The organism is Legionella parisiensis (genome assembly GCF_001467945.1).
Taxonomy (GTDB): Bacteria; Pseudomonadota; Gammaproteobacteria; order Legionellales; family Legionellaceae; genus Legionella; species Legionella parisiensis.
Map to the genome: position 1 here is coordinate 979,934 of NZ_LNYQ01000013.1, position 47,107 is coordinate 1,027,040.

Consider the following 47,107-nt stretch of genomic DNA (forward strand, 5'->3'; position numbering starts at 1 on the left):
AAAATAAATCTTTTGTTTTCTTCCGTAAAATGTCGTATGGAGTTGCCTTAGGTTCGCAAGGTGTGGCTTTAACACCTGGTTATTCGCTCGCTATTGATAAGCAATGGGTTCCTATGGGAGCTCCTCTTTGGCTAACTACTACGCGTCCTGACAGCAAGAATCCCGATAAAAATAAACCCATGCAACGTTTGATGATTGCTCAAGATACTGGTGGAGCAATACGTGGTAAAGTACGTGGGGATGTTTTTTGGGGTGGTGGTGAAAAAGCAACTCTAATTGCAGGTCATATGAAGAATAGGGGGCATTACTGGATTCTCCTGCCTAAACATGCAATATCCCGCTTAGAGAAAAACAAATTGATTTCCGGATAAGTTTAATTTCCTCGCCCCTCCCTGTCGGGAGAGGGCGGTCAGGTATCAATTAACCTCGGATTTTTGTCCTGACTCTTTTAGTGAGGGCATAGCGCTATTGAAGGCCTCTGTATTATTATTCAAGGATTGAGCTGTATTGTCTTTTAAGGCATCAGCTAGGCTAATAAATTTGTATCCATTTTTTCTATACATTTCAATGATGTCTTCTAAACATAAACTGTTAAGAAGATTTGCATGAATTAATAAAATTTGTTTGACATTTTTCCCTTTAGCATTTTTCTCGGCTCTCAATGTCTGTTGCCAAATGTAAGCCAAGTAACGTTTTTTAAATGATGGTAGATTTTGCGCTCTTTTTCTATAAGGTATCCTGTAGAAGCGTGCATTAAACTCATAGTCTTTACTATCGATCGTTACTGGGGCAATGGTGTATTGATGTGCAGCCAGGTAGTCATGCACTTTTTGTTTTTTTTGGCCAGTACCTTCAGCTAGGTAGGGATAGCGAAAATATTTAGGCTCTGTCAGTACAGGCGCTAAAACAGTATCAGCACGATCTATATCTGCTATGTATTTATCAGCACTCATATTGTTCAGGCTTTTATGAGTATAAGTGTGATTACCTAGAGCAAAGCCTTGATTACGAAATGTTTCTAAAAGATCCCATTCATTTTTCGCAACTGCTTCACCAATGACAAATCCAGTAGCTGGGACTTGATTGTTAACAAGAGCATTGACTATAGCCATGAATCGATTTTGAGTTCTTTTCAGGCTTGCCGGTGTGCTGGAACCAGAACCAACAAAGGGTAAATCATCAATTGTAATCGCAATTTCTTTTTCTTCGGCAAAACATGGAGAGGTAAGTATGCAAGACAAAAACGTTACACCGGCCCATCGAAGTAACATGATATCCCCTAAATTTTTTTTTATTATTTAAAAATAAATATAGTAGACATTTTTCAAAAAAGTATAATTTTTTATAATTTCTTATTTATTATGAGAATTTTTGATGATAATCTAATTGTTTTTTTTACTCTAAATCTATCGAGTTTGAAAACTGTTATTGTTCTAATTTTTGTTTTGTTTTTCGTAATCCCTCAAATATGGGCTCAGAAATATTACTAGGGAATGAGGAAGGAAGTTGTTTGGAGACTTTCTGGATTACAGAATCTGTTTGTTCCAGCATTTCATTAAGAATTATTTCCGCTCTTTCTGGAGAGTAACTTGCCTCTTTTGCGGTATCTGTAAAATGCCGACGTTGCAGAGTATACCAGTGGTAATGATTATTTTTACCTTTTAAGGCCATCGCCATTTTAATTTTCTGAATTTGCAATTGTTTTTTCTTTATCAGTGGATATGCAGACATCATGTCGTATAAAGGTGTCAGTCTGTATTTACCTTCAGATTCGATAAAAAGGCTGAAGTTTTTAGCATGGCCATCAATTCCAGCAATGAGCCAGAAAAAAACTTGAGCACGATAAAACATATCGCGATCTGAAGTCGAGTTTACTGAACCAAGCAATAATTTCATAATCTCTTTAATACCAGGACCTCCGTCCGATTGATATTTGATGTTGTAAGAAACTCCTAACGCTTGGCATAAGTCCTCTTGAGGCAAGCGCATGATCCAACTTTCATCCCGAGATAGTCGGCGATCAAACCGTTTTACCGATAAAATCTTTATATCTTCAAAATGAAGAATGTCACAGTCGGCGGCTGGTAATCCATAGCTTTTTGCAAGAAGAGAGCACAGCCATTCATTTTCGCAACTGTCTCGTAAATCCATCTGTTGGTGAGCAATAATGCCGATAGGCAATTTAAAAATATGTGTAGTTGGTGTTTCCTGAAGCGGTTCGCACCATTGGTTCTCATGATATAAAAAAGCAGTTTTTTCTTGGGCCCCCGCAATAGAAATTCGAAAATCATTTTCTTCCTGGCTCATGCCTAGAGGGTTTATTTGATAATTTCGTAAGATTGAAGCGATTTTTTGCTCTGTTAATGGCTTATATTTAATTGTTCTCTGGAATTCAGCTAATGGAGCTGTGATAAGCTGAATGGCCCCCACGCAATCCCTGCCAATACCTGCCAGCAGATCAAATGGTTGGCTGGTTGCTATTTGAAATCGTGCTTGGATTCGTGCGCGGATTTGGTGATTATCTGGGAGCAGATTATCAAAAAAATTATATACCACATCACCAGTATAGGTTTGTTCAACAAGAGGTAATGATAATGAAATAGGGCGGGCTCCTGCTTGATTTAACCAGTCTTGATGATAAGTGAACTTCAATCCTCCCTGAGATGTTTTCTCAAGCATCCCCACTAAAATGCCATTCATTAAGACATAAAGAATTTGATTCTTCTTTACCATTCATCGTTCCATTGATTGGTTGTTGTATTGGACTCATTTTTTGTTAATATTTTTAAATCCAAATCAAGAGCGGATAATATCCGAAATAAAGTGCTTAATCTCATGTTTTCTGGGTTATTCTCGATTGCGGAAATGGTTTTTTGTTTTAAACCCACTAAAGCAGCAACTTCTTCCTGGCTTAATTTCAGTTTTTTGCGTTGATTTTTTAACAACAATGCCAGTTCCAGAGAGGAGTGAATCAGCATAAATGTTCCTGTATGAATTGATACCTTAGTGGGGATATTTTAATTATATACCCTAAAATGGATAATTTCAATTTAATCCCCTTTAGGGTATATTTTGAATTTTATACCTTAAAGGGAATGAAATGCATCGGTAGGAGAAAATTTTGGATAAACAAAGTTCTTATTATTGAAATGAGAGGGATAAATCTCGCTCATCAGTGACGGAAGTATCCAAAGTGACCTCGGAGGTGGAGGAATTTCTCATAGCACTCATAGATTCTTTCATTGAATTCATGGTTGCCTTAGCTAACTCATTTGAAAATCGTTTATAAAAACCAGCCCAACCTTCGGCCACTGAAGTTTGACCCATGCTGCTCACAGTATCGATTAGTCCTTCTCCTTTATTAAACCCATGTTGAACTCCTTTGAACAATCCTGCAACGCCGCTTAGTACTGCTTTTCCATAAGCTTTCATTGTGAGCCAAACCTTTTCACCTAAATTTTTTGATGAATCATCAAGAAGTGCATTAAAGTTTTTTGCTGTTTCTATTACATTCTCACCTAAATCCGCTAACAGTTTATAATCTGCCCTGTCTTTCCCAGTAAAGAACTCATTCACCCTATGCATAAGCTCCAATCCACCATTAAGTAGAGCATAACCACATATAGTCAGGCTTAAAACTCTTAATGAACCTAATTTCTGAGAAAGGGTTTTTTCATCATCTTGGTCTAAGGTTTTTTCTAAGTCGTTTAAATAGTTTAGAATGGTTTGCGACACATGATTTCTTACATCGACAAAATCTTCGGGAGTATCTGTGCTGCCTGTTATTTGGCGATCCTTGCGTATACTGCTGATTAGCTCCTTAACTTTATCTTTGTTTGTAGACATGAAAACGTTCCTATACAACATATATGGTCAATTATATCAAAAAGAGATGATAGAAATCGTTGAGTAAAATAATTAATTTGTAAAAATTTTATAAATTTTATCCCTGTAGAGCACTTATTCCTCATCTAATTAGGTTGTAAGTGAGTTATACTCATTTCATTCTTCCTGAAGAGGACATAAAACCAATATTTTTATTTAATGTATTACCACCATAGGTCAGAGGCTTTTCATTTTTATTGAAGGACATCAATTTTTCAAATCTGGGAATAGAGCATCATCATGAATATTTTATTATTAGCTTTTGTTTTATTGGTTTGGGGTATGAATTGGCCCTTAATGAAATTAGCGATGAACTTTATGCCGCCCCAATGGTTTGGTTTTACACGAATGATCATGGGCAGCTTATTTCTTTTTTTATTAGTGATTATTCAGAAAAAATATACTTTTCCCAAGCGGGGGGATATTCCTCATTTGTTTTCTGTTGGTGCATTACAAGTTGGCCTTTTCACCGTATTAGTCAATTTTGGCCTCTTTTACAATGGGGTAGGGCATGCAGTTATTTTAGTCTACTCCACTCCTCTTTGGGTGGCTCCCATAGCGATTATTTTCTTCAATGAGCGTTTAAATTTAATCAAAGCGTTGGGTTTAGTTATTGGTATTTTAGGAATCATAGTACTTTTTAATCCATTCGATTTTAATTGGTCAAATCACAATGCGTTATTAGGCAGCGCTGCATTATTCTTATCAGCCCTATTATGGGCGATTGCTATTCTTCATGTGCGTTTTGTTCCCTCCCAATCGTCTATATTGCAACTTATGCCGTGGCACTTGTTAGTGGGTACAATAATCCTTGCTATCAGCGCTCTTATTTTTGAACCACATCCTGTGATCCATTGGACCACATTCTCTATATTATTGAATCTTTATATCGGAACGATTGCTACAGGTTTAGCTTTTTGGGGGGCTGTTGAAATAAGCAAACGTTTTCCTGCTGTTACCACATCTTTATCTTTAACGGGTGTACCAATTGTTGGGGTTATGTGTTCGTTATTATTTCTTGGAGAAAAACCAACCCCCAGCGTTTTGATCTCTCTTGTCATGCTAATCATAGGGTTGGTCTGTGTCATTTTAGGAGATTATCAAGAAAAAAAACTTAAACCAGGTTTGGCAAAAGAATAAAGTGTATGTTTAGGATTACTTAAATATGGATGTTGTCATTCCTGCGAAGGCAGGAATCCATCCATGATCGAACACTGCCAATATAAAACTGCCTGCGCGGGGATGATAGAAGTACTTGCTGTTGAGCATGAAACATCGAATGCTTTTTAGCTTGGCGGCTATGGCCTTTGGCCAACCCACATCTTGAGATTGTAGAATGGAATTACTATCAAAGACAGCAAGCCATGGTATCTTTGGTGGTAATAATACATGCTTCAAGCACTGCTTTCATTAATAGATATCCAAGAAAGCAGGGCACAGCCACAGCAGCCGCGGCAGTTAGACATGCCAAACCAATCGCTATGGAGGTGATTAATAGAGCTGGAGGACCCAGAACCAGGCCACATGCAGCACCTCCTACTGCACCTAAGACACCGCCATAATAAGCGCCTAAACCTAATCCTACAGCACTACCGGTTCCTGAACCCAATAACCCGAATTTAAGTAAAAGATGAGACATTTTAAAACCATTGTTAATTGTTATTATTTTATGATTGAGCACCCCAATAAGGAGGGGGTTTTAATCAAATTTAGTATACTAACCCTTTGATTTAAAGAGTGAAATATGATTAAACTGCCAATCTTATCACCATTCATGACTAATTTGTATCTTTTTAAATAAGGTATATTGACTGAGAAGGGAACACGATGATTTCATCGCCAAGAATTTACCATTATATAAAAGCTTGCTGTTTCCACATATAACGAAATGGTCCATCTCTTTGGATTAGCTCCTGGAATTGACCTTGTTCTAATAGTTGGCCTTTCTCTAATACCAGTATTCTATCCATTTGTTTTAATGTGGCAAGTCGATGAGCTACAATAATAGTCGTTTTACCTTGCATGATGTATGTCAAGGCATTTTGAATATAGCTTTCGGTAATCGAGTCGAGAGCTGATGTAGCCTCATCCATGATCAGAATTTTGGCTGGCTTCAAATAAGCTCGTGCAATAGCGATGCGCTGTTTTTGCCCGCCAGAGAGTTTCATTCCTCGCTCACCCACCAGAGTATGATATCCTTCGGGTAGTTGTTGGATAAATGTATCGCATTCAGCTAATCTGGCTGCATGATATATCTCGTCCTCAGATGCTTCAATATAACCGTAGCGGATATTATCCAAGATGGAACGGTGAAATAAGTCGACTTGTTGAGGGACTAGTGTGATGGCGCGTCGTAAACTGTTGATGGTGATTGTTTCTATGTTTTGTCCATCGATAGTTATTTTACCACGAAAAGGTTCGAAAAGACGCAGAAGCAAATGAATTAAGGTTGACTTCCCAGCCCCCGAGGTTCCAACAATACCCACTTTTTCTTCTGATTCAATGCGTAAGTTAAAATCCTTGAACAAAAGCATTTCAGGATTGTATCCAAAATCTATATTTTCCAGATCGATTACTCCTCTTGTGAGTACCAGAGGTTTCGCATCAGGAAGGTCGACCACATCATGGGGTAACATTAGTACATTCATGGCTTGACGAAATTCGCCAATACCTTTAATGGTGTCGCCTATCGTTTGCCCCAGTACATAAATGTGATTCAGGCTGGTTATCAGTAAAGTCAGAACAAAAGCAAAATCTCCTGGCGTTACATCAGCATAAATACGTCCATAAATCAAAAGGCTCATAAAACTTGCTAGTAACGTGAATGTCATAATCCCTTGGAAAAAGTGTAGTTTTAGTAAATCCCATTGAACGTGTTGTTCCGAAACTTTTAATGAGGTTAGGCTTAGCCCCAAGTGTTCTTTTTCAAATTGGGTTTGGCCAAAGATTTTTGCAGTAATAATATTGCTAATTACATCCATCAATCTTCCACTCATCTGGTTTTTATTGTGGGCGAAAAGTTCCGCGGATTTTCCCACGGATTGAGAAAGCCTCAATGTTATAAAAACAAATAACACAGACCATATAATAAATATTAAGGAAAAACTCCAAGATACAGTTGCTAAGAAAAATGTGACAATTACTGGTGTCGCAAGTCTGGCTATAAATCCTTCAAAAAAATTTCGAACTAAAGGCTCTGTACCATTACTTACATCCTGTATTTTACTGGCAATATCTCCAGCCAAATTACTTTGGAAAAAATGGATGCTGTGTTTGCTGATGTAATGGAAGAGATCATCAATGATTTTTGCTTTAACAGCAGGGTACATTTTCATCACAGCATATAAATAGGCACGCATAGTGAGATTATGGTAAAGATCCATACTGACATAAAGGCATGCAGGAAGAGTGATATGAGGTAAAAGGGATTCTTTGGGGGTATAGCTGACAACATCGATTACCCACTTCATCAGATAGGCCTGAAAGCTGCTTTCGAGTCCAGCAAAAAAGACTGTAATGAAAAAAACCCAAAGATAGCGTTTGTTTTGCCGCAAATAGGGGCTCAAAAACGCGAGGATACCAGGAATTTTTTGCATGGCTAAATAGGTAATAATTTTATATTTTTAATGTAACACTTTTTTTTAAAAGCAGTTAGATATAAACCGATTAATTTGGACTTTTCAATGGATTGAGTATCGCTCGAGGCAGTACCCAATCCTGATATTTTTTAATGACCAGCTTTTCTTACGCCTTGCTCAATACGCTCACCAAGTTGCTGATCAATGTTTTTCCAGTATTCAAATGCTCTTTTTAGCACAGGTTCGCTGACACCATCTTTCAGGTGGCCAACGACGTTGCTAACTAGCCTTTCACGTGCTTCATCGTCCATTACTTTCCGTACGAGGGTATTTGCTTGTCCGAAGTCATTGTCATCTTTACGGAGGGTATATGCTGCACGTACGAATTCCCCATGGGTTTCCCAAGTCGCTACCTCAGGATTTCTCCAACTATCTGCTTTTGGACCTCCTTTAGAGTTTGGTGCATAAACAGGGTCTAAGACGTTTTCAATACGCATTGCACCATCTTTACTGTAGCTGTGGACAGGACACTTGGGTTTGTTAACAGGTATCTGCTTGTAATTCACACCTAATCGTGCTCGGTGTGCATCGGCATAGGAGAATACCCTTGCAAGAAGCATTTTATCCGGGCTGATCCCTGTTCCTGGCACCATATTGTTAGGTTCAAACGCCGCTTGCTCGATTTCGGTGTGGTAATCAGTCGGATTACGGTTCAGGGTCAGCTTACCGACTTTGATGAGAGGGTAGTCCGCGTGTGGCCAAACCTTTGTTAGATCAAATGGGTTAAAACGATAAGTCTCCGCTTCTTTGAACGGCATAATCTGCATGTGAAGTGTCCAACTTGGAAACTCGCCTCTTTCTATAGCTTCATACAGATCACGAGTATGGTAATCACCGTCTGTACCTGCCAAGCGATCAGCTTCTTGTTGAGTCAGAAACTCAATCCCCTGATCGGTCTTGAAGTGATACTTTACCCAGAACTTTTCACCTTGAGTATTAACCCACATGTAAGTATGGCTTGAAAAGCCATCCATGTGGCGCCAGCTTCTTGGGATCCCGCGGTCCCCCATCAGCCATGTTACTTGATGGGCAGATTCTGTAGAAAGGGTCCAAAAATCCCACTGCATGTCATGGTCACGCAGGTTATTATTAGCACGACGCTTTTGAGAGCGTATAAAATGCTGGAATTTCATTGGATCGCGTACAAAGAAAACAGGGGTGTTGTTCCCGACCATATCGAAGTTGCCTTCACTGGTGTAGAATTTCACAGCGAATCCACGGGGATCGCGCCAGGTATCAGGACTTCCTCGCTCGCCGGCAACAGTTGAGAAGCGGAGAACTACATCGGTTTTTGTTCCTGGCTGAAAAACAGCAGCTTTGGTGTATTTGCTGACATCTTCACTTACTTCGAAATGCCCGAATGCTCCACCACCTTTTGCATGTGGTTGACGTTCTGGGATTTTTTCACGATTGAAGTTTGCCATTTGTTCGATCAAATAATGATCATGTAAAAGTATAGGACCGTTTGGTCCAATGGTTAGAGAATGCTCATCACTTGGTACTGGTATCCCTGAATCTGTTGTCGTGAATTTTTGTTTATTGTCCTTATCTGCCATTCAAATATCTCCCTTAATTATAGTAATGAGTAGTTATTACTGATTTGTGATTGTTACTAATTATATCTGTGATACTTCGGAATGCTAGTATTTAGGCGTCAGGTTTGGCTGCTCTCGTTAAAGCTATGGTTCTACATGTTAGCACAAACCAAAAAACATTATTAGATTAAAAATCAATCAATGAAGTAAGAGTTAACTGTAATTTTATTAAGAGCCTTTGGAATCTATTGTATATGAAAGTTATTTAAGATCAGAAGATTACCGAAGAGATTGCGAAGAGTGCAAGACAGTAACTTTGAAACTTAAGCGAGCATTTACCAGACAATATATTACTTAATAATGATAATGTGTTGTGTTGAGTAATGCATTGATAGCAAAACTAAAATAATATTAATTACCCATCCAATAAAGCCAAACAATAATCCCATCACAAATGATGTGAGCTGTGGTGTAGCTTAGAACTCATAAATTGTGGGAGTATGGTCAAAAAAATTAATTGATTACCAAATGGTATTTCAATTTAATGACCAATACCATTTTACTCTACCCAAAGGTCAATATTGCCTATTGAAAATCATCATTTACATCCTTTGGGTGAGCCTTCCAACTGTTACAAATCTATATGTGGAATCTTTCGATTTTTCATATCGCCGATCACAATCGTTGCAGGCTTTGCATCGGTCTGTGTATTTGTACCATCCATACCTAGAAAGTCATCATAGGAGAAGGCGTAGGAATTTAAATAGCTTTCTTGTGGATGATCTATGTTTTTATCAAAACTCAACGCATGCATGGCCTCGGAATAAACATTCACACAGGGGGCATCTTTAGTAGCGCCACATTGATTTACATTATAGTCAACAGAATGATCAACGTTGTTGAAGTAGTATTTTAACAGTTCTTGCATTTGTTGTTTGTTTCTGAAAACCGGATTGCCTTGTGCATCAAAGAAATTTTTACCAATAAAGGCTGATTCTTTACGCATTAACATACCTGAAACAATGGCAGAAGTCAGATCTCGTGCTATAGTGGCGTCCACAGCGTTTTTATTTTTAAACGGCGCTTGCGCTCCCATTAAAATTGAATTACTCACCTGTGGTGAACCCAGATTATAAGACAAGGTTTCAGGGCCGGATTCGCCATCACGTGAAAAAACTAATGTTTGACTGTTAGGCTCAAAAGCTCCTGACCAAATACCTTTATTTAATTCTTTCAAATCAATTTTGATAGAACGCTCTATCGAAGAAGAATAGTACCTGCTTAGTTCATTGATATAGTTGGTAAAATATCCACTAAATCGATGGCCAAATCTTCCAGGGGCATCGATTCGCATTAAGGAGTTTGCTGAATTGTAAACAACCAGACTGGACCATTCCGATTTGAGCCACCGCTGATTGCACCCTGGGGAGTCTATTGTTTCACCTGCACTACGGCAAATGATTGTTTTCATATTTTTAATGACCGCATTGAGTCCGCCAAAATGACCGTACTCATGGCCTGCTTGTTGAATGGTATAAGGGATAGCAATAAAGTCAACGCCAGTCGGGTTAATCACAGTTTCACCACTGGTACTATAATTAAATTCAACCTTATCAAAGAGTGTTCCATTTGTAGTTGTTTGAGGGTTGTTTACATCTGGTTGTTTTGGAGTTAGCAAGTCCTTGTCTGTAGGTATATCCAGAGTATTTCCAAAAGAAATATAAATTCTGCCAGAAGTAAGATGGGGTATGCAGGCTTGCGCTATTCCGCCTGAATTAGGGGTTAATTCAGACAATGAAATACCATAGTCTTTTCCATTCATCTTTATATCAGTAATATCAACAAGCGTACCAATATGATTCCCATCATTAAATTTAACATAAGCATGTTTTTTAGTGGTTGGATCAATACCGAGCACAACAATATATGTGTTTCTATTTTCGATATGTGTGTTGTTGGTTTTTGATAAGTCAAAGCGCACCGACATCCCGCCACCCTGACATTGATTCTGCGAGAAAGCATACTCACTTATAGTTAACAAACCAGTCAACCCGAGCATTAAAACGCTTAACCTGCTCAACTTGAAAATCCTCATACATAAACCTCACTAAAGATGAACAATTTAATTTTTCTAAAAGGGATTTAGTTATCCAGAACCTGTGCTATAGAGCACAAAACAACCTTAAATAGTCATAGATTGATTATTATACAGGTTTCATGACTGTATTTTCTATAAGCAACTAGTGTAAAGGCTGAATTAGCTTGATATTGGTATGCCTGATCTTTTAAGTTATTTGTTTGTAGGATGCTACAGCAATTTTTTGACTGTTGATTTGATGTAACAAGTTCATGAGTTCAGCGACATTAAAGCTCTTTTTGCATCTCGATAACCCGCAGCGATTCTCCTTTTAATTGTGTTGGAAGAAAAATCAAAAGGTGCGCTTACATTTTCTGGATCCTTATTTTCAATATAAAGGATATTTTCAATGTATTTGTAATTGATTAGACGTTGGTATCCTGGTAGCCGTTTGATAGGGCTATCAGGAGGAACAATTTTATCAATTTCATTTACTACCTCAATATATTCATTAATTTTTACCGTTAAGTCTTTATTAAATCGGATCTTATTGGAGAATTGAATTTCAAAAATTCTGTCAAAAACGTCAGCCATATTGGCAGGTATTTTGCCTTTGCTCGGAAAAAGATTGATGACAATAATTTGTTTTTTTACCTCAGGATCAGGATCAAGGCATTCTAAAACAGGGGAGAGCGGTGTGTTTTCAAATAAACCTCCATCCCAAAAATAGGTATTTTTTATCATGGTCATAGGAAAACCAGGTGGCAAGCTGCCACTCGCCAAAACATGCAAGGGGGTAATTTCTGTTCGATCTTTACCTTGATTTGTAAATGTTTTTATCTTGCCAGTAGCAATATCTGTTGCAGTAAGAATTAAACGCGTAGAGGTATTATTTACTTTTTTAAAGTCAATATACTTTTCTAATAACTGGTGTAAAGGCTTAGTGAAATAAAAACTGGTCCAATCTGCTAAATTCCAATAGTCAGTTCGTGGATAAAAAAAGGATGGATTGCCAAATAAAGCCAAATAGGAACTTAACTTATCATTTAGAAAAGGAGATGAAAAAATCGTAAACTCTTCCCACATTGCTTCAAGAGTCGCGATGGGTTCATCTTTAGATCCAACAAGGGCCACGGCATTGATAGCACCTATAGAAACTCCCGAAACAATATCGAGTGAGAATTGAGGATTTTCATAAAGTTGTTTTAAGGCACCAAATTCATAGGCTCCTAGTGCACCTCCTCCTTGCAGCACCATCCCTGTTTGTTTCATGTTTTCCGTCTTCCTGATTGAATTTCTTTAAGTATAGATTACTTTTTCTTTAACTCGAGGTTCGGTAATAAGGTTATCATTTAAAGGGAGCAACTTTTTATAGGGGGTATGCTGTTGAGATAATTCTGTTGTTTTCTTCTCTCTGTCATTGGCTATCTCGGTAAATAACTTGCAGAATTGGTGATCACTTCACTTAAAAAAAGAGAAAGTGGCTTTACCCTTTGTTTTGGCATGATACATAGCAGTATCAGCGTTTATAAAAAGTGTTTGTGTATCTGAACTATTTTGAGGATACATTGCGACTCCAATGCTGACGGATGTTTTGATGAAGTGGTTGTCTATTTTTATTGGATTATGAAAATCTGCTAAAATTTGCTCGAATATTTTAATCAAATCCTCAATTTGATTTATTTCTTCAATAATCAATCCAAACTCATCTCCACCTATTCGTGCAAAATAATCAATTTCTCGCAAGTGGGGAATGATAATTCCGGGCAAAGCCATTAATAGTTTATCACCACAAACATGTCCATAGGTATCGTTGATAATTTTAAAATTATCAACATCAATAAAACATACAGCTAATTGGGTGTTGTTTCTTAAAGATCGTGCTAAGGCTTGTTCCAGGTAGTCGAAAAAGCTCAAACGATTAGGTAATTTGGTTAAAGGATCGTAATGAGCCATTTTTATTAGCTTCTTCTCATTTTCAAGTTGTTCAGTAATGTCACTAAAAATAATAGCAGCTCCTGTAAGCTTATGATTTATTATGATAGGGATACAGGTGTATTCCACTCCAAAATAGCTATGATCTTTTTTCCAGAATACCGCCTCTTTTGCTTTGATTATGGTTTCACTCTGGATGGCTTGATAAATTGATGAGTTTTCAATTGAGTCAGAAGAGGGGGTAGTTATTTGTTTATTAAGAATTTTAGTTATGGATTCATTTTTTAATTCATTACTTGAATACCCCAGTAATTTTTCAGCGGCTGGATTGATAAAAGTGATTTTGTAATTTAAATCTATTCGCAATATGCCTTCGCTAGCTGCATTTAATAGGAGGAGGTTTTTTGCTTTTTCTGTTCTGAGTTGCATGGTTTTTGCTTTGGCAAGATATTGGATTAAGTAGCGCTGTCCATAGAGAATAAATAAAATAATATTCATTAGTACACAAAAAAATAGAGTTGCTGTTAATGCAGACCATACATACCAGGAGTATTCACGATGGAAAAAATACGGAGATAAAATAGCCGTGATATTCCATTCTGAGTCGGAAAAGTATTGTCTATAAGTAATACTAAATAACCCAGTTTGATCCTGTTGTATTTTATTATTATAAATCTCAAAAATAGGGTTGATTTTTAAGTCAGGTGAATTTACTTTAATCGTGAGGTTTGAGTAATTTAAAAAATTATCAAAAATTTGATTGAAAAGTTTAATAAAATTAATTTGTAAAATAGTAAATCCTGCAAGTTGATTTTCTCGGTATATCTCAGAAATAATGAGCATCTTATCTATTTTACCTTCATTACCCAATATTACAGGGGCTTTGTTCGGAGTATTATTTGGAGTATTTAGACGATTAACAAGATTTGGATTGGTTAATAAATTATAACCATCATGAAAAATATTAGTATTTTTTGATACTGTAAAAAGAATAGGATAATACAATGATTTCTTCCTGGAGGAATTTCCATGGTTTTTATCCAATATTTCAAGCTGATATTTTTTTTCAAAATCATTTCGGTTGGTTACTTTAGGTGCCCATTGTATGGATTGAATCATTGGATATTCTCGCAATAATAAAGCTCCTTGTTTTTGAAAATCTTCTTTATTTATAGTGGGAGTTGTTGCTAGAAAAAGAGAAATTGTATGAGCGGTTTCATTTACTAATTTAAGCTTCTCGGTCATTTGACTAAATTTATAATGGGTTAATTCAGTGAATTTTGATTGCACTCGCTTTGATTCTGCATGACTATAAAATATATGGGCAATAACAACTATAATGAACGTCAAGCATAAAGGAAGTAGAATGGGTAATCTTCTGCACTCCCATAATTTTCTAGGCTTGGCAAATGAAATCAGAAAAACAGGAGTAAAAATTAGTATTCCAATACTGTCTCCTATCCACCAGGTAACCCAGCTTAATGAAAAGTTTTCAGGGGATATTACTCCTAACCAACATAGTCCCACATTACTAATGGTTGCGGCAACAACACAAGAAACCGGCCCTGTGAGAAGTGCAAAAAGAAGAATATCTTTAGGGAGATGCAATGGATTATTCAAACGAACAAAACGTTTGACAAGCCACCAGCCAAATAATGCCTGGAGTAGTGCTCCAGAACCTGTTATTAATCCGGTGAATAAATTTAAAAACTCAAAAATATGGCCCGCATTGTTAAATGTTACATAAGAATTGAGGAGGAACGAAGAAAGAAAGATGCCTGGTAAAGTTCGTAATCCCCATACAAGAACTGAGCCAAGTGCAATTCCTGATGGCGCCCAGATTGTGGTGGCATAACCTGGCGGTACAGCAAGCATGAGTCCTAAAAGGCCACTTGAAACATAAAAAAAGACAACAGTCAGATTATATAAAACCGTTTTTTTTAAAATGCTTTTTTCTTTCATTTAAATAAAGCCAAAGAAGAGTGTATTTAGTTTTTCATTTAAAAAAATGTTAATCATATCGATTCCTATTTTTTAATGATTATTTAATTTTAGTTGAAAAAAAGAGTATTTTCAGACGTGTAATATTAAAATGCAGCTCCGAATATGGAAAATAAGACAAAGAGATCCCACTTAAAATATCAGCGATGAATTTATAAAACTATTTTTAATCTATGACCTTTAATGTAAATGAACACAAGGGTGTGAGAATATTAAGGATTGGCATGAGTGATTTACCGTATTCAATATCCAAAATATTCAAGTAAAAAAGGGCAACTAACGAAAAAAATCCCCAAGATCAAATAAAATAAAAATTGATCTTGAATGCGTCTTTGCTCTTTTTCTTTTGGACGCAATATATAAAACGCTATGAAAAGAAAGAATACGCCAATTAGTATGCTTAAAATTTGCGCGAATAAAAATAACGACGTAAAATGCCGCGGAGTTGTCTGTACAACATTTTCTCCGGCCGGAATAACTTGAACTGCAGCAGTAAATAAATTCATTCTTTATAATATAAATAATATTTTTTATTATCCTCGCTCCATTTGACTAAGATTTCAAGTGTAAGAGCAATTCACAAAGTGATAGCATCTAAATATCGTCGATATAAAAATAAACATAAGAATTGATGTTTTTTCTTCCTGTATATAAAATACGCAATTACCGGAAAATTTTATACTATAAATCTTATGAAAATTTATTTAGTCGGAGGCGCGGTACGTGACAAATTACGCGGCTTTCTCCCCAAAGATAATGATTGGGTAGTTGTTGGTACAACTTGGGACGATATGTTAAATATGGGATATAAACCTGTACTTAGCAGCCAAGAAACAAAAGACATTCCCGTTTTTTTACATCCCGAAACTAGAGAAGAGTATGCCCTTGCTCGATGTGAAAAGCGAACAGGAGTTGGACATGCTGGTTTTGAGTTTGATTTCTCTCCTGCGATTACTTTAATGGACGATTTAAGTAGGCGGGATTTGACGATAAATGCCATGGCTTTTCAGCTTGAAGAAGGAAAACTGGGTGAATTGATCGATCCATATAATGGAAAAGCTGATTTGGAGCACCATATATTAAGACATGTATCCTCAGCATTTGTTGAAGATCCTCTTCGATTACTACGTACAGCACGTTTTGCCGCTTGCTTAGGCTTTCAAGTAGCACCAGAAACGATGGTGCTTATGAAACAGATGGTTGCTAAGGGAACAGTAAGTGAACTGAGCTCTGAGCAAATCTGGAAGGAACTGGAACGTGCTCTTATGGGAGAATATCCGGAAAATTTCTTCGATGTGCTTAAACAATGTGGTGCAGATAGTATTTTATTCCCTGATATGGACATACTAGACTCCAGCATTAAGGTGTTGCAACGAGCAGTTGCTCATAAAGATTCAGCATACGCTCGTTTCGCTATTTTGATGCAAAGCCAGTCTCAAAAAGAAATAAGCACGTTTTGCAAACAATACAACATACCAAATCAGTACCGTGATCTAGCGTTATTAACAAGTAAGCATTTGCCGCAATTTCGACGGGTTCCTGAACTGGGTGCAGCAGGGTTATTGGATTTATTGACAAACATTGGCGCGTTCCATAATAAAGAACGTTTTGAGCATTGCTTACATATTTTTGAGTTGTGTACAAAAGAAGAGTCTTATGCAGAACAACTCCGCAAAGCCTTTCAAGCAGCCAAATCCATTGACACCAAAGATCTCGCTTCGAAATACATAGGGCATGAAATTAATAGAAAAATTAAAGTATTACGTATTGAAGCGATTCAACAATGTATCAATACTCCGGACGATCGTCATTTGGTAGTTGGCAACAGCGTTGTATAATGTTACTTGAGTACACATCTCTGCCTGGAATAGGCACTAGGCTTTTTTTATCGATGTGTATAAGATTTAGTTGCAATCAAACAAGCTAATTCTTTGTTATGAACGTTGAATCTTTAGACATGTGCTATGAAGGAAAAAGCTGTCTTGGATTCAAATTACCAAAGTCATCAGGCTATACTTAAAAATAATTAATTCAAATAAAAATAATAATGGCACGAATTCTGGTTTTACAACATTCTCCTTATGAGCCATTGGGTATCATTATTCATACCTTAAGAAGGATGAAGTTGCGTATTCGCTATGTTAATTTTGCCCGAGATCCCCTTCAGCGGGTTGATATGAATCGTTATCATGGCATTGTTGTCCTCGGCGGTGCCATGCATCCTACTGAGCTTGATTTATATCCGCATCTAATTCACGAAATAGAATTGTTGCAGATAGCAATTGCTAAAGAAATGCCAATATTAGGGATTTGTTTAGGCTCCCAATTACTGAATATAGCCTTGGGAGGGAACTGTTATGCTTTAGACAAGCCTGAGCTCGGATGGACACAAGTAAACAAATGTGGCGATCATGATTTATTTGGACTGTTTGATCTTCCCACACATGTTTTTCAATGGCATCAATTTGCAAATCAGACCGCTCCAGGCATTGAAATACTTTTAGAAAATAGTCAGTGTGTACAAGCTTTTTGTCATCATAATAGCGTGGGGCTCCAATTTCATTTGGAGGTTGACTCCAATTTGATTCAACGCTGGCTTGAACATCCAGATTATTTAGAACATCTACGCCGCTATCTAAAACCTGAAGATATTCATGCGATTCATGTAGAGACCAAACTGCACTTGCCTAATTCAATGGTGATAGCAAAACATTTTTTTTCTAATTTTTGCCGCTTGTTTAATAAGAAATCCTATGCTTTATCGTCATGGACGGCAGGAAGGGACTTGTTTTAAGATCGCTTCCTTACATCCACTTTTATCTTTTGGAATAGCGAAAAATTTGTATCTCGTAGGTTTTTGTCATTTCTTTGGCAAGGATATGAGAATAGTGCTCTGAAACATCTGTGAAGCCGTCGAGACAAGCAATGGTGGGGTCGTTCAAAAAATTCCTGACTACTAGTGTTGCAGACTCAGAAAGTCGAGAGGCAATACGACCAAGGTAACTCTTAGCCATTTCATTTGGAAAATAGGAGGGGGCATTAGAAAGTGAAATAAATCCGCTCTTGTTTTCACTTTTTTCCAGCGTTGAAATAATATCCTGCTGGATGTAACTGACCTTAGTTTGGAGTAATGCTTTTTTTGCCTTACGAAATAGGATCGGGTCACATTCTGCTGGAAGTGCTTCTGCGAAAATAATTTCTCCAAAGAAGATCAATTGGAGCATGTAATTTTCTCTTGCTACAGTATTCAGAAACATCTGATCGAAACACTTTTTGTATGTATGATAGAAACTGATTTTGGGGTCTACCTGGGGAAATATGCCTGGCTTTATCTTCCAGGTGATTGCCATCAATACAGCATAAATGCGCAAAAAAGAGTGCCATGCTTTTTGGGGAAATTTATGAGTATAGTAAGATCTTTGTTCCTCCAGGGTCTTGCAGTCAAAAATTTTTAATCCCTTTTTTCCTACGAATTTGCGAATAACCACACTGAATTTGCGGACGGTTTGTTCCCATTTTCCAGAATAAATAAGTGAGTTCCACTTGCTCATCCTAAACGAGTTTAAAAAATACTCCTGGGTGGTTGGACGTAATGTGATTAACCTCTTAAAAAGATCTTCTCGACTTTGAGTAGAGCTTCTTGTAGTTGGATATCCAAGAAATTGAATAAACTCATCGTGCTCCAAGTGTCTTACACTTTCAATTCTTAATTCTGTCAGATAAAGTTGCTCTACAGAGAGATCCACACAAATGAGCTCTTGCGGGGATTTGCTTAAAAGAGGAATGATTCTGCTTCCGCTCCCCGCGATCGCTATGACTCTCTCTGTATGCTCGGGAAGAAGCTCCGATTCGACAACTGAATCTTCATTAGCTAATGTATATACCAACCCGTTAAAATGTGTTTGTCCCATAGGTTTGTTTTCCGCTAATTCAATTAGAGATCGCTCGTTAATAACCAATCCCAATTTTGGGGTTTTGTTCCACAATTGAGTAACGTGATCGTAGAAGATGGAAAAAGCTGCATTCTTGAAAGCTCCTCAACCAGAGGATCTTCTGATGCTGCACAAAACATGTGGATATGACCCTCCTGTGGCTCGTACTCTTTCTCAGTTCCTTTCCCCATATCTCCAAATTGCGCATGCAAAACTGGGATTCTACTTTGATCATGGGTCAAAACGAGATCTTTAATTCCTTCCAGCGACAGAAATCGCACATCGCCCCGATACTGTTTCAGAATGGGCTGAGCGTTTTGCATAGAGGCATGGTCTAACGAAAACAGGCTAAGCTGGGTATCTCTTACGGGAATCCATTTGAGCCATCTTGTGAGGCGTTTCGCTTGGTTCTCACTGATTCCTGTGACAGGATTCATGGAAATGCCAAAGCCATTCCAACTGCTTAGCAAATTTCGTAAATAAATTTTGTAAGCCATTTTGATAGGTAAGTGTTGGCCTCGGTAGTCCGGATGAATTTTCAGGTCACAATAGTACCAAATTTTTTTTATGCCGATGCGGGATGGAACAGTTCTCAAAACTGCGGCAACTACTCCAGCAACGCGATGTTTATCTACGAATATGTAGTAATAGAGTTTTCCCAATCGCTCAAAAAAGGCAAAATAATCTTTACCATGATCAATTTTAAAAAACTTATCTCCGTAGGGGTAGGTGACTTCTCGCTCCAAATCAAGGATTTGGGCGAGATAACGATTCATATTTGCAAGAGTCAAACGTACTAATTTCATGAAATAGATACCACGGTTGGTTCAGATACTTTTACCTCTTCGGCTGTTAACACCTGTTTATCTTTAATACCATGGTTTACCAGACTTCCGTTGAGCCAGCGCCTGCTTCGTGCACGAAACAGTCCTTCATATAATCCATTAAAAAGGGTGGCTCCCAATCGAAGGCCTTGCTCAATGGAGTTTCGTGATTCAGGTTCTTCATGCCAGGCAGTTCGTAGAATTGCAAAGAAATCTTCCGCATGCTTGAGGTCCAGTTTTTCATGAAGGTCATAATGGATAAGCTGGCCAGAAGTGATCCACTCACGCGCTACCACGTTTCGCCCGATAAAAAATGAAATATCGGAAAACATCCTTTCAATCATCCCCATCGTACCAACTCCGAGCAAATAATCATCTGAATTGCATACGCCCTCCAAAGTCGTGTTAAAAATTCGAAGTTCCGGCCATAAAATGCGAGCCTTCACGTCCTCAAAAGTACATCCGTCCAATCTTTGGAGAAAGACTAGAAAGGTAAATTTATGAAACCGATCTCGTTCACCTTCTCCGTGTTCTTCCCACACGTTTCGCAAAATCCCAAGTCTTTGCTCAGGGCAAGGAATCTTGGATACCAATGCAGCCATAGGGCGTGCGAAAAAATCAACAGCGGAATAAAATTGAATCTGTGTTTCGACAAAATCACTTTTATCAAAAAAACCATCTCTTAGATGGACAAAATAGGGATTATTTAAGTAATTTGTCTCTTGAAGAATTTGCTCGACTAACTGATCCATACTTATTTTACCTTCAAGGCATAATTGATTTGTGAATAGAATAAACTTCTATCGCTTGCTAATAACTCTGCACTTTCATCGCATAAAAGCTCAAAATGACTGGAAAAGTACCTCATAAAATCTTTTTGATTATTGAGTTGGCGTGTCAACAGCCGTGCTCCTGGCTTCATTTCAAGATTGAGTCGATTTGCCAGATGCTTAATTTTGTCTTCATCCATCCAATCAAAAATATTAGAAAGGTTCACCAGATCGAATGAGTGAAAACTTTCGACTTTGTCGATGGTGTTATTAAAGAATTCAAAATGATACTTTGGAGTTGGGGCGCAGAGATAATAAGGAAGGCAGGATTCCTGGTTGATGTAATGCCCTAAAAACAGATGATGAATAAAATAATTTCTGGACATGTCATCTTTTTCCAGACCCCTCTCGATCACCTTTCTAAAATATTTCGGGTAGGAATCTCTAGGAGCGTGCTGTACTGCTTCTGGACCAAACATTGCTGCAAGAAAGTTATGGTGGAAAAATAAATCAAAGGCAACCTTCCAATATTTATGTTCAAACAGCACTGCTCTTATATGAGAGCTATGAAATTTGCCTAAAGGCTGGGTCAGAAGTTCTTTTAACTCCTCTAGAGGCAAAATAAACTCAGTAATAAAATTTCTAAACGAACGAAAAAGTGACTCGAAATTTCCTCCCTCGTTGAGACCAAATGGAGAATCATTTTCTACATTAAAAGCCGCTTTTTTTGTGGTGGAAGATTCCTCTAAGACCCTCATTTTCTCTTGTATTAATGCAATCTGTGTATGATTTGGGTCGACTAAAGTGAATCGTAGGTGTGGAAAGTAAGCCTGCAGGGAAAGTGCAGTACAGCCTCCCGAGGCAATGAGAAGAATTTCTTTTGCTCCGGAGGAAAGGATTACTTTTTTCTCGATTTCTGGATCTTCTCTGACTACTGAGAATTGAATTGGGTTATTTTTATTCTTGAGCATACTTGACCTGGCTTGCAGTCTCCATATTGAACTGGTGGGTGAAAAATAACATTTTATCCTACAGTTAGGGAATACTGATGCTTTTCCATTGTACATATGCAAGCAATACTGTCAATAAATTATGCCTTTTGTATTTTGATGAGCTTTGCTGACGATCTATTTCCTTGAATGAAGCTATGAATGTTCTGAAAGAGCCGAAATTCTTACTGGATATATGTGTGCATCCTTAAGAAGGGAAGTAGAGGCGATATGAGTGATTTATGATTTATAAGATTAATATGGATGCAAATTGTATCATAACGCTTTAATATCAATTTAATATTAACCATCTTTAGTCAGGCATGAATTAGTACTAAAGATATGTGTTGTTGTTTCAATAAGCCCATAAGTAGGTTTTCTAACCTACCTATAGTTGCTGTGTTTTTAAATCATCTACGGAACAGGAATTAATATCTATGGAGGAGTTGGCGTGACATTTTCATTCTGAGTAATTTCTCCGTTAGGAGTAGTGGTAACTGGAGTGCCATATATCATTCTTGACATCGGGCTCCAGAAGAAAGATAACGCTCCGGAAAGGTAACCGCCAGTCTCCACATTCGCTTTTTCTGGTTCATTATTTTTTTCTTTGCTGCGATCGATTACACCAAAATGTTCAATGGCATGTTGTTCTGTCAGCTTCATGAATAAATCTGCCCGGGCAATAGGAGGAAGTTCATGCGATGGTCTCTCTTTATAAAATCGCTCTGCAGCCGTGATGATTAATCCATTAGCTTGTTTTAGCAAGCACAGTTCGTCTACTTCAATTTTTTTGCTAGGGACTATACTGCGTAATGCGGCTAGGTCATAAATAAAGGTTTGAATCTGCTGATAAAGCTTTGCAAAATCTTCAATACCATCAGCAAATTGTTCTTCATAGCTTTGAGTAAGTTGCTCAATGGTGTATTTCTCTAGGCCTTTTCCAGACAATTTTTTATAAATATGAGTTATTTTGCTTGCAGAGGGATGATCAGGTAGTTTTTTATATTCTTCAGAGCTTATAATTTCATCGAGGATAACGGAGGGGCTATTTTCAATGTGATTTAATTGCATTAATAATGCACTAAAAAAGTGGGCTAAGCGAATATCTATAGATTCTTGAAAGTAATTAAAGTCTTTTTTCAAGGCATGGGCGCGAACCACTAATGTATGATTTATACTCGTGAAACTTAATTCAAGGAGTTCCGCAACAAACTGTTTAATTGTTAAATTTTCTGACTCAGACAGCTCTTTAAATTTAGTTAAGATATCAATAATTGCTTGATGTAGCGTTTCTTTTTCTTGTTCTTTTTCAATTGATGACCAGTTCTCAGTTAAATATTGCTGGCTCACCTGACGAATCACGATACCAAATGTCTCCAATACATTTTTACGATTCACTTCAGAATCCAGGATTGATGTTTCTTTACTGGCAATTTTTTTAATGTTTTCTTCTAGGACTGAGCTTGCAGTATTGAGCATCTCCGTAAGCTCTTTCTTTTGGGTATCAAGGCCAAAAATTTTGAAAAAATGAGTTTGCATTAATAAGGCATGTTCCTCATTAACGTAACCAGAGTAGGTGGTAAATACATCATTGAAGAGACCGTAGATACGCCCTTTATGCAGAATTCTGCGCTGCTTAGTGAGCCCCATATAGGAGTAATTGGTTGAATTATATGCATCATACCCAATTTGATTTTTGGCAATAGCCGCATAAAGTGTCCGTAAAATAGTTGGAAAATCAAGTGTGGTTACATTAATCGATTTCACTCCAGAATCGGATCCCGAATATTTTCTTCCTAAAGCGGTATACTGATGAAAGATCTGGGTGCCATCATTAAACGCTACATGATACTTATTTAAGAAATTAAGTATCTTATATATCATTAATTTTTGGACATGGGTGGTTTTATAACCATCAGGGCAGACAATTATTCCTTGTTGGGAACCATCATTTCCATTTGAGCCGGTCCCATGATGTCCAGGCATGGAATAACAAACAAGGTTTTGTTTTTCATTAGAGACTACTTCAGGATAAATTGGGGTAAATCCCCAATCAGAACGTTCGTTTGCATAATAAATTAATTCAGCATTATTTATAATTTCCGGTAATATAAAAAAACGTTCGTCATACCAAGTAATTGGAAAACAATCTCCAGGGACAGGGTCCATACCAAAGAAGTTTATTGATGTATGTGGCAGGTTTGTTTTTAACTTATTGAACCATTGCTCTTGCTCTTCTTTAGGTATGAGATTAATTTGGGATTTTAAAGGCTCTATAATATCAGGAGTGTTATTTTTTGGTGTACCCTTGTATCGTTTTGTTTGCTGCTCAGCCAACTGCTTCAATACTTCTTCAAAACTCACGCATTCTGAAATCATTTTTTGTATTGCTTGTAATTCATGGGCTATTAAAATCGATTCAACCGCGCCTCTACTATGAGCAATAATGTTGATTAACGTTTGTCCTCTGGCTACTGCTTTCAAGATTGCCACCAGCCCCAAGGAAATTTTTTCTCCTACATTGGAGCCATCTGTTGTAGGTCCATTAACTACGGTAACTTCATCTGCTTGCAAGGGGTAAGGATTTTTTGCGTCAACTTTCGTTATTTTAGCTGGTGGATTTGTTTTAATTAAAAAAGAGATGACACTTAGTGTTTCTCCTTTGGGATAATCTTTTACTTTGGCTCCCTTGGTATAAGGAGTGGGTTTCGCAATTTGTTTTAATTCAGGGGTAAAGTCAGTGAGAGTCCCTAATATTGTAAGTGTGAATGGTTGCTTTTCAATTTTACTGTCCATAGTAGTATGCCCCATAGTGTGACACAATGATCCATTATAGACATTATTGCATATAAAAATAAACAAGTACGCTTATATTGGAAAATGCGGGTATGCCCTTGGCAGCTTGCAATTTACGAAGACAGCAAGTAGTTCCGTTTAACTTTTTTTAAGAGAAAAACTTATTCATCCGCAAAATAAGTATCATATAACTTAATATAGGTATTATCTTTTTCTATTTCCCTTAATAAATTATTAATACGCAGGATCAACTCTTTATTTTTAGGTAAAGCGAGGATTGCTATCCCATCTCCAATTATATGTACATTTCCTAATGACTTAAATTGCTCTCCTCCCTCTTGGGTCCAGTAATTTACTGATGAGCGATTAAAAAAAGCAGCTAGTATTGTTTTATTATGCAAATCGGCCAAGACATCTTCAATGTCATCATAGAGAGTGATTTGGAATAATTTATGGTAATGCTCCAACAAATATTCATAGAACAATCCACCATTGAGCCTGTTTCGCAAAACACCGATTGTTTGACCATGCAACTCATTGATTGAATTAATTGGATTATTTTTTAGAACTAAAAACTGTCCTTTACTTAACATATAAGGCAAACTGAAAATGAAATCAGTTTTAAGAGCATAAGAAATCGGAATGCCTCCCATCGCCAAGTCTACTTTACCCTCTTTTAATTTGTGGTAGAGCTCATCCATTCCCATGGGAATAAAATTACATTGCTCTTTTAAGCGCTGACAAAGTAATTGAGCTAAATCAATATCAAATCCATTGCCCGGAGAGAATATATAAGGCGGCTTAAATATAAGAGTACCAATATTAATAGTGGCATAACTCATTGATGAGAAAAAAAAGCCTAGCGCCATTAATATGGTTTTAATTTGCATTATTATAAACTCCATTTAATCGTTCACATATCCATAGTTATATTTGTATACTTATATATCCAAAACAATGATAAGTGAAAAAATATATAAAATATAATCTTCGTGAGCATTTTATAGAAAATCAATTGGTTATGTAAAAAACAATTTTGAAGAGTTTACTATTTTTTGAGTGAAAAAGAGGTGAAATCAGTCGTTCGTTTCTGGTTACAGTTATATTTTGAATTGAAATGGAGAATGGTCGTTGAGTAAAAATGATCTTATCTACCTCACTTGCTTTCCTGTAGCTTAATATCAATTAAGCAAAATTAACGGATTTAATTAAATGCGAAAATTAAATATTCTTTTACTTTGTTCTACATTATTTTTTCAGTTACCGCTAACTTATGGAAAAACAGACAAACCTCTAAACTCTATACCTGAAAAACAAGAAATAATTGGTTATAAAGAAAATAATTTTATGATACCTAAGTATGACTTTAAAAATGGTCAAACTCTAAATAATCTCCGAATTCATTATATTACAGCGGGTAGGCCCCAAAAAAACGCTCAAGGTAAAATTGATAACGCAGTTCTATTTTTGCATTGGACTGGTGGTAGTGGAACTGAAATGTTTGAACATTTTAAGAAAGCTCTATTAGGGCCTGGGAAACCTTTTGATGCAAATAATTATTTTTTAATTTTTCCAGACAATATTGGTCAAGGGCAGTCAAGTAAACCGAGTGATGGTTTACGTATGAAATTTCCGTATTATAACTATAGAGACATGGTTGAATTGCAATACAGGCTAATCACCGAGCAGTTAAAAATCTCCCACTTAAATATGATTGTTGGGACTTCTATGGGGGGTATGCACAGTTGGATGTGGAGTGAGTTATATCCTGAATTTATGGATGGGATTATGCCTATCGTATGCCTTCCAAGAACCATTGATGGACGAAATTTACTTTGGCGACAAATGGTTATTGACAGTATAAAAAATGACCCATCATGGAATAATGGAAATTATGAGGTTACTCCTTATGGAGTAAAGGCCATTTGGCCGCTCGTAACGATGATGGTTGACGGTGTACCTCATATGCAGCACATCGTTACAACTACGGAAAAAGCAACCAATTACATCCATTCAGCTATATTAGACAGTACAAAACATGATGCGAATGACATCATCTATGTCATGTCTGCTTCTAAAGATTATAATCCAGAGCCCTCTTTATCTGCTATAAAAACAAAAGTATTTGCTTTGGACTTCACTGATGATGCTTTAGATTCACCTGAATTTCATCGTATGCCCACTTTAATGAGGCAAGTAAAGCATGGACAATGGGTTGTGCAAAAAGGAACACCGTTTTCACATGGTCATTTTACCTTACTTTATCCTGAATTATGGGTTAACCAGGCAAAACATTTTGTAGAATGGGTCAATGGTATAGAGGACTAATTATCCGTTCTGCCTCATTTAAATCAGGTCGCAAAGGGTTATATTGCAGGAGACCATCATAAGAAAGCAGCAGAGATATGCCGGAGCGTGGGCTAGATGGCTCCCTTTGTGTTTTGAATTGTCCAGAATCAGTTTCTTAGAGCCCTTTTCGAGCTCACTTATAATGATAGTTCATTAGAAGAAAATGATGATATTACGCTTCCTTTGTTTGTTAAAGTCTTGAGTAAAGAGTTGAGCTTTGATTTGGATTTGAGGTGCAATCTGAATTAATATGCACCAAAAATCATAAAGACTTGTGGCGTAGACTTTGTGAAAGGTGCGGTTAGGATTTTCACTTAATCTCCTATTACTCTTCGAAATGTCTTTAAAGGATATTGTGTCATGGCAAATCCTATTCTTTGAGATGTTCATTTTTAGTATTTAAATCTATTGATATGTTTAAGTTTCCATCTTCAGTTTTTTACTGATCAAAATCTTGCAAATTTGATTCGAGACTTAAAAATGCGCAAACGTGGAAATGCTTTCTGACTGGTACTTAAAAAGCCTGGGATTTAGAAAAAGCATTTTTACCTGGAAAAATCTGAAAAAAATAGGTTATATTATTGTTGCTTTAGTTAATATCCTTGTTGTTTAGCGATTTGCATCCTTTCAGTAGGTTGTGCAGCTTTTATATTATTAACGATCCATCTATATTTATAGATAGGAAATGAAAGGATAACCATAATGAAACGAAGTAAAAAACTGTGTTTTATGCTGGCTTACTTGCTGGTGATACTGCCTTTTATTGGTTTTTATTTCGGTGACTTTTATACTTTCCTCCCTTTTTTTATATTATTCACATTGGTTCCGCTGATAGATGTTTGGTTTGTTGATCCAGGCAATCCAGATAGTACACAAGAACATATACTGTTAAAAGACCGATATTTCAAACTCCTTACTTGGCTGTATGTGCCTTTGCAATATTGCTTTTTGATTCTTGCGACTTATCTGCTCATACATTTCCCTTTAACAACAACAGAGTTTATTGGATTTAGCTTATCGATTGGACTTCTCACTGGTGGAATTGGAATTACTCTTGCTCATGAGCTCATGCATAAAAACTCCATGATTGATCAAATCCTAAGTAAACTATTATTAGTCAGTGTATGTTATGGCCATTTTTTTATTGAACATGTCCGTGGACACCATGTTCATGTGGCTACATCCAAAGATCCTGCAACATCTCGACTAGGGGAGGGTTTATACCAGTTTTTACCTAGAACAATTATTGGCTCTTTTCGTTCTGCAATGAACCTGGAGCGCAAACGTTTAAATCGCCTAGGATATGCATGGTTCCATTTAAAAAATCAATTCTGGTGGATAATTAGCATGCCCATTTTTTTGGCAATGACTCTTTTTTATTATGGTGGATGGATAGCACTTTTCTTCTTCATTCTTCAATCTTTGACTGCAATTATTTTGTTGGAAGTTATTAATTATATTGAACACTATGGTTTAGAACGCAAGAAGCTCGCCAATGGCTACTATGAGAAAGTTTCAACTCAACATTCGTGGAATGCGAGTCATTGGCTTAGTAATATGCTTCTTTTTCATCTGCAGAGACATTCAGATCATCATGTTCATGGAGCACGTCCTTATCAAGTGTTAAGACATATTGATTCAAGCCCCCAGCTTCCTTCAGGTTATCTGGGAATGATAATTTTGGCTTTTTTCCCCCCATTATGGCGAAAGGTAATGGATAAGAGGGTACTTGCTAAGCGCTCGTTAAATTGATGAGTTCTCTTTCCGGGTGCGATACACTAAAATAAGGTTACTTTTTTACGATAACACTTTTTAACATATCACCAGATGCCTCTAAAGCATCATTAACTTTTGATACTACATTGTCATTTGAATGAAAAAATTTGGGGGAATGTCGACTGGTTCTTTCAACCGGTTTGGCTAAAGTAATTGCTTCTTCATCTGTTATTTCTGCTGCTTTAATGTAAGTCTTAATTGATTGCCTCAGCGTTTTATCTAATTGAGATATAATTTCATAATAGTTATTGGATTCGTCAATAGGCTTAGCAAAATCTCTAGTGAATTGTTCAGTAGCAATCCGTACTTCATTTATTTTGCGTTGTATAATTTGGTATTTTTCATTACTTACACCATATTTTTTTTCTAACTTATTACTAATTTCTATAAGAGCCTTTTCTAAATTTACTGCTGCAGCAACAATCATTCCTTGTTTTTTTTGAAAGAGCTCATAAACTGCAACAATATGCTCATTAGTGTTATATTTTCTGAGGTAATCAGTATTATAATTTCTTATAGGACTAAAAGTATGTTTGGAAGGATTAAAATCTTCTACATAGTTAGTATAAATATCTAAAACTTCGTCATATTCCTGATAGTAATTTTTAGTTCGAGCAAGATATTCTGAAGCAGGATATACATCATCAGACCAAGGATCACAAATATAAGCATCCTTGCCCCAAGTCTCTGGTTTCTTGGGATCACTACCTTTTTGTCTTCCAACTACAAGTACGACATGATTGCCACCTGCTAATTGAAAAACTTCTGCATCCACGTGAGGAACATAATGGGCAATATAATCTAAAGCCATTTCAGAAAGCTCATTGCAATTTCCAATTGAGTATTTTTTACTGCATTCGATAGATTGGTAAAATTCGTAAATGTAATAGTCAAACTCCAACCATGAGCTTGCAGACTCCTGAGATTTCTCTCTTATAGCTTTTACTGCTTCACTAAGACTTTTTCTCTTATCAATAGGATAAGTATTATTAATAAGTTGAGTTCCACCTTCTATTATAAATCCTCTGGCGTATTTATTAGCAAGATGGGCAGCATCCTTGTTTGAATAAGGGACAATAGATTTTTTCAGTCTCATAATTAAACAAATTGATTCATTTAAATAAAATTATAGCTGAGGAGATTATGGATTTCATTCTGCAGAATAAAAAAACTTACAAGAGCACAGGCCTATTGCAGCTTGGCTGAATACGTAGTTAAACCAGTGACAGCTAATCTGTTCATTGCTCCTATAGTTAACCTAGCTATACTTAAAGTTATCTCACCATTTAATTAGAGGGAATTAGCTATGATTATTGACGTTCATGCACATTGTTTTCCCAAAGAATATCTTGATGATATTGAGAAAAAAGGAGGGGATTTGGTTAATGTGGCTCGTTATATGAAAGCTGGAAGTGATGAGCAAGAATTAGCGGCACGTTTTGCTGTAATGGAAAGCGCTGGCGTGGATTTACAAGTACTTTCAATAGTGCCTCAAGTTCCCTATTTTGCAAATAAAGAGGATGCTGTGAACAGTGCAAAAATGGCCAACAATCTTTACGCGCAGCTTATAACCAAATTCCCCGAACGTTTTCAGGCATTTGGGATTTTTCCTCTGCCCCATATCCAGGAATCATTAGATGAAATTAAACGCTGCTTCGATGAATTGGGGATGTGGGGGGTTACCCTGACGACCACTGTTTTACAGCATTCTATTGTCGAAGCAAACCGTTTTGAGGATATTTTTGCTGAGCTAAATCGCAGGAAAGCTATTGTCTTTTTGCATCCTGCAGGTTGTTGCACCGGAGAGCAGACTAAGGTCTTTGGACTCACGTGGATGATTGGCGCTCCATTTGAGGACACTTACGGCGTGCTGCATTTGATTTTATCCGGAGTCACTTCACGTTTTCCAGATATACGATTTATCAGTACACACCTCGGCGGATATTTGCCTATGATCATGCAACGTATTGATAATTTATATACAGATTGGGGGGATGGCGAGATTCAAGGTAAGCCCAGTGATTTTATAAAAAGATTTTGGGTTGATACAGTAGCTCATGGCCATATTCCAGCCTTGCATAATGCCGTTGATGTTTATCCCTCAGATCATTTGCTGTTGGGTACAGATTACCCTTATGCGAATCATGATAAATACGTGAGAGCTGTAGACTACATTAAGCAAGCGAATCTTCCTGAAGATCTCGTCAGAAAAATTTTAACGGATAACGCCAGAGACTTGTTTAAAAAGTAGAGTGGGGATTCTGCCCAAAAATGGAACATTGAGAGAGTGTTTGTCAAAACTTACGCTACCTACTAGACACGCAATATCTGTCTGTATACAGGTGCAATGCATTTTATATCTGAACCGAATTTCTTTAATAACTTTTGTGTCGCGATGAGTTTGGCATCAACAATATCATCTGTTTCATGATGGTCATTATGATGTAGGATAAGTTGTTTTGCATTGGTCAAATATGCAAATTCACTTATTTGCCTAGGACACGAATGCCCCCAAGATACCCGACCGGCATCGTATTCTTCATCTGTAAACGCGCAATCTACAATTAAAATATCCGAATCCATCGTAAACTGAATAAGATTGTGTACAAAATCAGCATCATATAAGTGATATGATTTATCATATAGTTCATTATCAGTGATATAGCTTATGATTTTATTATTATATTGAATTTTATATCCATATGTTGCACATGGATGCTGAAGAGCGATTGTTGCGATTTTAATGTTATCAATTTCAAAATTTTGATCTGCCATTAAATCATGATACGAAATGGTAGAAGGTAAGCTATCAATTTTTACTGGAAAATATATGCCATCCATAAGTCCTGATAGCAACTCATGAACGCTTTTTACTCCTTGTGGTGGTCCATAAAAATTGAATAGATTTCCAGGATGATATAAGGGCTTAAAAAATGTTAATCCATGTATATGATCCCAGTGCTCGTGTGTGATAAAAATATCTGCCTCTATGGAGTGTTGGTTTTTAGTGATTAACTCATTACCTAATGGAATTATCCCAGAACCTGCGTCTAATATGATCGTGCGCTCATTTACAAAATTTAATGTGACGCATGAAGTGTGCCCACCATATTTGACAAAATCTTTTCCTGGTGCTGGAAACGCACCGGTTACCCCCCAAAATTCAATATCAATCTTGTCTTCAATAATACGGTTAAGTTGAACAGTAAATAATTCAATGTGGCTGCTAATTTGATAAATACAACCGTGTGCACCTGATTTATACGGGCTGATATTTTTATTGCTAGGATCCAAAGAGAGAATGATGACTTTATATTGATTTGATTTACAGAGCTCTTTGATCTGTTCAGTTGGTATCTGTTGATCGATTAATACATAGTCAGGTTTGAGTCTATTCACTTGAATGAGTGCATCATTCACATTATCTGTAGAGGACATGATATGTCCTGATGTTTTCAATTCGTTTGTAATTAACCCAATTATATTAGGGTCTTGATGAACAAGATAAATTCGTAATGGCCTCTGATGACTATGAATTTGCATATTATGATTAACTCCATCAACCAATATAGATATAGTATGGCATATAAAAGGAAGAGCATTTTGTAAAAATTCCTCATTCATATCCTCATATGTAGACGTGGTTTATTTGACCATCTCGAAAAGAGTATTATGTTGGTATAGTAATAAAGGATGCTTGAAGGATATTTTAAAGAAAAAAATATTCTTGTTGTGACCTGATATTTCAGCTAATGCAGGCGGGGTTACGGTAAGTTATTTTGAATGGGTTCAGAACAAGTAGGTTACTATTGAACGTTGGCATAGGTGCATAGACGTTTGCGTGTCATTATATTGAAAGAATTATTTTACAATGTTTTTGAGTTACAGGAAGCTTATCAAGTTGACCGGCGCACCGCAGCTTATATTCATGCATTAAATCGACAGGCGGAAGCTATCGTAGCCCAAGGAACCCATGATTATTTTTCAGAAACCTTTTGACATAATTTATTCCTGAATATTTCCAAGAGGTCGACTGAAAAATATATATTTTGATTTGTATAAGACATCATTTTTTAATGTAATGGCCAAAACCACAATAAAGCAGGGACTCCTGTTACTATAATAATGATTTCAAGAATAAGCCCTAAACGAGCATAATCAAAAAAGTGATAAGCACCTGGTCCCATGACCATCGTATTATTTTGATGAGCAATGGGGGTGAGGAAAGAACAGGATGCGCCGATAGCAACAGCCATTAAAAAAGTATCTATATTCACATGTGCGGAGCGTGCAATATTAAGGGCAATAGGCGCCATAACTATCGCAGTTGCAGCATTATTCATGAGATCTGACAAGGTCATGGTTACAATCAAAACTGCAATCAGCGCAACTACCGGAGAATATTGGCCTGCTATTTGTATAAAGGCATTTGAAATAAGATCTGCAGTTCCAGTGGTTTCAATAGCTCCCCCAATTGGAATGATGGCCGCCAATAATAACAGTACAGATGAGTCAAGGCTGCGATATAGGTTGTGCAGCGGCGTGGCTTTAAAAATAACTACCGCAAGCACGGCACAGAGAAAAGAAATAGTAATAGGTAAAACCTTTAGCGCTGCTAGAATAATGGCGGCAACAAAAAATAATAAAGGCAAGAAGTTCTTTTGTGATAATCCAATTTTGACGTCACGTTCGGCAAGGGGCAAAAGTCCCAAATCGACAATTGTTTCGCGTAAGGTTTCAGCATTTCCTTGCAAAAGTATTATATCTCCTGCAGCGAATCGAATATCATTTAATTTTTGTTTGAAGGAAATACCTTTTCTTGAGAGAGCAAGCAAATTAATGGAGTGGCGATAATGAAAGTTAGTCATGGCCGCAGAGCGTCCTTCCATGTTGGAGCCCGGAGGAACAACTGCCTCCATGATAATAATGTCGCTGTCTGATAATTTTTTTGAGGAAAATGGTTTGTCTCCCGCTAATATCAATTTGCTTGATTCGAGAATTTTCTCCAAGTTCTCGGGCGACGCTTCTATGATTAAAATATCATTTTTCCGAATAATGTCGTTCTTACTAAAAGCAAATTTTTTCTTACCTCTATGAATCATAGCAATGAGGTCAAAATCAGCTTTGATTCCTGCCAGAAACTCTTTGATAGTTTTATCGCAAAATGGAGAGTCTTTTACTACTTTGATTTCCGTCATGTAATCTGACATTTGGAATAAATCATCTGTTTTGTTATTTTTTTGCCGTGACGGAACAAGTTTCCATCCAATCAACGAAATAAATAGTATGCCAAAAAATGCAATGGTTAGTCCAACAGGCATAAAATCAAACATGTTGTAAGGGGAACCTATGATTTCTTCTCTGTAAGATGAGATCAGTAAATTAGGTGGCGTACCAATGACGGTTATTAATCCTCCGAGGACTGAGCTGAAAGCAATTGGCATTAAGATAATAGAAGGAGATTTCTGTTGCTTAATAAAAGATTGAATAGCGATTGGCATCATGAGTCCCAATGCTCCGACGTTATTCATAAATGCCGACATAATTGCAATGGTCGTTGTAAATAGACTGATGTGAAGCAGTGGTTTTTTAAATAAAAACTCTAGTTTGGTTAACAAAACATTTAAGACACCAGATTGTGTAATAGCGTAAGTTAAAATCATGACACAAGCTACTGTAATGACAGCGGGATTACTAAATCCAGAAAAAGCTTGCTTCGCAGGTACTATGCCTGTTAATACCGATAATGCTAATGCAAATAATGCGACGAAATCATAACGCCAATACCCCCACACAAATAAAGCTATTGTGATAATTAATATAATAAATAAAATGAAAGGTTGATACATTTTGCGATCCTGCTTTTACCGTTTAGAATAGTAAGTCCTTCAATTGAGAAAAATGTTTACGTTTCTCTGTAAGCTCAGCTTTTCTGTCTTTTGCTTAGTATCTCATAGCCAAATTATTAGACTAGTTTATTTTATCTTAATTTATCTTATTTTACCCATTCTTGTTGTGCTTCAATCTCACCACCTCATAAGAATGTCGTAGGGATAAAGCGGACAAGAGGAGACGAATTCACCTCGAGTCAATTTAATAACCTGTATTTTCACTCAGTAAATTAGCCCAGTGTTTCTCGAATGTTTCTTTCTCAACAAATTCATAAATAGACACACAACAACGAAGCGCTTACATCTACTTTATTGAGATACAATTTGTTGTATGACCCAATTCATTATGCTGTTTCTACACGAAAAATACCAGCATTGAACCGTTCTCGAAAATGCGCTACATTTTAAAAAATAAGGAGTTCATAAAACAAGGGAAATGTCGGTGATGATACAAGCCATAACTTCCTATTTCTTAGGATTTTTAGATATAAAGAAGCGATGGATTCAATTTTTATTTATTTTTTCTTTTTTTATCTCTTGCTCTTATGCGGATTCATTACGCCCACTTATAGTGGCTACAGAAATTTTTAACCCTCCTTTTATTATGCAAGGAGCAAATAAGCAATTATTTGGTTTTGATATAGAAATGATGGAGGATATTTGTCAGAGTATTCATCGTGAGTGTCAATACCGCTCTGGTTTTATGGAAAACACTATTCTTTCCAGTATAGAAAAAAATGAGGCAGATGTAGGTGTTTCGTCTATTACGATCACTGCAGAACGAAGTGAGCATGTCAATTTTTCATTGCCTTACCTTCCAAGCGATGCTCAGTATTTGACATTAAAAAAAGGGAGTACTGTTCCTTTTTCTAAAGAAGCGTTTAATGGAAAAAAAATTGGGATTCAAGTTGGAACTATGTTTGAAAAAATAATTAAAAACTCAGGTTTTTCTGATGTTCAAATTGTAAATTTTAATTCTACTCCACGGCTTATTCAGGCTTTGAGCAATGAGGAAGTTGATTTCATTTTACAGGATGCATTGTCAGCGCAGTATTGGGCTACTGAAATTCCGGTCTTTACTCCATTTGGGAAACCGTTTTCGATTGGATATGGACTGGGTATTGCAGTAAATAAGAACGAGAGTGAATTATTGCAGCAGATCAATGATGCATTGCTTGAGTTTCAAGAAAATGGCCAGTTTAAAAAGACTTATGATAGGTATATTCTGGGAAGTTATATAAAAAATCTTTCAGATAGGTATGTTCTGAGAGATTTTCTCAAAAACCCTTCGAGTATTAAGAAGTAATTTATCATCAAAATCATTCGAGTGAGTGTTAGCTTGGTTGCTTGCAACCAGGTTATGTCTTGCTTGGAAACAAGATGAAATGGACGTATTAGGTCAAAAGATAATTGTTCGCTTTATAATGTAAAATTTAAGTCAATTTGTAAAGATTATGCAAAAAATGGAATGAGTTGGTTATTATTTGATTATGTAATGTATTATTTAACAAACAAATTCAGTGGATATAGTGATGGCGAAAACACTTGAAGAGTTAAAAAAAATCATCAATGAACAAGAGGCTGCTTTAATAATTAAAGCGCAACAGCAACAATTAAGCTTAATTGAGCAACAAGCCTTTGAAAAGCTTCGAGTAAGGCTATCCGACGAAGAAGGGATGGACGAACTTCCTTCCGTAGATATGTTGCAAAAAATACATATGAAACCTTCTTCATTTGAAATCCAATCCGTAACTAAAGAAGCGCTCACTAAGATATTTGCAAGTTTTGAAGAGCAATTTGGTAAAGAAAATATTCATGGTGATTGTCTCCAGTTTCCTGATCATAACAAAGCAGATACTTTTTTCCGTCAGCAGGCAAATGACAGTCATGCATTTTTATTTAAAGAAGTAAATAGTGATAATTATGCTTTTTCAGATGGTAAAGGCCATTATAAAATGGGATGTAAGGCGGATATTATCTCTTACTGTAAGAAAAACTCACTGGAATTGCCGGACTATTTCAATACAGAACCCTCTGATGAACAAGAGCATTCACCTGCGGTACTGAATTAATAAAAATATGAAAAATAAGTAAGCATAGTCTGGTTGCTCGCAAACATACTATGCTCGCCAGGCCGCTTGAGCTTGATCGTCATACGGTTCTTTACCTTCCTCAGGTGGCAGCGCATTTTCTAAAGCTTCTGCCTGAACTTGTGCTCTTCCCTCGTGTAGGTCCTCTCTCATTACTTTAAATGAATCAAGTTTTGCTGTCTCACGCTCTATACCTTGCATTAAATTTATACCCTTTGATACTAATTCTAACGTTTTACTTTTCGTTGATGATTCATCATATCTCGGGTTTTCCTGAATTACACGGGCTAAAGCACCCAAATCACCATCGTCAAAGAATTTCAATGTTGCCATAAACACATTTCTTTTTTTTTCATTTTTTGTACCTATAAACTTATGACAATGTTTCTCTATAGCATCTCTAATTTCATTCAACTCAGTATGCAGACGATGATAAGTTGATAATTCACCTTTAACAGAAAACGTCGAACGTATTTCTGGATGTTCCTGCAAGCTCTGACTTTTCTTGGACATTTCTTCAACAAATAGTTCTTCAGTATCATAATATTTGAATTCTGCATTTAATTTTGCTAACTCTTCTTTTAATATATCAAAATAAGTTTGTTTTGGGGATGCTGGGTATGCAGAAGCATTGGTAGTTCAGTACAACTGAAAAGCAGGGAGGTACATTGGTTTTTTTGTGCATGGGTTATCACAAAGTCAATAAATGCTTGACCACAAGTACGAGATTCATTCGGCATATACGTGTTAACTCTACCCGCTTTGGCTTGATCAATAATGCTTTGCAAATATAATTTGGCATCGTGTCCAGCAAATTGTCCTTCAGGGAGTATTGCTGCTATAGATCTGTTACTTAATAAGTTAGGGTATAATTTTTTTTGTCGGCCTCACTAGTCCCCAATATGAATACACGTTCATCATCACGGGCCTCATCTTCGATTCGGCAAGCAATTTTTACCGTCATATCATCCAAGTGTGACTGAGCCTTGGTCTGATGAAAATGTGACATTATCCTCAGATGCAGAGAATAGAGCATTAGAATGTTTCATTTTCTTTAATGTGTTTAAAGAATTTCGATAATGAATGAAATACAGCATAATCGCTATTGCAACAGTAAAAAGGAGAATCGCTCCCAGTGCACCAGTAATCCATGAATAATCTTCATTAGCTATTAGGAATATTAAATATCCAATGAGGGCAAGCCAAGTCAAGATCATTAAAGGTCCAACGGTTTTATACCAAAAACTAAAAATCGCTTTACGAATAAGGCTGGTTGAGTAGTTTAAAGTTGTTTGGTGCATAGGTTTCCTAAGGAACGGGGGAGCAAAATTATATTAATTCTAAATTATATATACTCATTCTAAAAGGTACCCCATAATATTTCGTAGTTCAATTTTATAAATCTCTGATGCCGGTAGCCGAGTGCGCCTGATTTGAAAAAATTTAAAAAGAATGGATGGATTAAGGGCAAACGTAGGCTCGGCCGTCGAGCCCAGCCTATGCTTGCGGTATTGATTATGTAGATGTAGGTTATTCAGTGCAAAAAATTAAAGTAATACGCAGCTTGGCCAGCAACTATTTAACTTTTCTGCGTTCTTTTTAAACTGAAACGAAGATGCTTCAAGTTGTTCTGTTTTTTCAAGCAGATCATCAATCTTTTCTCCTCGAAGTGTCACTTTTTCAACATTCTCAAGCATGATTTGTTTGACGTCCTCGAGTTCTTTCTTCACTTGGACAACTTTATAATCTTCAGTGAATTTTTCTATGTTGGGAGCAATTTTATCTTTATCCACTTGAAGCTTTAATAAATAAAAACTGAGCCAATACATTTGCGTTTCAGTTAATGGACTATCAGTAATAACGACACAATAATCATTAACTAGTCGTTTTGCATAAATATAAATGTTTCCCTTTTTTGTCCAATTGACTTCATTAGGCTTTAACTCCGAACAATAAAGATTGATATCTTCCTTATATTTTTCTACAGTTTGTTTTATTTGTTTCTCAAAAAAACTACCGCCCAAAAAACTATTACTAAGAGAAATTAACCAATCAAAAGAGGCATCACCAAAGCTTGTTCCTAAAGCATAACATCTCATTGCTATTCTCCTTGTTAAAATCTAGCGCATTTTAGCACGAAATATGATGAAAAATACAATATTTGCGCTATACCCAGGAAAGGGGAGCCATAAGATAGGTTAGAATAATCTAACACATTGATTTTCCAGATCAAAAGAAGATGGGAGTGTTAAGATGAAATTTTTTTGGGCAGGTGATATCTTAAATGTCGGGCTCAACAATCAAGCCTCACTGAATGTTCAGGGTGTGTTAAAGCGAGGCTATTTGACTATTGACGTGGAATTTTGGCGAAAAGAACTCTTATAATGTTAAGTTCCGGACAATGTCAATAAAATTATTCCATCCATTTTTACGAGTATGCAAAAGTATTCGGTAAGATTATGTTGGCCATTCTTTGCGCAGTAATTTCAGATATAGATGTTATTTCTTTTCGATTTGGATTTTGTTGGATTAGTGAACTTCAGCATGTGTAGGTAGGGGCGTTTTGACCTGAGGCCACACTTTTCTACGAGGCGCGCTTTATGCGCGTTACGTGGGCGAAAAATTTTAGAGGTTTCTTATTAAAACTGTCGATACCTCAGGCCTAAAGGCCTAACCTAACTTGTACTTGGGGTGTGAAAAAGCTATAGAGGCTCGTACTCAAATACGTAATCTGCGGTAACTATATTGCAGTATTCCAACGCAAAAGACGAGACACGAAGAACCACTATTTATAACTGCCTATATCAAAACGATATATTACTCCAACATTTCCCATATGTGCCTGGAGGTTTTTACCCCAATTACTTTTATCGGTTGATGCTAAATAGCGATATGCTGTATTGATTGCAAAATTTTCCCGAAAATTATAAGTCAACCCGGCAGTTCCCTGATAAGCAAAAGAGTTTTGGTCTACATTAAAATGAGGGCGTTTGAAGCGGCTTGTACTGTTTAAAGTGGCATGCATAAAGGCATAACCAATACCCACCCCAAGGAATGGAGAAATTTTAGCCAGTTTCTCAGGGAAATCATAATAAAGATTGGCCATAAGAATATTTGCTTTAGTACCCCCATCGATATCCAAGGCTTTTCTATGATTTACACTATACTGGTCTGTATCAACATATAAGTAAGTATATTGAAATTCATAACGAATAGTATTACTTTGGTACCCAAGGCCGCCACCAGCATTATATCCCCAACGATAATGCACATCGGAGAGGAAGAAGAAATCATAATAAAGCCTTTCTACATTAGAAGGTGAATAAGTGTAGCCACCAAAACCGCTGGCATACCAGCCATTAACCGTAGCCGAGGTAGCAGCTCCATTGGCTAATAAAGCGGCAGTAAATAATGCAAGTTTCATGACATTCCTTTGTTATTTTTTATAGATTTATGTTATCGAGTTAAATTAAATTTGCAATCCTTTTATCTCTAAAACATCAGTTCGAAGTTATTGATTTATTGGTTAGTTTCGCTTCCGGTGTTATTTGCGCCTAAAAATCAAGATAACCCAGGATTTTATTAACTTTACGACGTCTACTTGTGTTATGATTAATGTTCTTAATGCGCTAATTATCTTAATGGAAAATATGATTAGATTTTCAACCCAATTAGATAAAGAATTTTTCTCATGTCCGCCAGATCCAGCACACATTTTTTATGCAGGAAAAACAGCCGTTAATTGTGAAGCTAATTCTTTTTCTGTAAACTCATTATCTACATTCAAACAACTACTGGCACGAGAAGAAGAAACCATTTTTCGCTTTTTAGTCGATACAGCAGGTAAGTTGTGGTTTGCTTTTGAAACTCGTCCTCATAAGAAAGCTCCGAAACATTTCCAAATGACCGGTGATCCTCTAGAGTCGGCCTGCTGTCTGGCTGCAGGAAATATAAAATTTAAAGATAAAGCAGGAGCTGTTTTAAAAAATATCAGTCACCGCAGTGGCGATTTTCACCCATCATTCCTTTCACTACGTTGGCTAATGGCAATACTTCTTATCAATGAAGAATTACTGCCCTTTAAGTTGCCTAAGGTTATTGTTATAAAAGAGATAAAGAATAAGAAAATTTATAAACATATATGGCGTCTCAAAAGGGTCAAAAAATGGATGGACAGTTTTCGTCACAACGAAGCGCTTATAAATCAATTACGCCAGTCAAACCTAAGCAGCAAAACAGTCTATTATGAAGCAACAAAGCACTTCGCTGAAGGCGATTTTACCTCGTTGGCGGAAAAAGAACACAAGGAGAACTATAACGCCGTCAATGAATTGGAATCAATATAAAAAATATATTTTATATATATCCCCTGAGTTACTGCCCCCTTAATTTTGGCTTCGTTGCAAAACGAGTATTCAGATATATTTGTCGGCAGCAAACTCGAAAAGGAAACCAGACTACATGTGCTCCCCACAAATTAATTTTATAGTCTTCTGGAGGGCCCTCCATATTTGGATGAGTGTGGTCTCCGCTGTAATATTCTCGCTAATTTCTAGCAGGTGGGACAGGACATTTTTTTGAAGCCATATGCCATCCCTTTTCTTTATGAAATTGCTTATAGCATACTGACTGATTTAGGATATTTGTTAGTATTATGGAAGAGGCACCTGCTAATCCAGTTGCTAATGATTTACTTATCATCTAGAAACGCCTTTTCTATTTGTCATGCTAGATAGGGTTAAAATCAACCAATATGATTATATTGTTTTCTTTTTGGGTGTGCAAATTTTTTCTCTTATCACTAGATAGGATAGCTGTCTCTTATCTGACTGCGAATCGGCAAAAGCAGATCGGATTTTGAAGGGTATCTTGTAGCTTTTCAGAAAGCTATTGGGTAGGGGCATATTAAATTCCCAGCTTTTTTTTAAGCCATAGTTGGCTCGCGGTTTTGAGCATCTCTTCCCAAGATAAAAAAGATGTACTCTGTTTAATATATTTATCCCATGCCTTTTCAGGTATGTTCTGTAAATCTTCTGCTTTATCAATTTTATAGCCACTCGCATTGATAAAATCATTGATATTATTAAATGAGGTGTGTTTTATCATAAATTTTTCGTTAAAGAGTTCTGATAATGGAATGTTATTTGTAAAGTCGTCTAATCCGCTCATAATTCCTCTTTATTTTAAATAATACTTATTAACTATAGTCTTGCTTTATTAAAATTAGTTCGTTCTGATGTTTCAATTTTTGAAAATTTCATTTGCTTGAAATAAGTAAATAATTTTATTTTTTATTCATAATAAAACAACATCGTTAAAGGTCCAAGTGTCTATCTATATTAAAGCATTTCAGCATAACCTTTTCTCGCGTCAAAAGGCTGTTTCTTGCATTCGCTAGGATGGTATTTTATCGCAACCTGGATTAAATCTGCTAAGGTAGTAGAGGTTTTTTTCTCCTTGGGGAATAACCTGGAAATTTGGACATAATGCGCATAAAATGAAAAATAGAAAGAGGCCTTATAAAAGTAAGAGTGGAGGTTTATTCACAAAATCTGATGAGATAGCAAAGTCCTCGGAAATATCAATTGTTAAGAGAAAGGAGGATATAATTAACTTTCCAAGATTGAAAGACGCAGGCCCAGCAATCTTTGTCCATGAATATCCAAAAAGATTATTAGATGTTGATGAATTAGTTCATAATGAGCAATTTATTTCACAAAAATACTATACCTTTCTGAAACGCATTCTTATTGATGACCTGAATTACATGGAAATAGCAAAAGCAACTGTTACTTCGGAGCCATTAAGAGAACAACTTGTTGCAGATAAAATTGAAAGAACTTTCTTATTAAAAACAGCACTAATATCTATCCCTGAATTTAGGCAATATATTAATCAAAATCCTTCAGTTATAGAGCAAATTATTAAAGAATTTAGAGAGTTTAATGATGAAATTAGAAAAAAAGATGATAAACCTTTGATGATCGATACACAAAAAGTATATTCTAAATTTTTAGATCTTGCCAGAATTTGTAAAGAAATGGAGCAATCTAAATTCGACAGTTCAGAGAAATACGAGTCCGAACTAGATACTTTGACGGAGGAATTAAGCGAAGAAGCCTTAATTGCTTTACAAAACCTTCCCCGTGATTTAGACGAAATTGAATTAGAAATTAATGAATTAGAAAAAATGATTATAGAGAGTGAAGCAAAAAGCGACTTGTCTTCATCTGAAGAGAGTGAAGGGCCTATCCATAATATTACTAGTCCAACTGCATTAAGTATGCCTCACATAGAAGAAACTAGTGCGACTTCCACTTTATCTCCAGTCACTACTTTTCCGGATAAATTTAAAGTTAGGAGTAATATTATTAGAGTCCCTACTAGTGAAAGAGAGGAAAACATTTTCGCTGTTAACGCGGTATTAAATAATGATGATTTAATGAAAGGACAAGATGGTAATATTCCTACTATTATTCAAGAAATACGCAACATAATGGCAGATATTGATTATGTAGATGATGAAAAAATTGCCGCGGCTATTATTCAAATCAAAGGTAGGATAAGTAAATTCAGATGAAATGAATCATAGTAGTAATACGCTGGAAATTATTGAAGCATTTAGGCAACCGAGCCATATAAATTTCAGGGTGATTCGAGACTCTTTGTCTAAAAATGAATCTATGGAAAAAATAATGGCTCCTATTAAAGTGGAAATGCGTTTAGACTAATTTATTTAGTTTAATGGGCTTGATTTCGGTACCTTACTACATCAAAAAAAATTATTGGGGTCGCATGGTGGCCAGAAGCAGAATCGAACTGCCAATACGAGGATTTTTAGCCACCCATTTAAAAAATATCTTATTGATTATATTGTTATTTATATCTCGTGAATCCACTGCAAATGTCCTACGATGTATAACAATGTCGTGCTCAAATACGCAATTCCCCAAAGTTAGTTTTGGTAGTGTGTAAATAACTGTTTCAGCACTCTTAATTGGTTATAAGAATGAGGATTCAGTAGGGCTGTATACTAATAGCCAAATACGTTTGATTGAATCTTAATATCTTTACCTTTTATTTGATTTTTAATTTTTTAGTTTTTGCAAAATTATTAATTTATTGAAATGGACTAATACATTTTGACTACGGAAAACTTTGGGTTAATTATTAAGTAATAGTCCAATCAGACCCCAATTCTTTTTCTGTATTATCATCCTGTTCACTAGATTTCTCTGTAGAGTCCTTTGTTGGCGATTTACCATAAATTCTAGTCTCTATAAACTTTTGATTATTAAAGGCTCTTGCTAAGCGTCCAGCGCTAAAATCGGCCATTTCAGCATAAGACGTTTCAAATGTCATCCGCGGAACCTCTTCATCACCTGCATTTCGAATTACATCATTCCGCGCACCAGCAAACCAAGTGTTAAATTTAAAGGCCAAAGTATCAATGAATTGTAATAAAGAACGTATTACTCGATTTTGTTTTTCATCTTCTCGAGCCTCTACTATAGTTTTGGAGGAATAGTGCATCAGTGCTTCAGCTTCGATCATGGATGAATAACCGCCACATTGTTTACGATTAAATTTTTGTGGGCCACCAAAATCCGTTGGATCCACATGTAACCATTGTTCATCACCTGGTGGTTTAATCATTGTCGTAAAATGTTTACCACCCCACATTGTTTTCGTACCTGCAACTACGGTTGCTGCACAGTATTTTTGATCCACAGGATATGTGCAGCTTTTGCTATATTCTGCATAACAATGATCAAATACTTCTTTCATAAAAGCAGCGCGTTCTTTATCATTCATATTCACAGTCAAATCTTGCGTTGCAGGCAACATAAACACAGGAACTTTTGTAGAACTTTCTTGAATCACACAAAAATCTACATTTTTGACTTCACTTTTATGTCCCTCTAAAAACGTCTTATAATTATGTAGATCATCATCAACTTCAGCAAATGGTAAAGAGAATTGCATCACTATCCTTGCTGGAACCCCCTCAAGGGATCTCATTCGTACATCATTGACCATTTTATAATTTCCATATACTCGTCCTTCATTTTCCAGATAGATATGTCCAGTTTTATTGCTATCAGGCCCAATTTTAGCTTTCATAATAATTTCTCGCCAATATAATAAACAAATTGTATTAAATTCATTATAACAGAAATTAGAATCTACAGATTCATTTGTAAGCAAATGGAAATTTAGCAAGCGTAGTCCGTAAGGAGCGAAGGGGATTACGGGATTATCCACCAAAGTCCCATGAAGGAAACTGGACCTGGGTCTTTTTTCTAATATATAAATGAAGCGAAGAATAGGACCAATCCCTTGGATGTGTCACTAGCTTATGTTTTACGGATTATAATGAATATGGTTAATATGAGCCTCTAAATCCTTTTCCTCTTTAATGGTAAAAAGATGACGATATTCCCTCCTTATAAAAAAATACAAATCTTATTGATAGCATTTTCCTAGTTACCGTTAGGATTAATTTTAAAGAGATTGGAAATGGGTTGGATGATGCACTTGATAATATCTCTGCTACGATTACTCAGATTAATATTAGAACAAATTTTAGATCATTAATGGTTTGTATATGTACTTTACTAATCTACAAAGTTAATTTTAGACAAACCGAGTTCGAATTGACCAAATAAATCAATATCAAGCAAAATGGTTAAATTATATTAAGAAATGAATGGGTAAATATTTGACAAAACAAAAATAGTGCTCTTAAAATCCGCTACTAGTAGTTTATTTTGCCATCCGTGCTTAACAACATACTATGGTAATAATGGTCATTTCTATAGCCAAATGAATGTCATCATATAGCTTTCGGCTATTCACTTTCTGAATTCCTGAAATGGTTTGAGATCTCATTTTCCTAGTTTAGTTGGCTAATTATCGAATGGGAATGAAAGATTTAACTTAGCAGAATTTTAATGGAAATATTAACTGATTTAAAAGCAATTTTGCACTCAAAACGCGCCAATATTTATTACTTAGAAAAGTGCCGGATTATGCAAAAAGATGGGCGAGTTCTATATCTGACTGAGGAAAAAAACGAAAACCAGTATTGGAATATTCCTATTGCCAACACAACATGTCTTTTACTGGGAACTGGTACATCTATTACTCAAGCTGCAGTGCGTATGCTAGCTCAAGCAGGGGTAGTTATTGGGTTCTGTGGAGGAGGCGGTACTCCTTTACTTATGGCTAACGAAGTTGAGTGGTTCACTCCACAAAGTGAATACCGACCGACAGAGTATATGCAAGGGTGGATGAAATTCTGGTTTGATGAGAAAAAACGATTATTTGCTGCAAAGCAATTTCAACTCTCACGTATCGAATATTTAAAAAACCAATGGGAAAAAAGCCGAGATCTTGCTGCGGAAGGATTTAATTACCACGAATTACAACAAGAATTATTATTTTGTGAAGATAAAATCAAAAGTGCAACCGCAGTCAATAAACTAATGCAGGCTGAAGCAGAATTAACAAAAAATCTTTACAGGTACGCTGCAAGTCGAACTCAGTATGGAAAATTTAGTCGAGAACGTGAAGCTAAAGATAAGGCCAACATTTTTTTTAAACCATGGGAATTACCTAGCTTATGGATTAGGCGCAACGACACTCTGGGTGCTGGGAATTCCTCATGGGTTTGCCGTTTTGCATGGTAAAACGAGGCGTGGGGCGTTGGTATTTGATGTGGCTGATTTAGTAAAGGATGCCATCATTCTTCCCTGGGCGTTTATCTGTGCTAAAGAAAATGCCACTGAACAAGAATTTCGTCAGCAATGTTTACAGGCTTTTGTCGATTATAAGGCATTAGACTTTATGTTTGATCAAGTTAAAGCGGTGGCCTTAAAGACTGATTGGGAAACAGAAAATAAGAGAGAATGTGCCCTATGATGGTTGTTTTTGTTTCTCAGTGCAAGAAAAAAGCACTAGCTAGAACTCGACGCGTCTTAGATGCATTTGCCGATCGTATCGGTGACAACACTTGGCAAACTGTAATTACCCAAGAAGGCTTATCCTCCGTTAAGAAACTTTTGCGCAAAACCGCCACTAAGAATACAGCGGTGAGTTGTCATTGGATAAGAGCAAGATCAAGAACTGAGTTAGTTTGGGTTGTTGGGTGCAGACACGCTTTTAACCATCTTGGTGTTGTACCAGTTAATTTTACATCAAAGGAAGTCATAATGGATAAATTGCCTATAGAAACTGATCATCTAATTGCCAACACAAAAGCTCAACTTCTCAGCCATCATCTTTTTGCAGTAGGGTATGTTGCTTACTGTTTGCTTGAAAAAATAGGAATAGTAAACCAAAAATTAAGACAATCTGCTTTTTTTTCAGGAATACTCCATGATATCGGAAAAATAGATCCGGAGTTTCGAAGGTGGGTCTGCAACAACAAACATTCAGAGAATATTGTTCCTGAGGATGGAGTACATATTGATACCCCGAAGAAGTTCTCATTTGAAAATGGGAAAGAGCCATTTTTTCGTGATTGATCCGGGCTCTACACCAATTAAGGGGGCACTTTAATCAACTTAGTCTAAACTAAGTCCTTGATTTAGCGATCAAAAGGAGATTAAAGTGCC

Annotated in this window: 42 protein-coding genes (1 of these 42 only partly in view); 17 read left to right on the forward strand and 25 right to left on the reverse strand. The window is 36.4% G+C overall.

Annotation, left to right across the window (positions count from 1 at the left end):
- Positions 1–371: the 3' portion of a murein transglycosylase A gene (mltA, locus tag Lpar_RS10390; protein WP_058519239.1), read on the forward strand. The gene continues 844 nt to the left of window position 1, outside the view; only the last 371 of its 1,215 coding nucleotides appear in the window; the start codon falls outside the window, past its left edge; the stop codon is at positions 369–371.
- A gap of 45 nt (positions 372–416) precedes the next feature.
- On the opposite strand, the gene Lpar_RS10395 is transcribed toward mltA, so the two are convergent.
- The 4 genes from Lpar_RS10395 to Lpar_RS10410 all read right to left on the reverse strand — a co-directional run bounded on the left by Lpar_RS10395 (position 417) and on the right by Lpar_RS10410 (position 3,846).
- Positions 417–1,271: a polysaccharide deacetylase family protein gene (locus Lpar_RS10395; protein WP_058517878.1), complete on the reverse strand. Its 855-nt coding sequence runs from the start codon at positions 1,269–1,271 to the stop codon at positions 417–419.
- 154 nt (positions 1,272–1,425) lie between these two features.
- Complete coding sequence (locus tag Lpar_RS10400; protein ID WP_058517879.1) at positions 1,426–2,733, reverse strand: type II toxin-antitoxin system HipA family toxin; 1,308 nt, start codon at positions 2,731–2,733, stop codon at positions 1,426–1,428.
- Entirely contained in the window at positions 2,727–2,978 is a 252-nt protein-coding gene (locus tag Lpar_RS10405; protein ID WP_058517880.1) for a helix-turn-helix domain-containing protein, read from the reverse strand. Before Lpar_RS10405 ends, Lpar_RS10400 begins: the two co-directional genes overlap by 7 nt.
- A 163-nt stretch (positions 2,979–3,141) precedes the next feature.
- Positions 3,142–3,846: a hypothetical protein gene (locus Lpar_RS10410; protein ID WP_058517881.1), complete on the reverse strand. Its 705-nt coding sequence runs from the start codon at positions 3,844–3,846 to the stop codon at positions 3,142–3,144.
- 279 nt (positions 3,847–4,125) lie between these two features.
- On the opposite strand from Lpar_RS10410, the gene Lpar_RS10415 reads away from it, so the two are divergent.
- On the forward strand, positions 4,126–5,025 hold the full coding sequence (locus tag Lpar_RS10415; protein WP_058517882.1) for a DMT family transporter: 900 nt from the start codon (positions 4,126–4,128) through the stop codon (positions 5,023–5,025).
- 208 nt (positions 5,026–5,233) lie between these two features.
- Here the strand turns inward: Lpar_RS10415 and Lpar_RS10420 are convergent, their stop codons facing one another.
- From Lpar_RS10420 to Lpar_RS10445, 6 genes are all read right to left on the reverse strand, one after another.
- A complete protein-coding gene (locus tag Lpar_RS10420; protein WP_058517883.1) occupies positions 5,234–5,524 on the reverse strand; it encodes a hypothetical protein in 291 nt (96 codons plus the stop codon).
- 214 nt (positions 5,525–5,738) lie between these two features.
- Positions 5,739–7,439 (reverse strand): ABC transporter ATP-binding protein, encoded by a 1,701-nt coding sequence (locus Lpar_RS10425; RefSeq protein ID WP_162264344.1) that lies wholly within the window; start codon positions 7,437–7,439, stop codon positions 5,739–5,741.
- Between the two features lie 173 nt (positions 7,440–7,612).
- Positions 7,613–9,079, reverse strand: coding sequence for a catalase (locus tag Lpar_RS10430; RefSeq protein ID WP_058517885.1), 1,467 nt, complete (start codon positions 9,077–9,079; stop codon positions 7,613–7,615).
- 610 nt (positions 9,080–9,689) lie between these two features.
- On the reverse strand, positions 9,690–11,138 hold the full coding sequence (locus tag Lpar_RS10435; RefSeq protein ID WP_237759390.1) for a beta-1,3-glucanase family protein: 1,449 nt from the start codon (positions 11,136–11,138) through the stop codon (positions 9,690–9,692).
- A 267-nt stretch (positions 11,139–11,405) separates the two neighbouring features.
- Positions 11,406–12,407, reverse strand: a complete 1,002-nt coding sequence (locus Lpar_RS10440; RefSeq protein WP_058517887.1) for a patatin-like phospholipase family protein — start codon at positions 12,405–12,407, stop codon at positions 11,406–11,408.
- Between the two features lie 189 nt (positions 12,408–12,596).
- A complete protein-coding gene (locus Lpar_RS10445) occupies positions 12,597–15,032 on the reverse strand; it encodes a diguanylate cyclase domain-containing protein (protein ID WP_058517888.1) in 2,436 nt (811 codons plus the stop codon).
- A gap of 731 nt (positions 15,033–15,763) precedes the next feature.
- Here Lpar_RS10445 and Lpar_RS10455 point away from each other — a divergent pair.
- Both Lpar_RS10455 and Lpar_RS10460 read left to right on the forward strand, forming a co-directional pair.
- On the forward strand, positions 15,764–16,909 hold the full coding sequence (locus Lpar_RS10455; protein WP_058517890.1) for a tRNA nucleotidyltransferase/poly(A) polymerase-related protein: 1,146 nt from the start codon (positions 15,764–15,766) through the stop codon (positions 16,907–16,909).
- Positions 16,910–17,118: 209 nt separating this feature from the next.
- Entirely contained in the window at positions 17,119–17,865 is a 747-nt protein-coding gene (locus Lpar_RS10460) for a type 1 glutamine amidotransferase (RefSeq protein ID WP_172465772.1), read from the forward strand.
- Positions 17,866–17,887: 22 nt separating this feature from the next.
- Here Lpar_RS10460 and Lpar_RS10465 read toward each other — a convergent pair whose 3' ends face one another.
- From Lpar_RS10465 to Lpar_RS10490, 6 genes are all read right to left on the reverse strand, one after another.
- Entirely contained in the window at positions 17,888–18,982 is a 1,095-nt protein-coding gene (locus Lpar_RS10465) for a DUF3419 family protein (RefSeq protein ID WP_115341249.1), read from the reverse strand.
- 23 nt (positions 18,983–19,005) lie between these two features.
- On the reverse strand, positions 19,006–19,809 hold the full coding sequence (locus Lpar_RS10470) for a hypothetical protein (protein WP_058517893.1): 804 nt from the start codon (positions 19,807–19,809) through the stop codon (positions 19,006–19,008).
- The gene (locus Lpar_RS10475; protein ID WP_065236072.1) at positions 19,806–20,579 is read right to left on the reverse strand and encodes an iron-containing redox enzyme family protein; all 774 of its coding nucleotides are present in this window, start codon (positions 20,577–20,579) and stop codon (positions 19,806–19,808) included. The genes Lpar_RS10470 and Lpar_RS10475 overlap by 4 nt, the downstream gene beginning before the upstream one ends.
- A gap of 2 nt (positions 20,580–20,581) precedes the next feature.
- Positions 20,582–21,568 carry a DUF3419 family protein gene (locus Lpar_RS10480; RefSeq protein ID WP_058517894.1) on the reverse strand — a complete coding sequence of 329 codons (987 nt, stop codon included), beginning with the start codon at positions 21,566–21,568 and terminating at the stop codon, positions 20,582–20,584.
- Between the two features lie 453 nt (positions 21,569–22,021).
- Positions 22,022–24,382, reverse strand: coding sequence for a hypothetical protein (locus tag Lpar_RS10485; RefSeq protein ID WP_058517895.1), 2,361 nt, complete (start codon positions 24,380–24,382; stop codon positions 22,022–22,024).
- Between the two features lie 161 nt (positions 24,383–24,543).
- Positions 24,544–25,272 (reverse strand): transporter substrate-binding domain-containing protein, encoded by a 729-nt coding sequence (locus tag Lpar_RS10490; RefSeq protein ID WP_058517896.1) that lies wholly within the window; start codon positions 25,270–25,272, stop codon positions 24,544–24,546.
- A 322-nt stretch (positions 25,273–25,594) separates the two neighbouring features.
- Here Lpar_RS10490 and Lpar_RS10495 point away from each other — a divergent pair, with 322 nt between their 5' ends.
- The gene (locus tag Lpar_RS10495) at positions 25,595–26,710 is read left to right on the forward strand and encodes an alpha/beta fold hydrolase (protein WP_058517897.1); all 1,116 of its coding nucleotides are present in this window, start codon (positions 25,595–25,597) and stop codon (positions 26,708–26,710) included.
- Positions 26,711–27,433: 723 nt separating this feature from the next.
- Positions 27,434–28,483 (forward strand): alkane 1-monooxygenase, encoded by a 1,050-nt coding sequence (locus Lpar_RS10500; RefSeq protein WP_058517898.1) that lies wholly within the window; start codon positions 27,434–27,436, stop codon positions 28,481–28,483.
- 37 nt (positions 28,484–28,520) lie between these two features.
- Here the strand turns inward: Lpar_RS10500 and Lpar_RS10505 are convergent, their stop codons facing one another.
- Positions 28,521–29,603, reverse strand: coding sequence for a hypothetical protein (locus Lpar_RS10505; RefSeq protein WP_058517899.1), 1,083 nt, complete (start codon positions 29,601–29,603; stop codon positions 28,521–28,523).
- Between the two features lie 210 nt (positions 29,604–29,813).
- On the opposite strand from Lpar_RS10505, the gene Lpar_RS10510 reads away from it, so the two are divergent.
- The gene (locus Lpar_RS10510; RefSeq protein WP_058517900.1) at positions 29,814–30,758 is read left to right on the forward strand and encodes an amidohydrolase family protein; all 945 of its coding nucleotides are present in this window, start codon (positions 29,814–29,816) and stop codon (positions 30,756–30,758) included.
- A 62-nt stretch (positions 30,759–30,820) separates the two neighbouring features.
- Here the strand turns inward: Lpar_RS10510 and Lpar_RS10515 are convergent, their stop codons facing one another.
- Positions 30,821–32,131 carry an MBL fold metallo-hydrolase gene (locus Lpar_RS10515; protein ID WP_058517901.1) on the reverse strand — a complete coding sequence of 437 codons (1,311 nt, stop codon included), beginning with the start codon at positions 32,129–32,131 and terminating at the stop codon, positions 30,821–30,823.
- Positions 32,132–32,249: 118 nt separating this feature from the next.
- Between Lpar_RS10515 and Lpar_RS19365 the strand changes: the two genes are divergently transcribed.
- Together Lpar_RS19365 and Lpar_RS19370 are read left to right on the forward strand one after the other, a co-directional pair.
- Complete coding sequence (locus Lpar_RS19365) at positions 32,250–32,309, forward strand: hypothetical protein (protein WP_082650429.1); 60 nt, start codon at positions 32,250–32,252, stop codon at positions 32,307–32,309.
- 23 nt (positions 32,310–32,332) lie between these two features.
- Positions 32,333–32,506, forward strand: a complete 174-nt coding sequence (locus Lpar_RS19370) for a hypothetical protein (protein WP_156416201.1) — start codon at positions 32,333–32,335, stop codon at positions 32,504–32,506.
- A gap of 74 nt (positions 32,507–32,580) precedes the next feature.
- Here the strand turns inward: Lpar_RS19370 and Lpar_RS10520 are convergent, their stop codons facing one another.
- Positions 32,581–34,356 carry an SLC13 family permease gene (locus Lpar_RS10520; RefSeq protein WP_058517902.1) on the reverse strand — a complete coding sequence of 592 codons (1,776 nt, stop codon included), beginning with the start codon at positions 34,354–34,356 and terminating at the stop codon, positions 32,581–32,583.
- Positions 34,357–34,843: 487 nt separating this feature from the next.
- Here Lpar_RS10520 and Lpar_RS10525 point away from each other — a divergent pair, with 487 nt between their 5' ends.
- On the forward strand, positions 34,844–35,704 hold the full coding sequence (locus Lpar_RS10525) for a transporter substrate-binding domain-containing protein (RefSeq protein WP_058517903.1): 861 nt from the start codon (positions 34,844–34,846) through the stop codon (positions 35,702–35,704).
- Between the two features lie 226 nt (positions 35,705–35,930).
- Positions 35,931–36,470 (forward strand): hypothetical protein, encoded by a 540-nt coding sequence (locus Lpar_RS10530; protein ID WP_058517904.1) that lies wholly within the window; start codon positions 35,931–35,933, stop codon positions 36,468–36,470.
- Positions 36,471–36,518: 48 nt separating this feature from the next.
- Here Lpar_RS10530 and Lpar_RS10535 read toward each other — a convergent pair whose 3' ends face one another.
- The 3 genes from Lpar_RS10535 to Lpar_RS10545 all read right to left on the reverse strand — a co-directional run bounded on the left by Lpar_RS10535 (position 36,519) and on the right by Lpar_RS10545 (position 38,587).
- On the reverse strand, positions 36,519–37,001 hold the full coding sequence (locus Lpar_RS10535; RefSeq protein ID WP_058517905.1) for a hypothetical protein: 483 nt from the start codon (positions 36,999–37,001) through the stop codon (positions 36,519–36,521).
- Between the two features lie 452 nt (positions 37,002–37,453).
- Positions 37,454–37,789: a hypothetical protein gene (locus tag Lpar_RS10540; RefSeq protein ID WP_058517906.1), complete on the reverse strand. Its 336-nt coding sequence runs from the start codon at positions 37,787–37,789 to the stop codon at positions 37,454–37,456.
- A 246-nt stretch (positions 37,790–38,035) separates the two neighbouring features.
- Positions 38,036–38,587 (reverse strand): R-SNARE family protein, encoded by a 552-nt coding sequence (locus Lpar_RS10545; protein WP_058517907.1) that lies wholly within the window; start codon positions 38,585–38,587, stop codon positions 38,036–38,038.
- A 154-nt stretch (positions 38,588–38,741) separates the two neighbouring features.
- On the opposite strand from Lpar_RS10545, the gene Lpar_RS19545 reads away from it, so the two are divergent.
- Entirely contained in the window at positions 38,742–38,873 is a 132-nt protein-coding gene (locus Lpar_RS19545) for a hypothetical protein (RefSeq protein WP_272947094.1), read from the forward strand.
- Positions 38,874–39,273: 400 nt separating this feature from the next.
- Here the strand turns inward: Lpar_RS19545 and Lpar_RS10550 are convergent, their stop codons facing one another.
- Positions 39,274–39,912, reverse strand: a complete 639-nt coding sequence (locus Lpar_RS10550; RefSeq protein WP_058517908.1) for an outer membrane protein — start codon at positions 39,910–39,912, stop codon at positions 39,274–39,276.
- 226 nt (positions 39,913–40,138) lie between these two features.
- Between Lpar_RS10550 and Lpar_RS10555 the strand changes: the two genes are divergently transcribed.
- The gene (locus Lpar_RS10555; RefSeq protein ID WP_058519240.1) at positions 40,139–40,834 is read left to right on the forward strand and encodes a hypothetical protein; all 696 of its coding nucleotides are present in this window, start codon (positions 40,139–40,141) and stop codon (positions 40,832–40,834) included.
- A 559-nt stretch (positions 40,835–41,393) separates the two neighbouring features.
- On the opposite strand, the gene Lpar_RS10560 is transcribed toward Lpar_RS10555, so the two are convergent.
- Positions 41,394–41,657: a hypothetical protein gene (locus tag Lpar_RS10560; RefSeq protein WP_058517909.1), complete on the reverse strand. Its 264-nt coding sequence runs from the start codon at positions 41,655–41,657 to the stop codon at positions 41,394–41,396.
- Positions 41,658–41,985: 328 nt separating this feature from the next.
- Here Lpar_RS10560 and Lpar_RS10565 point away from each other — a divergent pair, with 328 nt between their 5' ends.
- Positions 41,986–43,068 carry a hypothetical protein gene (locus tag Lpar_RS10565; protein ID WP_058517910.1) on the forward strand — a complete coding sequence of 361 codons (1,083 nt, stop codon included), beginning with the start codon at positions 41,986–41,988 and terminating at the stop codon, positions 43,066–43,068.
- Between the two features lie 590 nt (positions 43,069–43,658).
- Here the strand turns inward: Lpar_RS10565 and Lpar_RS10570 are convergent.
- The gene (locus Lpar_RS10570) at positions 43,659–44,612 is read right to left on the reverse strand and encodes a hypothetical protein (RefSeq protein ID WP_133133973.1); all 954 of its coding nucleotides are present in this window, start codon (positions 44,610–44,612) and stop codon (positions 43,659–43,661) included.
- 830 nt (positions 44,613–45,442) lie between these two features.
- Here Lpar_RS10570 and cas1f point away from each other — a divergent pair.
- Genes cas1f through Lpar_RS19375 form a run of 3 tightly spaced genes read left to right on the forward strand, consistent with a single transcriptional unit; the run spans position 45,443 to position 47,017 of the window.
- Positions 45,443–46,180 (forward strand): type I-F CRISPR-associated endonuclease Cas1f, encoded by a 738-nt coding sequence (cas1f, locus tag Lpar_RS10575; RefSeq protein ID WP_242602323.1) that lies wholly within the window; start codon positions 45,443–45,445, stop codon positions 46,178–46,180.
- The gene (locus Lpar_RS19550; protein WP_242602322.1) at positions 46,140–46,412 is read left to right on the forward strand and encodes a CRISPR-associated endonuclease Cas1; all 273 of its coding nucleotides are present in this window, start codon (positions 46,140–46,142) and stop codon (positions 46,410–46,412) included. Before cas1f ends, Lpar_RS19550 begins: the two co-directional genes overlap by 41 nt.
- Positions 46,409–47,017 carry an HD domain-containing protein gene (locus Lpar_RS19375; protein ID WP_237759391.1) on the forward strand — a complete coding sequence of 203 codons (609 nt, stop codon included), beginning with the start codon at positions 46,409–46,411 and terminating at the stop codon, positions 47,015–47,017. The genes Lpar_RS19550 and Lpar_RS19375 overlap by 4 nt, the downstream gene beginning before the upstream one ends.
- The last annotated feature ends 90 nt before the right edge of the window (positions 47,018–47,107 follow it).

Bases quoted from the DNA above. Each gene is read 5' to 3' on its own strand.
- Lpar_RS10415 (WP_058517882.1), top strand. From the start codon at position 4,126: ATGAATATTTTATTATTAGCTTTTGTTTTATTGGTTTGGGGTATGAAT.
- Lpar_RS10495 (WP_058517897.1), top strand. From the start codon at position 25,595: ATGCGAAAATTAAATATTCTTTTACTTTGTTCTACATTATTTTTTCAG.
- Lpar_RS10465 (WP_115341249.1), bottom strand. From the start codon at position 18,982: ATGGGACAAACACATTTTAACGGGTTGGTATATACATTAGCTAATGAA.
- Lpar_RS10475 (WP_065236072.1), bottom strand. From the start codon at position 20,579: ATGGATCAGTTAGTCGAGCAAATTCTTCAAGAGACAAATTACTTAAAT.
- Lpar_RS10455 (WP_058517890.1), top strand. From the start codon at position 15,764: ATGAAAATTTATTTAGTCGGAGGCGCGGTACGTGACAAATTACGCGGC.
- Lpar_RS10405 (WP_058517880.1), bottom strand. From the start codon at position 2,978: ATGCTGATTCACTCCTCTCTGGAACTGGCATTGTTGTTAAAAAATCAA.
- Lpar_RS10500 (WP_058517898.1), top strand. From the start codon at position 27,434: ATGAAACGAAGTAAAAAACTGTGTTTTATGCTGGCTTACTTGCTGGTG.
- Lpar_RS10510 (WP_058517900.1), top strand. From the start codon at position 29,814: ATGATTATTGACGTTCATGCACATTGTTTTCCCAAAGAATATCTTGAT.
- Lpar_RS10400 (WP_058517879.1), bottom strand. From the start codon at position 2,733: ATGGTAAAGAAGAATCAAATTCTTTATGTCTTAATGAATGGCATTTTA.
- Lpar_RS10490 (WP_058517896.1), bottom strand. From the start codon at position 25,272: ATGCAAATTAAAACCATATTAATGGCGCTAGGCTTTTTTTTCTCATCA.
- Lpar_RS10445 (WP_058517888.1), bottom strand. From the start codon at position 15,032: ATGAAAGAAAAAAGCATTTTAAAAAAAACGGTTTTATATAATCTGACT.
- Lpar_RS10460 (WP_172465772.1), top strand. From the start codon at position 17,119: ATGGCACGAATTCTGGTTTTACAACATTCTCCTTATGAGCCATTGGGT.
- Lpar_RS10520 (WP_058517902.1), bottom strand. From the start codon at position 34,356: ATGTATCAACCTTTCATTTTATTTATTATATTAATTATCACAATAGCT.
- Lpar_RS10420 (WP_058517883.1), bottom strand. From the start codon at position 5,524: ATGTCTCATCTTTTACTTAAATTCGGGTTATTGGGTTCAGGAACCGGT.
- Lpar_RS10395 (WP_058517878.1), bottom strand. From the start codon at position 1,271: ATGTTACTTCGATGGGCCGGTGTAACGTTTTTGTCTTGCATACTTACC.
- Lpar_RS10470 (WP_058517893.1), bottom strand. From the start codon at position 19,809: ATGAAATTAGTACGTTTGACTCTTGCAAATATGAATCGTTATCTCGCC.
- Lpar_RS10410 (WP_058517881.1), bottom strand. From the start codon at position 3,846: ATGTCTACAAACAAAGATAAAGTTAAGGAGCTAATCAGCAGTATACGC.
- Lpar_RS10545 (WP_058517907.1), bottom strand. From the start codon at position 38,587: ATGAGATGTTATGCTTTAGGAACAAGCTTTGGTGATGCCTCTTTTGAT.
- Lpar_RS10430 (WP_058517885.1), bottom strand. From the start codon at position 9,079: ATGGCAGATAAGGACAATAAACAAAAATTCACGACAACAGATTCAGGG.
- Lpar_RS10505 (WP_058517899.1), bottom strand. From the start codon at position 29,603: ATGAGACTGAAAAAATCTATTGTCCCTTATTCAAACAAGGATGCTGCC.
- Lpar_RS10525 (WP_058517903.1), top strand. From the start codon at position 34,844: ATGATACAAGCCATAACTTCCTATTTCTTAGGATTTTTAGATATAAAG.
- Lpar_RS19545 (WP_272947094.1), top strand. From the start codon at position 38,742: ATGAAATTTTTTTGGGCAGGTGATATCTTAAATGTCGGGCTCAACAAT.
- Lpar_RS10530 (WP_058517904.1), top strand. From the start codon at position 35,931: ATGGCGAAAACACTTGAAGAGTTAAAAAAAATCATCAATGAACAAGAG.
- cas1f (WP_242602323.1), top strand. From the start codon at position 45,443: ATGGAAATATTAACTGATTTAAAAGCAATTTTGCACTCAAAACGCGCC.
- Lpar_RS10550 (WP_058517908.1), bottom strand. From the start codon at position 39,912: ATGAAACTTGCATTATTTACTGCCGCTTTATTAGCCAATGGAGCTGCT.
- Lpar_RS10570 (WP_133133973.1), bottom strand. From the start codon at position 44,612: ATGAAAGCTAAAATTGGGCCTGATAGCAATAAAACTGGACATATCTAT.
- Lpar_RS10440 (WP_058517887.1), bottom strand. From the start codon at position 12,407: ATGAAACAAACAGGGATGGTGCTGCAAGGAGGAGGTGCACTAGGAGCC.
- Lpar_RS19375 (WP_237759391.1), top strand. From the start codon at position 46,409: ATGATGGTTGTTTTTGTTTCTCAGTGCAAGAAAAAAGCACTAGCTAGA.
- Lpar_RS10540 (WP_058517906.1), bottom strand. From the start codon at position 37,789: ATGCACCAAACAACTTTAAACTACTCAACCAGCCTTATTCGTAAAGCG.
- Lpar_RS10560 (WP_058517909.1), bottom strand. From the start codon at position 41,657: ATGAGCGGATTAGACGACTTTACAAATAACATTCCATTATCAGAACTC.
- Lpar_RS10485 (WP_058517895.1), bottom strand. From the start codon at position 24,382: ATGGACAGTAAAATTGAAAAGCAACCATTCACACTTACAATATTAGGG.
- Lpar_RS10480 (WP_058517894.1), bottom strand. From the start codon at position 21,568: ATGCTCAAGAATAAAAATAACCCAATTCAATTCTCAGTAGTCAGAGAA.
- Lpar_RS10555 (WP_058519240.1), top strand. From the start codon at position 40,139: ATGATTAGATTTTCAACCCAATTAGATAAAGAATTTTTCTCATGTCCG.
- Lpar_RS10535 (WP_058517905.1), bottom strand. From the start codon at position 37,001: ATGTCCAAGAAAAGTCAGAGCTTGCAGGAACATCCAGAAATACGTTCG.
- Lpar_RS10565 (WP_058517910.1), top strand. From the start codon at position 41,986: ATGAAAAATAGAAAGAGGCCTTATAAAAGTAAGAGTGGAGGTTTATTC.
- Lpar_RS10515 (WP_058517901.1), bottom strand. From the start codon at position 32,131: ATGAATGAGGAATTTTTACAAAATGCTCTTCCTTTTATATGCCATACT.